Consider the following 43,540-nt stretch of genomic DNA (forward strand, 5'->3'; position numbering starts at 1 on the left):
GGGCCAACCTTCTTTCCGACCAGACCTACGCCCGCGACCCCTCTACCGGGGAGACCTTCCGCCTCTACAAGCAGTCCTTTGACACGGGGGCCTTCTGGCGGGACCCCGTCTTCGGAGGGGTCCTGGGCACCGTGGAGCGCGGGGGGAAGCTGGAGGAGCTCCTGGGGCAGGCGGGATGGCGGAGGCTGGAGGAGTCCTTAAGCGGCCTTCCCGGCACCTGGCGGTGAACCAGGGGACGGGCCTGGCCCTGCGCCCCGCTCCTTCGGACCCCGGCTAAAGCCCGTGATCCGGATGGAGGGTAGGTGGATGGACCAGGCCTTACCGGGTGGCGATCCGCGGTGCGGTGAGCAACAACCCGGAGCCGGGGAATCCCCAAGCGGCTGGGCTCTCGCCTGGAGAACGTCTTGTGCGGCGTAAAGCGGCGGTCCAACGGCAGGAGGCCGGACCACGCCCCGTACACGTTGTCGGCGAAAGAGCGGCGCGTCCCAGAAACAAAAGGCGATCCCAACAGCCCTCCCTGCCCTAAAGAGGGCCCTCCGGTCCCCGATCCGCGATCCTACCTAGGAGGCCCCGGCAGCCTTGCCCCTCGAGGCCAGGCCGAGGAGCCGCTCCACCCCCTCGGGCCTCGCGGGGAGGTAGAGGTGGACGAAGCTCGCCAGCACCCGCCCGTCGGTGTACCCCTCCACCTCCTCTCCGCCCAGGCGGCGCCAGGCGGGGCTTGGCGAGGCGGGAAGCCTTGCGTAGTGGAACTCGTGCCCCTTGAAGGCCTGGCCCTTTCGGGCCACGGGGCTATCCCTCAAGGCCTCCACCTCCCGGTAGCCGAGGACGGGCCTCTCCGCCATGCGGGCCTCCCCCGGGACCAGGCCCACCATGGGGAAGAAGCGCTCCCCCACCCAGAGGCCCTGGGAGAGGTACATGTACCCCCCGCACTCGGCCACGATGGGGCCGGGGAAGCGGCGGATGGCCTCCCGCAGGGCCACGTTCGCGGAAAGTCGCTCGGCGAAGAGCTCTGGGTAGCCGCCCCCGAGGAGGAGAGCGTGGGCTTTGGGGAGGGCCTCGTCCTCGAGGGGGCTGAAGGGGATGAGCTCCGCCCCCAAGGCCTCAAGAAGCTCCAAAGCCTCGGGGTAGTAGAAGGAGAAGGCCTTATCCCAGGCGTAGGCCACCCGGGCCCGGGGCGGGCGCCTCGGGGGGAGGAAGGGCCTGGCCTCGGGGAGGGGCGGGGCGGAGGCAGCGAGGCGGAGGACCTCTTCCAGCTCCACGCGGAAGGCCCGCCTCAGGGCCTCGAGGGGCGGGGCCATCTCCCCGGCCAGGACCAGGCCCAGGTGGCGCTCAGGAAGCTCCAGGGCGGGGTCTTGGGGAAGCCAGCCGAGGAGGGGGAGGCCCACGGCCTTTAGGGCCTCCTTCAGGATCTCCGCGTGTCGCTCCGAGCCCACCCGGTTGGCGAAGACCCCCACCACCCGCACCCCGGGGTGGAAGTCCCGGAAGCCCAGGGCGAGGGGGGCGATGGAGCCCGCCATCCCCTTGGCGTCCACCACCAGGGCCACGGGGGCCTTAAGGAGCCTAGCCACCTGGGCGGTGGAGCCCACCTCTCCCCGGGGGTCCTTCCCGTCAAAGAGGCCCATCACCCCCTCAATCAGGGCGAAGTCCGCCCCCCTCGCCCCGTGGCGGAAGAGGGCGAGGAGGCCCGTTTCGTCCAGGAAGAAGCCGTCCAGGTTGTAGGGCCTCCTGGCGGCGGCCTTCTCCAGGTGGGTGGGGTCAATGTAGTCCGGCCCCACCTTGAAGGGCTGCACCCTTAGGCCCCTCGCCCTAAGGGCGAGGAGAAGGGCCAGGGAGACCGTGGTCTTGCCGGCGCCCGAGTGGGGGGCGGCGAGGAGAAGACGCATCAGTGCTCTATCCCCCTCTGGGCGGGGACGCCCTGGTCAAAGGCGTGCTTTACCTTCCGCATCTCCGTCACCGTGTCGGCCAACTCCAAGAGGGCCTCGGGGGCGCCCCGCCCCGTCACCACCACGTGGACGTGGGGAGGCCTCGCCCGCAAGACTTCCAGGAACTCTTCCAGGGAAACCCAGCCGTAGCGCAGGGGGTAGGTGGCCTCGTCCAGGACCACCAGGTCGTAGGTCCCGGAGAGGAGGGCCTCCTTGGCCCGCCCCCACCCCTCCTGGGCCAAGGCGGCGGAACGGGCGAGGTCCCGGCTCCTCCAGGTGAACCCGTCCCCCAGGCCTTCTATGGGGATGCCTAGGAGGGAGAAGGCCCGGTGCTCCCCGAAGCGGGCGGTTCCATGCTTAATAAACTGGAAAATCCGCACCTTAAGCCCCCGGCCATGGGCCCTGAGGGCAAGGCCGAAGGCGGCCGTGCTCTTGCCCTTCCCGTCCCCGGTGTAGACCAAAAGGAGACCTCGTCGCTCTCCTTGGGGCTTGGCGTAGGGCTTTTGGCGTTTGGGCTCCTCCACGGAAAAAGCTTACCCCGCAAAGGGACAGGCCCTAGCGGAAGAAGACGGAAAGAAGGGCCAGTACCACCCCCACGGCCGTGAGATAGAGCATCACCCTGTTGAAGGCGGAACCGATTTCGGCCTTCATCTCCTGGCGCAAGGCCAAGATCTGGGCTTCCAGTCGGTTCTCCACCTCTTGGATCCGCCCTTCCAGCTTGGTTTCCACCGCGTGGATCCGGGCCTCCAGTTGGGCCTCCGTCTCTTGGATCTGCCGCTCTAGCTTGGCCTCCACCTCCTGGATCCGGGTCCCCAGCCGGGTCTCCGTCTCCTGGATCTGCCGCTCCAGCCTGGCCTCCAGGTTTTGAATCCGACTCTCCAGCTTGGTCTCCACCTCCTGGATCCGCTTCTCCAAGCCCTGGAAGCGCTCCTCCAGCCGGGCTTCCCGCTCCCTGAGCTCCGCCTTCACCTCTTCCCGCAGGGCGTCGATGCGCCGGGAGAGGTCCTGGATTAGGGGAGGGAGGACGGCCACGGTGGTCTCCACCACCCCCTCCAGCTTCTCCAAGCGCTCCAGGAGGCGGTCCTCGGACATAGCCCTATGGTAAACCAGGCCCGGCACGGGAGGAAGGAGCCGGCCCAAGCAGGGCCTGGGCCAGGAGGAGGACCACCTCCCCCAGGGCGATCATGGCCCCGAGGGCGTCCCCGTTCAGCCCCCCGAGGCGGGCCCAGGCCAGGCGGGCCACCCCCCAGGCGGCGAGAAGGGCGAGGAGGGCGGGGAGGGGGTAGAGGAGGAGGAAGGGCAGGGCGGGAAGGAGGGCAAAGGGCCAGGGCCCCCCCCGGACCAAGGCGGCCATCCCCGGGCCCAAGAGGGGGTAGCGGTGGAGGAAGGGGAGGAAGGCGAAGCGGGCCCACCCCGGGAAGAGGAGGAGGAAGAGGGGGTCTTGCACCAGGGCCAGGGCCTGGAAGAGGAGGAGGAGGTAGACCCCCCCCACCCCGAAGGCGAAGGCCCCCAGGTGGGGGTCCTTGAGGATCCTCAGGCGCTCCTCCCTGGGCCTCGCCCCGAGGAGGGCGTCCGCGAGGTCCAAAAGGCCATCCAGGTGCAGGAAGCCCGTGAGGCCGAGGAGGAGGGCGACCCCCAGGGCGGCGGAAAGCCCCGGGGGGAGGGGCAAGAGGGCGAGGAGGGCCAGGGGAAGCCCAAGGAGGTAGCCCGCCAGGGGGAAGAAGGCCACGCTCCGCTTGAAGTCCTCCTCCCCGACCCCTTTAGGGGCCAGGGGCAACACCGTGAGGAGGGCCAGGGCGAGGCGGAGGTCTCGGAGCACCTAAAGCGCACGGAAAAGTGCCCGCCTCAGGTCCCCAGGAAGGCCCACCTCCCCGGCCCCCACGAAGGCCAGGAAGCGCCGCTCCAGTTGGGCAAGGGCTTTTTCCTCCGCTTGGGAAAGGGGAAGCCTTCCCTCCCGGACGAGGCGGGCGAGGAGGGAGCGGGCGCCGGGGGTTAGCCCCTCCAGGAGGTCCCGAAGGGTTTCCGGGTCCAGGAGGTCCTCCAGCCCCATGCCCTCATCCACCTCCAGTTCGACAAGCCAAAAGGTCCTGAGGCTAAGGGGCAGGCGGCGGGCCCAGTCCTCCAGACCGCCCCCCTCAGGAAGGGGTTCCTTCCGCCAGGGCCTTTGCGCCTCGAGGCGGCGGACGCGGAGGGGGTAGACGTTGAGCCAGTCCAGGTTCACGGCCCGGTTCCCGGGGGGGACGAGGAAGGCCTCTTCCACCTCCTCCTCGGGCGGGGCCAGGAGGAGCCAGGTGAAGAGGAACTCCTCCGGCCATAGGTCCCCGGGCGGGGGTTCGGGAGGGGAAAGGGGGGCGAGGGGGTCCCGCCCGAGCTCCAGGCGTAGGCGCAGGGCCTCCCTCACCCCCCAGGGGAGCTCCTCCCGCAGCAGGCGGCGCACCCGCCCCTCGGGCCAATCCCCAAAGGGCCGGTATAGGAGGGCGTAGAGCTCCAGGAGGAGGCTATCGGGGAAGGCCTTGCGGAAGTGGGCCAGCTCTCCGGGGGAGGCCGCGGCCGAGGCCGCCTCCCGTTCCTCCGGGGAGGCCCCGAGGAGCTCCCCGAGGCTCGCCAAGGGCACGAAGGGCGGCCTCCCCTCCTCCAGGAAGCGGAGGCGCATCACCCCCTCCCTCATCTCCTGCCTCACGTCTTCCGGGGAAAGGAGGCCCGAGCGCAGGAAGGGGCGGCCCCAAAGGGTGAGCTCCCCTAGCCCCAGGCGGGGAAGCCAGGACCGGAAGGCCTCCCAAGCGAAGGGTGGAGGGGACACGTCGGCCCGGCCCGGGGAGAGGAAGAGCCCCAGGGGAACCAGGGGCCTCCCCTCCTCTTCCGCCTCCAGAGGCTCCTCCAGGTGGGGAAACCGGGCCCTTAGGGGCGGGTCAAAGGCCCGGTCCAGCTCCAGGGCCACCCTCCCCTCTCCCACACCCAGGGCCAGGAGGGCGAGCCCCTCGGCGAGGTGGGGGTCCTTGGGGCGCCGGGCGAGGAGGGGCCGGACCTCCTCCGCCAGGGACGGCCCCTCCTGGGGGAAACGGGCGAGGAGGCGGGCCAGCTCCACCCTCCAGTCCCCGCCCCACGCCTCCCCGAGCTCCCCGGCGAGGCCTTGCGCCCTAAGGAAGGCCCCCCGGGCCAGGTACAGGCGCACCAGGAGGTAGCCCGGATAGGGGGAAGGGCGTTTGCGGAAAAACCCTTCCAGGGAGGGGATGTCCTCCTGGTAGAGCCACCGCTCCACCTCCCGGGCCACCTCCGGAGGAAGCCCCTGCTCCTCCAGAACGGCCTCCGCCCAGGCGGTGTCCCCCGGGAGAGGGAGGCCCCGCCGCTCCAGAAAGCGGGCCAAGTCCAGGAGGTGGGCGGGAAACTCCGTGCCGTAGATCCGCCAAAGCTCGGCGCAGGCCTCCCCACCCATGGCCTTGGCCCCAAGTTCCATGAGGCGGAGCCCTTCGTAGGCCCCGTCCGAGGTGAAGCGGAGGTAGCCGTAGAGGAACCGGGCCTCCGGGTCCTTGGGGTGCCTGCGGTAGGCCCGCTCCGCGTGCTCCAAGGCCTCGAGGAGATCCCCCTCCTCCAGGAGGTCCCAGGCCCGTTCCAGCTCCCAGCGCCCCATGAAGAGATCATACACAGGGGCCTCACCCCCGGGAAACCCCCGCCTCCTGGAAGGTGGCCATGTGGAGGATGCGGGCCGCGGCCCGGAGAAGGGGCATGGCGAGGACCGCCCCCGTCCCCTCCCCCAGGGCGAGGTCCAGGTCCAAAAGCGGCCTCAGGCCCAGGGCCTCCAGCTGGTGGCGGTGGCCGGGCTCCCGGGAGAGGTGGCCGGCGAAGAGGTGGTCCCTAAGCCCCGGCGCCATCTTCCAGGCCAAAAGGGCCCCCGCGGTCACGGGAAAGCCGTCCAGGACCAAGGGAAGCCCGGCCTCGTACCCCTCGAGGTAGATCCCGGCGATGGCCACAAGCTCAAGCCCCCCCACCTCGGCCGCCACCTCGAGGGGGCCCATGCCCGGATGGAGGCGGGCGAGGGCCCGGGCCACCGCTTGGCGCTTCCGCCTCAGGCCCTCCTCCCCCACCCCCGTCCCCCGGCCCACCACGGCCTCGGGAGGGAGGCCTAAGAGGGCGGCGGTGAGGGCGGCCGCCGCCGTGGTGTTGCCGATGCCCATGTCCCCGGCGGCGAGGAGGGTGGCCCCTTCCGCGATGGCCCGCCTCGCCGCCTCGCGGCCCGCCAGGAGGGCCCTCTCCGCCTCCTCCGGGGTCATGGCGGGGCCTTGGGCGAGGTTCGCCGTCCCCGGGCGCACCTTGCGCTTGAGAAGCCCCGGGTGGTCGGGAAGCTCCCCCACCACCCCCACGTCCAGGACGTAGACGGCGCAGTCCGCCGCCAGGGCGAACTGGTTGATGGCGGCGCCCCCGCGGAGGAAGTTCAGGACCATCTGCCGGGTGACCTCCTGGGGGTAGGCCGAGACCCCCTCGGCCACCACCCCGTGGTCGGCGGCGGCCACCACCACCGCCCCCCGCCCGAGCTCGGGCTTCACCCGGCCCTGAAGGGCGGCGAGGCGCAGGGCCACCTCCTCCAGATAGCCCAAGGCGCGGGGAGGCTTGGTGAGCTGGTCCATGCGGAGCCGGGCTTGGGCGAAGACCTCCGGGTCCATCACGGGGAAAAGCTTACCCTAGGGGCATGGAGCTCTGGCTTGTGCGCCACGGGGAGACCCTCTGGAACCGGGAGGGAAGGCTTCTCGGCTGGACGGACCTCCCCCTCACGGCGGAGGGCGAGGCCCAGGCGCGAAGGCTCAAGGGGGCGCTTCCTTCTCTTCCCGCCTTCAGCTCGGACCTCCTCCGGGCGAGGCGGACGGCGGAGCTTGCGGGGTTTTCCCCCCGCCTCTACCCTGAGCTTCGGGAGATTCACTTCGGAACGCTGGAGGGGGCCCCTTGGGAGACCCTGGACCCCCGCTACAAGGAGGCCCTCCTAAGGTTCCAGGGCTTCCACCCCCCGGGAGGGGAAAGCCTCTCGGCCTTCCAGGAAAGGGTCTTCCGCTTCCTGGAGGGGCTTAAAGCCCCTGCGGTCCTCTTCACCCACGGGGGGGTGGTGCGGGCGGTGCTCAGGGCCTTGGGGGAGGACCGTTTCGTGCCCCCGGCGACCGTCCTCGCGGTGGACTGGCCCCACAGGGTCCTGGACGCCCTCGGCCCAAGGTGAGCCTCCTCCTCGCCCTCCTCCTGGACGCCCTCTTCGGGGAGCCCCCCTCGAGGTTCCACCCCGTGGTCTGGATGGGGCGGTACCTCGCCTGGGCCTGGAGGAGGGTCCGGGGTTTCCCGTCCGGGGCCTTCTACTGGGCTTTGGGGGCCCTCCTCTTCGCCCTGCCCGCCTTTCTCCTGGACCTCCTCCTGAGGCCCTTGGCCTGGGGGTGGGTGGTCCTGGGCCTCCTCCTCAAGCCCCTCTTCAGCCTGAGGATGCTCCTCTTGGAGGTCTTTGGGGTGGAGAAGGCCCTGGAAGAGGGCCTCGAGGCGGGAAGAAGGCGCCTTTCCCGCATCGTGAGCCGGAGAACGGAAGACCTCTCCGCGGAGGAGGTGCGGGAGGCCGCCCTGGAAAGCCTCGCGGAGAACCTCTCGGATAGCCTCCTCGCCCCCCTCCTCTACTACGCCCTCTTCGGCCTCGGGGGGGCCGCCCTCTACCGCTACGCCAACACCGCCGACGCCATGTGGGGCTACCCGGAGCACGGGGCCAGGGGCGCCTTCGCCGCCCGGGCGGACGACCTCCTGAACCTGCTTCCGGCCCGGCTCACCGGGCTTCTCCTCTGCCCACCGGGGCTTTGGGGAAGGCTCCCCCAGGAGGCCCGCAAGACCCCCTCCCCCAACGCGGGCTTCCCCATGGCCGCCCTGGCCTTGAGGCTCGGGGTGCGCCTGAGGAAGCGGGGGGCCTACGCCCTGAACCCCCTGGCCCCCTCCCCCAAGGCTTCCCACACCCGGAAGGCCCTCTGGCTCGTGGGGGGCCTGGGCTACGGGGTGGGCCTCCTCCTCGCGGCGGCCACGGGGCTTTGGTAGGCTTTGGAGGTGGAGCGGAGCCGGGACTTCCTGCTTCAGGCCAAGCGGGACCTGGAGCAGGCTAGGCTTTCCCTGCGGGAAGGGTTTTTTGAGTGGGCGGCCTTCGCGGCGCAACAGGCGGCGGAAAAGGCGGTGAAGGCCGTCTTCCAGAGGCTGGGAGTCGTGGCCTGGGGCCACTCGGTGGCGGGCCTCCTCGAGGAGCTGGCCCAAAAGCTCCCCGTGCCCGAGGCGTTGCTGGACGCCGCCAGTGAGCTGGACAAGGCCCACATCCCAAGCCGGTACCCCGACGCCTTGCCGGAGGGCGCCCCTTTTCAGCGCTACCGGCGGGGCGAGGCCGAGCGCCTTTTGGGACACGCGGAGGCGGTGTATGCCTACTGTGAAGGTGTTCTATCCCAGATGGACGAGGGAGGAGCTCCTCCTCCGCCTTGAGGAGGGGCTTAAGGCCCTGGAGAAGGAGGTTCCCCTCCTCGAGGCCTGGCTCTTCGGCTCCTGGGCCCGGGGAAGAGCCTCGGTGGGAAGCGACGTGGACCTCCTCCTCCTCTACCGGGGGCCCCGCCGGGAGGACCTCCACCGCCTGGCCCGAAAGGCCTTCCCCGGCCTTCCCCTGGAGCTCCACGCCTACACCGAGGAGGAGGCGGCCCGCCTCGAGGCCGTCCTCGCCCGGATGCGGGAGGGGGCCCTCCGCCTCCGTCCTTAGCCTGGGCCCCACTCGGCCTCCCGCGGCTTCCCTACCATGGAAGGCATGCTGGACGACGTCCTCCGCCCCATCCACGGGGGCACCGACGAGGGCCCCGAGCCCCTCTACGACTTCTCCACCAACGCCAACGCCCTAGGCCCCAACCCCGTGGCCCTGGCCTACCTGCGAAGGGCCGACCCGAGCCGTTACCCCGACCCCCTCTACCGGAGGCTACGCCGGGCCCTGGCCGAGGCCCACGGGGTCTCTCCCGAACAGGTGGCCGTGGGCACGGGAACGAGCGAGCTCATCCACCGCCTGGCCCGCTGGACCTACCTGCGGGGGCCCATCCTCCTCCTCCCCCCCACCTTCGGCGAGTACGCCCGGGCCGCCCGGGCCCTGGATCTGCCCCTCTGGGAGGCGGAAAGCCCCGAGGCCTTCCTGGAGCTCCTTCCCAAAAGTTCCCTCGCCTTCCTCTGCGTGCCCAACAACCCCACGGGGGAGGTCTACCCCTTCCTGGAGGAGGCGGCCAGGCGCGCAGGGGGCGCCCTGGTCCTGGACCTCGCCTACCACGACCTCATGGAATCCCCCCCGCCCCTCCCCCAAACGGCCTTCCGCCTCTATAGCCCCAACAAGGCCCACGGCCTCACGGGGGTCAGGGCGGGGTACCTCCTGGCCCCCCTGGACCTCACCCACTTCCAGAACCTGGCCCCTTCCTGGCCCCTCTCCGTCTACGGGGAGGCCTTCCTCCACGCCCACCTGGACCCGGAGGCCCGGGCCTGGCTGGAGGGGAGCAAAAGGGAGCTCTTCCGCCTCCGGGGCCTCCTCGCCGAGGGGCTTAGGAGGCTTGGCCTCGAGGTCCGGGAAAGCCCCGCCAACTTCCTCATGGCGCGGGTGGGCCGGGCCACGGAGGTGGCGAAGGCCCTGAGGGAAAGGGGCATAAGGGTGCGGGACTGCACCAGTTTCGGCCTCCCCGAGTGGCTCAGGCTTTCCGCCCAGAGGGAGGAGGCCATAAGGGCCCTCCTCCTCGCCCTGGAGGAGGTCCTCGCGGGTAAACTCAGGGCATGACCCCGGAGCTTGCCCGCTACCTGGAGGAGGCCCTGGGGCGGCTACGGGCGGCCCTGGACCTGGAGGCCATCTACCTCTTCGGCTCCCACGCCCGGGGGACGGCGGACCGGAGGTCGGACCTGGACCTCCTGGTGGTGGCCCGCACCCCCCTTCCTCCCCTTGAGCGCATCGGCCTCGTCCTGGAGCTCCTCCAGGACGCCCCCCTCCCCGTGGAGGCCATCGTCCTCACCCCCGAGGAGTGTAGGGAGCGCCGGGACCTCCCCTTCCTCAAGGGGGTTCTCCGGGAGGCGAAGCCCATCTATGAGCGTGGAAAAGCGCCGATTTGGAGCCTCACGCTGGCTCGCCCAAGCCCCGAATGACTGGGAGGCGGGCCAGGGCCTGGATCCGTGGGGGCGTAGCCTGGCCTGGTTCCTCCAGGACCTCCCCCGGAGGAGGCCTACACGGAGGCGGAGGCCAGGGAGGCCTTGGAAAACGCCCGGGCCATCCTAAAGGCCGTGGAGGTGCGCCTTGCCAAGGGCTAAGGCCCTCATCGTCTGGGGCACGGGAAGCGGGGTGGGGAAAAGCCTCCTGGCGGCGGGGCTTCTCCGCCACTTCCGGCGGCTTGGCCTGAAGGCGGCTCCCTTCAAGGCCCAGAACATGGCCAACCACGCCCGGGTGGTGCAAGGGGGGGAGATCGCCTCCGCCCAGTGGCTCCAGGCCCTGGCGGCGGGGGTAGAGCCTGAGGTGCGCATGAACCCCGTCCTGGTGAAGCCCTTCGGGGAAAGGGGCGCCCAGGTGGTGGTGTGGGGGAAGGTGGATCCCTTCCTCTCCGGGCTTCCCTGGAAGGAAAGGAGGCCCCACCTCGAGGCCCCCGTCCGCGAGGCCCTGGAAGGCCTCCTCGCCGAGTACGACCTCCTGGTGCTGGAGGGGGCGGGAAGCCCGGTGGAGCGGAACCTCTGGCCCGACCTCCCGAACCTAAAAGCGGCCGAGTGGGCGGACGCCAAGGCCCTCCTGGTGGCCGACGTGGACCAGGGCGGGGCCCTGGGGGCGCTCTACGGCACCTGGGCCCTCCTGGGGGAGCACCGAAAGAGGCTCATAGGCTTCGCCTTCAACAAGTTCCGGGGGGACGTGGAGCTCCTGAAGCCCGCCTACGCGCTCCTCAGGGACTGGACCGGCCTCCCCGTCCTCGGCACCCTCCCCCTCCTTCCCCTCGCCCTCCCCGAGGAGGACGGGTTCCGCTACCGCCAGCCCGCCGGGAATGGCCCCAAGGTGGCCCTCCTCCGCTACCCCCACGCCGCCAACCTGGACGAGTTCTGGCCCCTCTCCGAGCTCGCCCAGGTGGTCTACGCCCATAGCCCCGAGGAGGCGGAAGGGGCCTGGCTTCTCATCCTCCCGGGAAGCCGCCTCCCGGCGCGGGACCTCCCCTGGCTTCGGGCCTTCCTCCCCTTGATCCAGAGGCACCTGGAGGCGGGCAAGCCCGTCCTCGCCGTCTGCGGAGGGGCGGAGATGCTTTCCGAAGCCCTCCTGGACGAGGAAGGGGTGGAGGAAAGGGGCCACTTCCCCGGCCTCGGCCTCCTCCCCTACCGGGTGCGGATGGCGCGGGAGAAGACGGTGGAGCGGAGGCGGGTAAGGCTTCAGGGGCTTTCCGGGTACTGGGGAAGGCTTGAGGGCCTCGAGGTGGAGGGGTACGAGATCCACCACGGCCAGGGCCTCCCCCTCTTCCACCAGGAAGGAAGCCTCCTCGCCACCTGGCTCCACGGCCTCCTGGAAAACCCCGGGGTGCAGAAGGCCCTCTTCGGCCGGGAGGCGCGGGGCCTGGAGGAGGGCCTTGAGGCCCTGGCGGACGCCCTGGAGCGCCACCTGGACCTAAGGGCCCTCCACCGGGCCCTGGGGCTTACGGGGAGGGTCTTCCCCGCAAGCCCCACCGGGGCGAAAGCCCCGGACGTAGACCCGCCCCCACCCCCCGGCCTCGTCCTCCTCCTGGGAGGAGCAAAGAGCGGCAAGAGCCGCTTCGCCCAGAGGCTCGCCGGGCCCTTCGCCACCCTGATCGCCACCGCCGAGGCCCGGGACGAGGAGATGGCGGAGAAGATCCGCCGCCACCAGGAGGAGCGCCCCCCCACCTGGGAGACCCTGGAGGAGCCCCTAGACCTTCCGGGGGCCCTGAAGCGGGCCCGCCACCCCACCGTGGTGGTGGACTGCCTCACCCTCTGGGTCGCCAACCTGATGGAACGGGGCCTGGACCCCCTCTTGGAGGCGAGGCGCTTCCTAAGCGCGGTGGAGGAAAGCGGCAAGAGGGTCATCGCCGTCTCCAACGAGGTGGGGATGGGGATCGTCCCCCAAAACCCCCTCGCCCGCCGCTACCGGGACCTCCTGGGCCAGGTGAACGCCCTTTTGGCCGAGGCGGCTCAGGAGGCCTACCTCCTGGTGGCGGGGCGGGCCCTGCCCCTCGGCGGGGGCAAGGTTCCCGCCCAGGAAGCCAAAAGGCCCGGCTCCCACGGAGGGGAACCGGGCCCCGGCCGATCCCGCGACCCGGGCCCTTAGGCCCAGACGTCCTCGGGGTGGCGCATCCCCTGGGGCCTGGCCTTGAGGATCTCCAGGGCCTCCTCCTCGCTCATCACCGGGTTCTGGTAGCGGAGGCCCGGGGCCTCCCCCATGAGGCGGAAGACGTGGGTGTTGTCCACGAGGCCCAGGTTCACAAAGCGCAGGCCCTGGCCGTAGAGGAGGAGCATCACGGGGCTCGCCGTGTGCTGGCCGGAGCTATAGCCGATGTTGGGCCGGTCGGGCTTCTTGGCGTCCCGCTGCACCATGGCCCAGGCCATGGTGTTGGCGGGCTGGACCCCTTGGCGCACCCCCTCCGGCCAGTAGACCTTCTCCCGGATGGCCCGCACCACCCTTTCCGCCTCGGCGTCCTCGAGGTCCACCCCCTTCATGGCCCGGAAGGCTTCCTTGACCTGGGAGGCCTCCGGGGCCTGGCCGAGGACGCGGAGCATGTGCTCAAAGCTCGCCCGCTGCGGCTCCAGGAGGTCCACCCCTCGGGAGCTCTCCAGGTAGCTCCGCCCGGCCCCGTAAAGCCCTCCTACCCCGGTGGCGTGGTCCGAGACCACGATGAGGAGGGTGTCCGGGTTCCGGTCCACGAAGGCGGTGAGGAGCTCCAGGACCTCGTCCGCCGCCAGCACGTCCCAAAGGGTGGCCCCGGCGTCGTTCAAATGGTTGGCGTGGTCAATCCGCCCCGCTTCCACCTGAAGGACGAAGCCCCCGCGGTGGGCGGCAAGCCGGGGCAAAGCGGCCTGGACCATTTCCTTGAGGCTCGGCACCCCAAGGCCCTGGAAGCGGCGGTCAATCTCGTAGGGCACGTGGCCGTCGGCGAAGACGCCCAGGAGCCGGGTGGCGTTGGAACGGGCGAGCTCCTCGGGGGTGCGCACCACCCCGTACCCCTTGGCGGCGAAGGCGGCGTAGAGGTCCTTCCCGTCCTTGCGCCTGGCGGGGTTGAAAAAGCGGTCCCCGCCCCCAAGGTACACCTCGGCCCCGAACTCCAGGTACTGCTCGGCGATCCTCTCCTCGGCGTTCCGGTCGGGATTGGACACCACGAAGCTCGCCGGGGTGGCGTGGGTGACGGTGGTGGTGGTCACGAGCCCCACGGCCTTCCCCGCCTCCTTGGCCGCGGCGAAGAAGGGCTTGAGGGGGGTCCCGTCGGCGTGGATGGCGAGCCCCCCGTTCACCGTCTTCACCCCGCAGGAGAAGGCGTTCCCCGCGGCGCTGGACTCGGTGACGTAGCTGGTGAGGCTGTAGGTGTTGATGAGCCCGTTGGGGTAGCGGGCGAGGAGGCGCTCCAGGGCCAGGACCCGGCCCTGCCGCCTCCGGGCGTAGGCCTGGGCGATGGCGTAGTCCTCCCAGGAAAACCCGTCGTAGACGAAGACGATGAGGTTGCGGTACCGCCTTCCCAAGGAAGGCTGGTTCTGCAGAGCCCCCTGGGTATGGCCCCGGGGCAGGAGGGCCAGGGCCCCCGCAGCCAGGCCACCTTTCAGGATGTCCCTTCGCTTCATGCTTCTCACCTCCGAGTTCAAAGTAAGGAGCGCAAGTCAGGGGAAGGTCAGGGGATAATGACCCCGTGACCCTGGAAGGCCGGATCCTCTCCCCTCGGGGCTTCGTGCGGGGAAGGCTCCACTTTTCCGAGCGCATCCTGGCCGTGGAGGAGGCCCCCGTGGAGGGCCCCTACATCCTCCCCGGCTTCCTGGACCTCCACGTCCACGGGGGGCTAGGGGCGGACGCCATGGAGGGGAAGGAGGCCGTGCTCAGGATGGCCCGCTTCCACCTCCAACACGGCACCACGGGCCTCCTCCCCACCACCGTCACCGCACCCCCGGAGGCCATAGAGAAGGCCCTTCGGGGCATCGCCGAGGCCATGGGGGAATGCGAGGCCCTCCTCGGGGTCCACCTGGAAGGCCCCTTCCTCAGCCCCAAGCGCCTCGGCGCCCAGCCCCCCTTCCCCCAGAAGCCCGACCCCGCCTGGATGGAAGACCTCCTGGCCCGGGCCCCCGTCCGGGTGGTGACCCTGGCCCCCGAGCTCCCCGGGGCCTTGGAGCTGGTGCGCCTCCTGGTAGGCCGGGGCGTCCGGGTGCAGCTCGGCCACACCGCCGCAGGCTACGAGGAGGCCCTCCACGCCCTGGAGGCGGGGGCCCAGGGCTTTACCCACCTCTTCAACGCCATGACCCCCCTCCACCACCGCGCCCCGGGGGTGGTGGGCCTGGCCCTGGAGCGGGGCCTTTGGGCGGAGCTCATCCCCGACGGCCTCCACGTGCACCCCGCCGCCTTGCGCCTCGCCCTGAAGAGCGTCCCCGGCCTCTACTTCGTCACCGACGCCGTGGCCGCGGCGGGGATGCCGGATGGGGTCTACCCCCTGGGGGCCCAGCGGGTGGAGAAGCGGGGGGAGGGGGTGTGGCTCGGGGAAAGCCTGGCGGGGAGCACCCTCACCATGGACCAGGCCCTCCGCAAGCTGGTGGCCTTCGGGCTTTCCCTGGAGGAGGCGGCGCGGAGGCTTTCCACCTACCCCGCCCGCTACCTGGGCCTAAAGGACCGGGGGGAGATCGCCCCTGGCAAGCGGGCGGACCTTTTGGTGCTGGGCGAGGACCTGCGGGTGGAGGCGGTGTACCTGGGGGGAAGGCGGGTGGCCCGGTAGGCCAGCGGTACCCGGGGTCACACCGCCAGCCCCCCGTCCACCAGGACCTGCTGCCCGGTGAGGTAGCCGTTCCGGGGAGAGAGGAGGAAGACGGCCACCTCCGCCGCCTCCTCCGGCTTGCCGTAGCGCCTGAGGGGGATGCCCGCCGTGGTCCTGCGGGCGATCTCCTCCTCCGTGACCCCCTCCCGTTCGGCGTGGGCCAGGTTCCGTCCGCCAGCACGGTGACCACCACCCCGGCCCCCGCCGCCTCCTTAGGCGTGCGGTTCCAGGCCAGAACCTCGTAGCCCGCCCTCGCCAGGTTCTAGACCATGGGCAAGCCCATGCGCCCAAGGCCGATAAACCCTACGCGCCTCATGGCCTCGTCCTAAGGGGCCAGGCGCAGGATTTGGTGTGCCCTTTTCCTGGCCCGCCGCGCCCAGACCGGGGCCTTTCCCGGGTTCCGCCCCGCTTGGGCACTAAACGAAGAAGAGCTTTTCCCGGTCCACCTCCTTGAGGTGACGGATCCCCAACCGGCCCACCTCCTTCACCAGGCGGTCGGCCAGGTGAAGGGGAGCGGGAAGCCGGGGGAAGGCGAAACCGCTCGCCGGGTAGAGGCGGGTCAGATGGAAAATCTGGTGGGCCAGGGCCTCGAGGGGCGTGTCCCCCGCCTCGTGCACCAGCTTCAGGGGTCGGGGCGTGCCCCGGAAATCCCGGTGGACGGTGAGGAGGAGAAAAGTCCTGTCCTCCAAGGGGACGTAAAGCCCGTCCGCCAGGCGCCCCTGCACGGGGTAGACCCGCCCCCCTCCCGACTTGCGCACCGAAACCAAGTCGTAGGCTATGCCTTCCCGGGCAAGGGCCTCCAAGGCCAGGGCGAACTCGTCCTGGGGCACGCGGCCGTCCCGAAGGAGGAGGACCCGGGAAGGAAGCCTCCCCGCCTTGCGTCTGAAGGCCCAGAGGGTCTCCTCCAAGAGGTCCCAGACCACCTCCTGGGGGATCCGCTCCCCGGCCTGGGCCTCGGGGAGGGTCCAGAGGAGGTGGCCGCCGTCCCCGCCCACGGCGCAGGCCGCGCCCCCGAAGCGAAAGGACTCCCTTCCGCCAGCGTCAAAGCCCACGGCGAGCTCCGCCGGATAGGCGCCGCTCAGGGCCACCACCTGAAGCCCCGCCTTGGCCAGAAGGCCCAGGAGGGCGTTCTCCCAGCGGTGGCGTTCCTCCTCCCGGAGGGGGACGTTGAGGATTTGGCTGGGAAGGCCCTCCCTGAGGAGAAGGGCCTTCAGGCGGTTGCGGTCTTCCCAGGCCATGGGCGGGGTGAGGACCAGCACGGCCTGGACCCCCTTCTCCTTGGCCTTCCGCAGCGCCTCGCGGAAAGCCAGGCCTTGGGAGGGATGGGCGTGGAGGGTGTGCAAACGGAGGGAAGCCCCGCCCGCCCCAAAGGCCTGGAGCAAGGCCCGCCGGAGAAACTCCGGCCATCCTTGGGCCCCGTCCAGGCGCAAGAGGGCCAGGGCGGTTTCCTGGGCCCGGTAAAGCCCCACGCGGAGGGCGTCCGCAGGCTTGCTCACGGCTCTTCTGCCCATGAGCTTGGGGATGCTCAAGCGGTACGCCTGGGCGCGCACCGCCTCAGGTGTGCCCAGCCCCAGGCGCCGGCCGATCCAGCTGGCGATCTCCCGGGTCCGCCGACGCCGCTCTTCCCAAGGCAAGGAGAGGGCCAGGCTTCCCTCCTCTTCATGAAGGTCTTCCAGGGTAAGGACGGGCACCAAAAGGCCCGTCAGATGGGGGATTGGCTTTCGCGGATCCTTTGGGTCCGCCACCCAGGCCACCCGCCCCCCTTCCCGGCCCTGGAGGCGGCCCTTGGAAGCGTGGTAGTCCAGGAGGCTTAAGCCGCCCGGGAGGGGGAGCTCCTTGGGGTCTTCCTCTCCCAGCCGGAGAAGCTCCCAGGTGCGCCGGTCGTAGGCGTTCCGGACCCGTTTGGGCAGAGGGTGGCCTTGGGCAAGCCAGGCCTCGAGGGACATCTCGCAGAGGATCCGGTAAGCGGGGTCCACCTCCAGGAGGAACGCCCCCGAGTCGGAGACCCAAAGGTCCAAGACCGCCCCCCCAAGCACCCGCCACCCGGGCCCCCGGGCGTGCTCCCTCCGGTACACCGCAAGCCCCTCCACCCAGACCCCCTCGAGGCGCCGGAGGCGCTCCTGAAGGAGCCTTCGGGCCAGAGACGAAAGTGCGCTCCGCTCCCCCGGGTCCTTGGGGTCCAGAGGCCTCCTCCCCTTGGGGTAGAGGCGGTAGGCGTAGGTCTGCCCCATCCGCGCCAAGGTGCCCTCCAAGACCAGGACCTCAGGGGGCGACCAGGAGGCGAGGCCGTCTCCCATGCGCACCGTGACGCCCCCCGCCCGGCGGGCCACCTGGGCGAGAAGGGGATACACCTCCTCCCGCCCCGGAGGAGGGTCCAGAACCACCTCGAGGCGCCAAGGTCTAAGCTCCTCGGGGTTCAGAGGCCGTAGGGCGAAGCGGTTGAGGAACACTTCCGTTTTTCCAAGGTGGTTCATATCTTGGCTCAGATTTGCATAGGAGCTGCCAAGGATCAAGGGAGGGGGGTTTCCCAGGGGCCCAGCTCTACCTCCGTCCGGAGGGAGAAGGAAGACGCCCTCCGGACCCCAGGAAGGCCCCCCTGCGGCCCCATGCAAAAGGAAGATCCCCTATACTGCGCTCGCGGAGGTGAACCGTGCGCGTGGCCTACGTGCTCTCAAGCCCTAGGGCGGCAAGCCACAAGCTCGGCCAGATGATCCTCCCCCAGCTGGAGGCGGGGACCCACGGGGTGGAGGTGGTGGGGATCTTCTTCTTTGACGACAACACCCTGGTGCTGCAGAAAGGGAACCCCATCGGGGAGCGGCTCGCCAAGGTGGCCAAGGAGAAGGGCATCCTCCTCATGATGTGCGACCTCTGCGCTCTGGAGCGGGGCCTGGCCGAGGGGGAGCCCCGCTGGTGCACCCCGGAAGGAGAGGGGCGGAAGACCCCTGGGACGTGCCGGGTGTCCCCCCACGTGGTGGAGGGGGTGGAGGTGGGGTGCTTCCCCGACCTCTACCGGGCTTTGGCGGGCCGGGTGGACCAGGTGATCACCCTGTAGCCGTGGCCCGCCGCGCCGGGAAGTGGAAGGGCCTCCCGCACAAACCCGGGCCTCCCCCTGGTGGGGATGAGGACGCTAATCATGGGCCAGGGTGGGCTGGAGCCGGGTTTCGTCGGTGAGGTCCAGGCGGAGGGGCGTGGCGGAGACGAAGCCCTGGGCCACCGCCCAGCGGTCCGTCCCCTCCTCCGCCTCCTTGAGGGGCCTCGAGGCGAACCAGTAGAAGGGGCGGCCCATGGGGTCCTCCCCCGGGATCACCACCCCCTCGTAGGCCCGCACCGACTGCCGGGTCCAGAGGAACCCTTTGGGCTTGAGCGGCAGGTTCACGTTCACCAGGAAGGGCCGCTCCAGGCGGAGGAGGATTTCCAGGGTCCGGAGGAGCCAGGTGAAGGTGGCGTAGACCTTGCCGTCCTTGAGGGAGAGCTCCACGTTGTAGGGAAGGGAGGCGTACACCCTCTGGTTGCTTCCCCGCCAGGGGAACACCTTGAGGAGGGCGTTAAGGTTTGGGTGAGAGGTCTTCACCAGGGCGTGGGCGTAGCTTCCGTTTCCGAGGTTGATCCGGAGCCACAGGGCTCCTTCCTTGACGAGGAGCCTCAGGTTGAGGTTGCCCCCCTTGGTCTTGTCCCCACGGGAGTAGAGCGTGCCTTGCCGCTTCTCCCTCCACTCCCGCTTGAGCTCCTTCAGGGGCTTACCCGAGAGGTGCCCCCGCTTCAGGGTCTCAAAGAGCTTCCTTCGAAGGCGACCTTCCGGGGGTCTTCTCCTCTCTCCCGGGCGGAGTCCAGAACGGCCTGGGCCTTCAAGACGGCGTCGTCGGCGTGGCGGGTGTTGAGGCGGGAGAAGAAACAGAGGGGGCCGTCCTGCCGTTTGAGGTTCTCCCTGGTCTGACCCTCAAGCAAGCGGTTGTAGGCGTAGCGCACGGCGGCGGAGAAGCGGCGCATGAGGTCCAGGGTGGCCTTGTGGTCTTCTCCGGAAGGGAAGAGGAGGAGGGCGTGGGCTCCGGTGAAGGTTTTCGCCCTCTTCTGCGAGGTACGCTTGCGCGTGACTTTAGGCTTGGCCTTCACCTGTGGCCTCCTGTGGGGGAGTATAGCGCTTCGGGGCTTTTCGTATGTCGCGGGGGCTCGCTGGGGTGAGGTGGCGGGAAGTGAGAGCACGTGAGCGCTGGGGTGAAGTGGTGTGCACTATTTCCCAACTGTTTGCACCTCCCCTCGGGGTCGTGCCTTTCCCCCTGGAGCACCGGGTTGAAGACCCGGAAGTAGGGGGCGGCGTCCACCCCCAGGCCCCCCGCCCACTGCCAGCCCTGGAGGTTCACCGCCCGGTCCCCGTCCAGGAGGAGGTGGCGGAAGGCTTCCTCCGCCCTTTTCCAGGGGAGGAGGAGGTACTTCACCGCAAACTGGGCCGCGTTCATCCGGGCCCGGTTGGAGAGGAAGCCCGTGGCGTGGAGCTCCCGCATGGCGGCGTCCACCAGGGGGACGCCGGTCCTCCCCTCGTACCAGGCGCGGAAGAGGGCCTCGTCCTCCTGCCAGGGGAGGGCCTGGAACCTCGGGTCCAGGGGCCTTTCCGTCATCCAGGGGAAGTGGTAGAGGAGGTGGTAGGAGAAGTCCCGCCAGAGGAGCTCCGCCACCCACTTCCTCGCCCCTTCCCCGCCCCGCCACTCCGCCTCCCAGGCGGCGAGCCTGGGGGAGAGGACCCCGAGGGCGAAGTAGGGGGAGAGCCTCGAGCCCCCCTCCCCGTCCAGCCGGTCCCGCTCCTCGGCGTAGCGGGGAAGCTTGGCCTCGAGGAAGGCCCGAAGCCCCGCGAGGGCCGCCTCCTCCCCCGGCTCGGGGAGGGGAAGCCCCGGGTCTTCCCGGGGGATCTCCCCCTCCTCCGGCCCCTTGGGTAAGGCCTCGGGAGGGGGAAGGGGCGGGGCGGCTCCCCGGTAGAGGCGGCTAAAAGGGGTGTAGACCCGGTAGGGCTTGGTGAGGTCGGGGGGGAGGAGGTGGGGGGCGGGGAGGAGGTGGAGGGGGACGGGAAGGGCCTCTTGCACCCTCGCGTCCCGGTGGCGGCCATAGGGGGTGTAACTTCTTAGGGCGTAGACGGCCTTGGCCCGAAGCCTCTTCGCCGCCTCGGGCACCTTCTCCCAAGGAAAGCCCTCCAGGACCCAAAGGGCCCCGCCCCGCGCCCGGTAGGCCTCACGCAGGGCCCGGACGTTCTCCAGGAACCAGGCCCGCCGCCTCGGGGTGGTCTTCAGGTTGTTGGGGTCCAGGACCACGAGGCCCACCACCGGCCCCCGGGCGAGGGCCTCCAGAAGGGCCGGGTGGTCGTGGAGGCGGAGGTCGCCCCGGTGCCAGACGAGAAGGGGGCCCATCAGGGGCTTCCCTCCGGCCTTGGGGGAAAGCGGGCGGCGAGGAAGGCCTTGGGGAGGAGGAGGGCCCGTTCCCAGGCCTTGAGGTGGGCCCGCCTTCCCAGGTTGTCGTAGCCCGAAAGCCTGAGCTTGTCCAGGATGCCCCGGTACTGCAAGGCGGCGAGGGCGATGGCCGCCCGGCCCACCTTGAGGTGGCCTAGGCCCGCAAGCCCCTCCCGGTAAAGGGCCCGGGCCTTCCCCTCCAGGTGGGCCATGAGGGCCCGGTACCCTGGGGTGACGCGCCCCGCCCGCAGGTCCTCCACCTCCACCCCGTGGGCCCGGAGGAGGTCCAAGGGCAGGTAGACCCGGTCCCGCTCTAGGTCCTCCCCCACGTCCCGGAGGATGTTGGTGAGCTGCATGGCCTGCCCCAGCTTCACCGCCCGGGCTTCCGCCTCCTTGCCGCCCCCGGCGATGGGGGTCATCATCCGCCCCACGGTGCCCGCCACCTGGTAGCAGTAGCGGAGGAGCTCCGCCTCCGTCCCGAGCCGCACGGGGCCGAGGTCCGTTTGGAAGCCCTCCCGCATGTGGAGGAAGGCCTCAAAGGGGATGTCCCAGCGCTCCAGGGCCCAGGCGAGGCCCTTCTCCCACTCGGCGAGGGGCCTTCCCCGGTAGGCCCGCTCCACCCCCGCCCACCAGGCCTCGAGGGCCTCCGGGCCCCCGCCCTCCCCGTCCACCGCCTCGTCCCCCAGGCGGCAGGCGGCGTAGACCGCCCAGGCCCCCTTGCGGGCCTCCTTGGGGAAGAGGAGGCTTCCCAGGTAGAAGGTGGCAGAGTGAGCGCGGAGGACGCGGAGGAGGGCTTTCCAGTCGGGCTCCATACTTGCGGGCATTTTCATTCTAGGCGGCCTCGGGGACTTTTGCCCCGACTACACTCCGCAGAGATGTACAAAAGCTTGACAAAACCTATACATCGCCCTACCCTAAGGGCATGACCTCCTCCGGGGTGTACACCATCGCCGAGGTGGAAGCCATGACCGGCCTTTCCGCCGAGGCGCTCCGCCAGTGGGAGCGCCGCTACGGCTTCCCCAAGCCCCGGCGTACCCCGGGAGGGCATCGCCTCTACAGCGCGGAAGACGTGGAGGCCCTGAAGACGATCAAGCGCTGGCTGGAGGAGGGGGCCACGCCTAAAGCGGCCATCCGCCGCTACCTGGCCCAGGGGGTGCGCCCCGAGGACCTGGGGACCGGCCTCCTCGAGGCCCTCCTCCGGGGGGACCTCGCCGGGGCCGAGGCCCTCTTCCGCCGGGGGCTCAGGTTTTGGGGCCCGGAGGGCATCCTGGAGCACCTCCTCCTCCCCGTTCTCCGGGAGGTGGGGGAGGCCTGGCACCGGGGGGAGATCGGGGTGGCGGAGGAGCACCTGGCCTCCACCTTCCTCCGGGCAAGGCTCCAGGAACTTTTGGACCTCGCGGGCTTCCCGCCCGGCCCCCCCGTCCTCGTCACCACCCCTCCCGGGGAGCGGCACGAGATCGGGGCCATGCTCGCCGCCTACCACCTCCGCCGCAAAGGGGTCCCCGCCCTCTACCTCGGCCCCGACACCCCCCTCCCCGACCTCAGGGCCTTGGCCCGGCGGCTCGGGGCGGGGGCGGTGGTCCTCTCCGCCCTCCTTTCCGAGCCTTTAAGGGCCCTCCCCGACGGGGCCCTTAAGGACCTCGCCCCCCGGGTCTTCCTCGGGGGGCAGGGGGCGGGGCCGGAGGAGGCCAGGAGGCTCGGCGCCGAGTACATGGAGGACCTGAAGGGCCTCGCCGAGGCGCTTTGGCTCCCTAGGGGGCCGGAAAAGGAGGCGATATGAAGAGGTTTGCCCGGAAGGAAACCATCTACCTCAGGGGGGAGGAGGCCCGCACCCTCTACCGCCTGGAGGAGGGCTTGGTGCGGGTGGTGGAGCTCCTCCCCGACGGCCGCCTCATCACCCTGCGCCACGTTCTTCCCGGGGACTACTTCGGGGAGGAGGCCTTGGAGGGTAAGGCCTACCGCTACACCGCCGAGGCCATGACGGAGGCGGTGGTCCAGGGGCTGGACCCCAGGGCCATGGACCACGAGGCCCTGCACCGGGTGGCGCGGAACCTCGCCCGGCAGATGCGCCGGGTCCAGGCCTACGAGGCCCACCTGCAGACGGGGGAGCTCCGCGCCCGCATCGCCCGCTACCTCCTCTTCCTGGCGGACACCCCGCTTTCGGCCCGGGACAGGCAGGGCATCTACGTTACCGTCTCCCACGAGGAGATCGCCGACGCCACCGCCTCCATCCGGGAGTCCGTTTCCAAGGTCCTCGCCGACCTCCGCCGGGAGGGGCTCATCGTTACCGCCTACCGCAGGATCTACCTCCTGGACCTCGCCGCCTTGGAGCGGGAGGCGGGTGGCGTCCTGGAGGCGGCCTGAATGCGGGTCTTCGTCGTCGGCGGAACGGGCTTCGTGGGCCAGGAGGTGGTGCGCCTCCTTTTGGCGCGGGGCCACACCCCCCTGGTCCTCGCCCGCAGGTCCAGGCCCCTCCCCGAGGGAGCGGTCCTGGTAGAGGGGGACATCGCCCGGGAGGTGCCGGACCTCAAGGGGGCGGAGGCCGCCATCTACCTCGCGGGGATCATTCGGGAAAGGGGCCAGACCTTCCGGGCGGTGCACGTGGACGGGGTGAGGAACCTCCTGAAGGCCATGGAACGGGCCGGGGTGGGCCGCCTCCTCCACATGTCCGCCCTGGGGGCGAGGCCCGAGGCCCCAAGCCGTTACCACCGGACCAAGGCCGAAGGGGAGGCCCTGGTGCGCCAAAGCGGCTTCTCCCACGCCATCTTCCGCCCAAGCCTCATCTTCGGCCCCGGGGACGAGTTCTTTGGCGGTGTCCTGAGGGGCCTCGTCTGCGCCCCCTTGCCCTTCGTGCCCCTCATCGGGGACGGAAGCTTCCCCTTTAGGCCCGTGTACGTGGGGGACGTGGTGGAGGTCTTCGTGGGGGCCTTGGAGCGGGGCCTCGAGGGAACCTACGACCTGGTGGGGCCTAGGGAGTACACCTTCCGCGAGCTCCTCCAGCTGGTGATGGAGGTCCTGGGGCGGAGGAAGCCCTTTCTTTCCCTTCCCCTTTGGCTCATGGACCGCCTCGTCCCCCTCCTTTCCCCCTTGCCCTTTGCCCCCCTCACAAAGGACCAGTACCTCATGCTCAAGGAAGGGAACACCGCCCCCTTCCCCGAGGCCCTAAGGGAGCTTCTGCCCGCGCCCCAGGCCCTGGAGGAGGTCTTGCCCCAGTACCTCCGCTGTTAAGGTTTAGCTCCTCGGGGTGAAGAAGAGGGGTTTGCCCGTGGAGGTAAGGGGGTGCGGTAAGCCTCCTTCGTGGACTTCTTTGTCCCTAGGGCCAAGCTCACGGAGTACCTCCTCAACCCCAAGCACCCCGAGGGGGGAAGCAAGGCCCGCTCCTTCATGGCCCTGGGCTTCTCCCCGGAGGCTCCCGAGGCTCTGGAAGAAGCCCTCCTGCGCCACGCGGAGGAGGCGGAGGAGGTGGCCCGCAGACCGGGCTTCCTGGGCGAGGGCCCGGTGCTGGTCCTTAGGGGTCCCCTTCGCGGCCCCAGGCGGGAGGTTCTTTTGCAGGGCGTCTGGTACCTTGAGAAGGAGGGTGCGGCGGCCCGTCTGGTGACGGCCTACCCGTGGAGGGGGGGATGATCCGGGAGCACGATTTGGTGGTCCTGAAGCGGGACAAGGAGGAGTGGGGCCTCGAGGCCGGGGACGTGGGGACCGTGGTCCTCATCTACCCCCACGGGGGGTACATGGTGGAGTTCGTGGACCACGAGGGGAACACTTTGGCCCTTCTGGACCTGGCGGAGGAGGAGGTCGCCCCCTTAAGGGGCCCCGCCCTCCTGCGGGCCAAGAGCGCTTGAGGGAAAGCCTGTAGGCCCGGTCCCCCGTGGCGGGGCCCAGCCTCTTCTTCCTCCCAGGTGAAGCCCCTACCTTGGGGCCGAGCCTGCCCGAGCGGTATGGGATGCCCGAATGAGGCTGGGGAAGCTTCTTTCGGGCCCCGGGGGTGCTTAGAGGCCGCCACCAAGGTGAACTGGGGCACGCTTCCAGGCCACGGCCGGGGTTACCCTTCCCGCAAAGGGGGTGGCGGGTGGACCGCAGGCGTTTCCTCTCCGGTGCGGGGCTTTTTTGGGCGGCGGGAGGCCTTTCCTTGGGTCGGGCCCAGGGGCGCGCGCCCAAGGGGGTGAACGGGGGCGGCTTTTACCGCTTCCGGGTAGGGGGGATCCAGGTGGTGGTCCTCTCCGACGGCCAGTCCCCTCCAGGCCCCCTCCTCCCCAACTGGGGGGCGAACCCGGAGCTCCAGGAGGTCTTCCGCAGGACGCTCGTGGAGCACTTCCTGGACCCGGAGGCCACCCGCAACAACTTCAACCCGGTGCTCCTGGACCTGGGGGAGGCCAGGCTCCTCGTGGACACGGGGAGGGGTGCGGGAAGTGGGGGGCGGCTCCTCGCCCACCTGGAGCTTGCCGGCTACCTTCCCGAGGACATCACCCACGTCTTCCTCACCCACGGCCACCCCGACCACATCGGGGGACTGGTGGACGGGGAGGGGCGGCCCGTCTTCGCCAAGGCGGAGCACCTCATGGGCCGGGTGGACCTCGAGTTCTGGCTTCAAAACCCCTCGCCCGCGGTGCAAAGGGCCCTCGTGCCCCTTAAGGAGCGCATCCGGCCCGTGGAGGACGGGGAGGAGATCCTCCCGGGGGTGCGGGCGGTGGCCTCCTTCGGCCACACCCCGGGGCACATGAGCCTCGAGGCCACCTCCGAGGGAAAGAGGCTCTTCATTTTTGGGGATGCGGCGGGCCACTACCTCCTCTCCCTCCGCTTCCCCCAGGCCTACCTGGGCTTTGACATGGACAAGGCGCAGGTGGTGCGGACCCGGGCCCGCCTCTTCCAGAAGGTCTCGGAGAAGCGGAGCCTGATCACCGCCTACCACTTCCCCTGGCCCGCCGTTGGGTACATCCGGCGGGAAGGGGAGGGCTACGCCTTCGTCCCGGCCTTCTTTGAGTTTTAGGGCCTCTTCCCGGGACCTCGAGGCCCTTATGGGGAGGGTGGAGGCCTCTGGAGTCCTCGCCGTCCACCCTCCCCGGTTCGGGGGCCCTAAGTGGCGGGATCAATGCGCGGACGCTCAGAGCTGGGCCCGCGCGATCCGCTCCCGGTACCAGAGGGCGCTCCTTTTAGGGATGCGCCTCTGGCTGGGGAAGTCCACGTAGTAGAGGCCGAAGCGCCGGGTGTAGCCGAAGGCCCACTCAAAGTTATCCATGAGGCTCCAGACGAAGTAGCCCCTGAGGTCCACCCCTTCCTCCCGGGCCCGGAGGGCGGCCTCCACGTGGGCCTCGAGGTAGGCCACCCGCTCAGGGTCCTCCACGACGGCCTCTCCCGTCCAGAGGTCGGGGTAGGCGGCCCCGTTTTCCGTGATGTAAAGGGGCCAGGGCACCTCCCGGCCGAGGCGCTTCAAGAGGTGGTAAAGCCCCTCGGGGTAGACCTCCCACCCCATGGCCGTGACCGGCCCCTCCGGGGGAAGGTAGCGCACGGGCAAAGGCCCCGTCCCCGGGGCCACGCGGACGGGGGCGTAGTAGTTCACCCCTAGGAAGTCCAGGGGCCTTGCGACGAGCTCAAGGTCGCGGGAGAGGATGGGAACGGGCGGGGGATCTTGGAAGGGGCTTTCGGGATACCCCCTGCCCAGGATGGGGTCCAGGAAGTAGCGGTTGTGGTAGCGGTCAGCCACGTCCACCGCCTCGGGGTCCTCGCCGTACACCGGGGCGAAGTTGAGGACGATCCCTACCCGCTTCGCCCCCGCGGCCCTCAAGGCCTCCACGGCGAGGCCGTGCCCCAGGAGGAGGTGGTGGGCGGCGCGAAGGGCTGCCTCCAGGTTTCTGAGGCCGGGGGCGTGTTCCCCCGTCCAGTGCCCGAGGAAGGCCGAGCACCAGGGCTCGTTCAGGGTAGCGAAGAAGGGCACCCGGTCGGCGAGGGTCCGGGCCACCGCCTCGGCGTACTCGGCGAAGGCGAAGGCGGTCTCCCGGCTCCGCCAGCCGCCCCGGTCCTCGAGGGCCTGGGGCAGGTCCCAGTGGTAGAGGGTGAGGAAGGGCGTGATCCCCGCCGCGAGAAGCCGGTCCACCAGGCGGTCGTAAAAGGCGAGGCCCTTGGGGTTGATCCGCCCCCGGCCCTCGGGGAGGATCCGGGGCCAGGCCACGGAGAAGCGATAGACCCCCACCCCGAGGGATTGCATAAGGGCGATGTCCTCCTCGTAGCGGTGGTAGTGGTCGCAGGCGGGCTCCCCTGTGCTTCCGTCCCGGATGGCCCCCGGGCGGCGGGCGAAGGTGTCCCAGATGGAAGGCCCCCGCCCGTCCTCCTGGGTGGCCCCCTCGATCTGGTAGGCGCTGGTGGCTACCCCCCACAGAAACTTTTCGGCGTTCTCGGCCATGCGCGTTCCTCCTCCCAACGCCTAGCCCTTCACCGCCCCGGCGGTGAGGCCTTGGATGAGCTGGCGCTGCGCGAAGAAGAAGAGGACGAGGACGGGCAGCGTGGCCACCGTGGCGGCGGCCATGACCAGGTCGTAGCGGTTCTGGTAGTTGCCCACGAAGTTGCGGATGCCCACGGGAATGGTGGCGGTGGCCTCGGTGGTGAGGACCTGGGCGAAGAGGAGCTCGTCCCAGGCGGTGAGGAAGATGTAGACGGCCGTGGCCGCGAGGCCCGGGAGGGCCAGGGGCAGGATCACCCGGTGGAAGGCCTGGAAGGGCGTGGCCCCGTCCACCATGGCCGCCTCCTCCAGCTCCTTGGGAATGGAGGCGAAGAAGCCCCTGAGGATCCAGATGCTCAGGGGAACGAAGAAGGCGGTGTAGGTGAAGACGAGCCCCCCGTAGCTGCCCACGAGGCGCATCTCGAGGCCCAAAGCGGAGCGGACCCAGTTCTGCACGTAGATGTACATGATGTAGAGGGGGATCAGGAAGAGGATTCCGGGGATCACCTGGGTCACGAGGACGCTTCCCCCAAAAAGCTCCGCTCCGGGGAAGCGGAACCGGGCGAGGGCGTACCCGGCGAAGGTGGCCACGGCCAGGGCGAAGGCCGTGGTCAGGGAGCAGACCAGGAAGGAGTTTTTCAAGTAGTGAAAGAAGGGCAGGACGCGCCAGATGTCCAGGTAATTGCCCCACTGGGGCGCCTTGGGGAAAAGACTTCCCGTGGCCGCCTCCAGCTGGGTCATGAGGGAGGTGTTCACCATCCAGAAGATGGGGAAAAGGTGGAACACGAGCACGAGAAAGAGGAGAAAGCCCGCGCCCCACTTGAGCCATCTTTCCTCACGCATCGTTCACCTCGCGCGCAGATCCTCCCGGAAGACCCGGTACCAGAAGAGGATGAGCCCGAGGGAGAGGAGCATGTAGAGGGTGCTCGCCGCCGCCCCCAGGCCGAAGTTCCACAGGCCGAAGGTGTTCCGGAAGAGGTTGGTCATGAGGAGGTCCCCCCACTCCCCGGGGTAGCCCGCCCCGTGGCCGAACATCATGTAGACGATGTTGAAGCTGTACATCGTTCCCAGGAGCCCGTAGAGCAGGAGGACCGCCGTCACTGGGCGGAGCATGGGCCAGGTCACGAAGCGGAAGCGCTGCCAGGGCGTGGCCCCGTCCACCTTGGCCGCCTCGTAGAGCTCCTGGGGGATGGCCTGGAGGGCTGCCAGGTAGGTGACCATGACGAAGGGCCAGCTCCGCCACACCGTGGGCAGCACGATGGCCACGAAGGTGAGGGGGCCGATGAGCCAGTGGGGCTTTTGCGGAAGGAGGCCGAGAACGTCCACGAGGAGGTGGTTGATGACCCCTTCCTTGAGCCACATGAAGCCCCAAAGGAGCCCCACCACGTAGCTCGGCACCACCCAGGGGAGGAGGATGAGGCTCCGCCAAAGCCCCCGGAGGAAGAGGGGCCGGTTCAGGAGGTGGGCCACCAAAAGCCCCAGGGAGAGGTTCAAGGCGGTGACCACCAGGGTGTAGAGGAGGGTGGTGCGCACGGCGTAGAGGAACCCGGCGCGGAAGGTGGACTCGGGGTTCAGGAGGATCTCCCGGTAGTTCTCCAACCCCACGAAGGGGGCCTGGAGGTAGAGCCTGAGGGTCTGGAGCCTGAGGTCCAGGAACCCCATGTAGATGCCCTGGACCATGGGGCCGTAGTGGACAAGGAGCATCCCCAGGAAAGCGGGGGCGATGAAGAGGTAGGCGAGGCCGTATTTGCGCCAAAAGGTCCTCATGGGGAAGAAAAAGGGGGGCCTCGAGGCCCCCATACGCCTCACCTCAGGGCCTGGTTGATGGCCACGGAGGCCTTGCCCATGAGGTCCTTCAGGGCCTCGCGGGTGAGCCGGCCCTGGGCCACCAGGTCCCAGGCCATGCCGATGTGCTGCACCGCCAGGTTCTCCACCCCGCCCCAGCCCGCCAAGGAGGGGTAGGTGCGGCCGAACTGGGCGGCCTGGATGAAGGTGCGGAGCAGGGGGTTCTGCTGGAAGCTGGGATCGCTCCAGGTGGAGCGCAGGCCGGGGAGCATCCCCGTCATCTGGGCGTAGCGGACCTGGGCCTTGGGGCTTCCCAGGTACTTGAGGAGCTCTTTGGCCAGGGGCTTGTTCTTGGAGAAGCTGAAGAGGGCGAGGGTGGAGCCGCCGAAGAAGGTGTACCGCCCCTTGGGCCCGGCGGGGTACGGCGCCACCCCCAGGTTCCTGGCGGCGGGGCGCTCGGCAAAGCCGCCCTTGGCCTCGGGGACCTGGGCCTCCCGGATCATCCCGGAGCCGCTGGCGAAGACGGCGCACTTTCCGGCCTGGAAGTCGGCTTGTATTTGCTCGGTGTTCTTCTCCAGGCTCTCCGCCGGGACGTAGCCCTTCTGGGCCAGGGAGAGGAAGAAGTAAAGCCCTTCCAGGCTCTCCGGGCTATTGAGGGCGCTCTGCCAGCGCCCGCCTGCCTGGCGAACGATCTCCCCGCCCGCGCCCCAGATCCACGGAGCGGCGTTGTGGAGCACGTCCCAGGTGTTCTTTCCCGGGGTGCAGAGGGGGGCCAGGGGGGCCTTGGTCTCGGGGTCGCGGAAGCTCGAGGCCTTGAGCTTGGCCAGGCCGGCCTCAAAGCCCTGCCAGCTGGCGAACATCTCCACCGGGTTGACCCCCGCGGCCTTGAGGGCGTCGGTGCGGTAGTAGAAGGCCCGGAGGTCGGAGAACCAGGGCACGGCGGTGGCCTGGCGGGCGCCCTCTAAGCGGGTGGTGCGCCAGACGGCGGGAAGGTAGGCCTTCTCCCCGCCCAACGCCTTCAGCACGTCGTCCACCGGCTCCAGGGCGCCCATGGCGCTGATCGCCCCCACCCAGGTGGTGCCGAGCTGGGTAATGTCCGGCCCTACGCCGCTCGTGGCGGCGGTGGTGATCTTGGTCCAGGCCACGCTCCAGTCCAGGACGGTGACCTTCACCTCCACGCCGCGGGCCTTCTCAAAGGGGGCCACCAGGGCCTTGAAGTCTTCGGCGGGCTGGGGGCTGTTGGGCATGATCCAGACCTCGAGGGTCCTCTGGGCAAAGGCCAGAGAGGTCAAGACGAGAAGGCTTGAAAGCGCTTTCTTAATCATGGGAACCTCCTTTCGCGTCCACCACCCCTTTTCGGGGTGGGCCGAGGGCCTAGGGCCTAAGGGCCGCCGTTTCCTTCAGGCTCCCACCTCCCTTACCGAGGCCCTTTCCACCAGCCGGAGCTCCAGGCGGGGCAGGGTGGGCACCTCCCCCGCAAGGACCGCCCGGAGCGCGCGGCCCAGGGCTATGCCGATGTCTTGGATGGGCTGGCGCACGGTGGTGAGCGGGGGGATCTGGTAGGCGCTCGGGGCGACGTCGTCAAACCCCATGAGGGAGACGTCCTCGGGCACGCGAAGCCCTTGCTCGTAGAGGTAAAGCCTGGCGCCGAAGGCCGTCTGGTCGTTGGCGGCGAAGAGGGCGGTGGTGTCGGGGTAGCGGCGGAAGGCCTCCGCCGCCGCGCGGTAGCCGCCCTCCTCCTCCAGGTCGCCGTAGACCACCCGGGCCTCGAGGCCCACCTCCCGCATGGCCTTGCGGTACCCGAGAAGCCGCTCCCGGACGTCCATCCCTCCCCGGTGGCTGGAGATGTGGACGATGCGGGTGTGCCCCCGGTCAATGAGGTAGCGCGTGGCCTCGTAGGCCGCCTTCTGGTTGTCCAGGCAAAGGGACCAGGCCTTCGGCCCCTCTACCCGCTGGCCGAAGGCGAGGATGGGGATGCCCAACTCCCCCAAGGCCTCCCCGTCCAGGGCGGTGCTGAGGAGGACGAGGGCCTCTACCCGGTGGGCCTTCAAAAACTCCAGGGCCTCCAGCTCCCTCACCAGGCTCCAGTGGCCGGGCACGGCGATGGGGCGGTAGGGGGTGGCCTCCAGCTCCAGGGTGAGGGCCTCGAGGATGGGACCGAAGAAGGGACTGGCGAAGTCCGGGAGGAGGATGCCCACGGCGTAGGAACGTCCCGTGGCCAGGCCCTGGGCCAGGGGGCTCGGGGCGTAGCCCAGTTCCTCCACCGCATGGAGCACCGCCCGCACCTTCTCCTGGGAGACCCGGGCGGTGCCGTTGAGAACCCGGGACACCGTGGCCGGGGAAACGCCCGCGCGACGGGCCACTTCGGCGATGGTGGGGCCGCCTAGGATTTAAGGCCTACGAGGAGCTCTCCCTGCCCGCCTTGGCCCGGCCCCACCTCGAGGCCCTGCGGGACGCCACCCTGGAGACCGTCCACCTGGCGGTCCTGGACGGGAAGGAAGTGGTCTACATTGACAAGGTGCCGGGCAAAAGGGAGCTCCTTCTCGCCAGCCAGATCGGGAGCCGCTTCCCCGCCCAGTCCATCGCCTTGGGCAAGGCCCTTCTCGCTTTCCTGCCGGAGGAGAGGTGGCCCATGGCTTTTACCCCGGGGCTCAAACGCACCCCCAACACCCTGAGCGACTTCGCCCGCTTCCGGGAGGAGCTCCTCGCCACAAGGGCCCGGGGCTACGCCCTGGACCTCGAGGAGAACGAGCCCGGCGTGCGGTGCGTGGCCGCCCCCATCCTCAACGGCCGGGGCGAGCCCGTGGCCGCCGTGAGCGTCTCCACCGCCGCCATTTACCTGGACGAGGAGAGGCTTTCCGAGGTGGCGGCCGAGGTGGTCAGGACCGCCCAGAGGATCAGCCGGGAGCTTGGGGGCTAAGGAGGTGGCTTAAGCGCTGGGCCCCGGAATACCCCTCCTACGCCCCCAAGGACCCCGTGGTGGACCTGGAGGAGGCGAGAAGGCGCTACCTGCGCCTGGCGAGGGATCTCGCCCGAGGGTAGGCGGGGGTACACTCCCGGGGCGGGCTTCCCCGGTAGAGTGCGGGCATGTTCAGGCGAAGGACCCGGAAAAGGCCCTCGAGGCCATCGCCCTCTTCCGCTACGCCCTGGCGGCCCTCTTCCTCCTCCTGGGCCTCCCCATGGCCCCGCCCAGGGTACCGCCCCCTGGTGCGCCGTTAAGATGCTCCCATGAAGCGCCTTTCCCTGAGGGAGGCCTGGCCCTACCTGAAAGACCTCCAGCAAGACCCCCTCGCCGTCCTGCTGGAGTGGGGCCGGGCCCACCCCCGGCTCTTCCTTCCCCTGCCCCGCTTCCCCCTGGCCCTGATCTTTGACCCCGAGGGGGTGGAGGGGGCACTCCTCGCCGAGGGGACCACCAAGGCCACCTTCCAGTACCGGGCCCTCTCCCGCCTCACGGGGAGGGGCCTCCTCACCGACTGGGGGAAAAGCTGGAAGGAGGCGCGCAAGGCCCTCAAAGACCCCTTCCTGCCGAAGAGCGTCCGCGGCTACCGGGAGGCCATGGAGGAGGAGGCCCGGGCCTTCTTCGGGGAGTGGCGGGGGGAGGAGCGGGACCTGGACCACGAGATGCTCGCCCTCTCCCTGCGCCTCCTCGGGCGGGCCCTCTTCGGGGAGCCCCTCTCCCCAAGCCTCGCGGAGCACGCCCTTAAGGCCCTGGACCGGATCATGGCCCAGACCAGGAGCCCCCTGGCCCTCCTGGACCTCGCCGCCGAAGCCCGCTTCCGGAAGGACCGGGGGGCCCTCTACCGCGAGGCGGAAGCCCTCATCGTCCACCCGCCCCTCTCCCACCTTCCCCGAGAGCGCGCCCTGAGCGAGGCCGTGACCCTCCTGGTGGCGGGCCACGAGACGGTGGCGAGCGCCCTCACCTGGTCCTTTCTCCTCCTCTCCCACCGCCCGGACTGGCAGAAGCGGGTGGCCGAGAGCGAGGAGGCGGCCCTCGCCGCCTTCCAGGAGGCCCTGAGGCTCTACCCCCCCGCCTGGATCCTCACCCGGAGGCTGGGAAGGCCCCTCCTCCTGGGAGAGGACCGGCTCCCCCCGGGCACCACCCTGGTCCTCTCCCCCTACGTGACCCAGAGGCTCCACTTCCCCGATGGGGAGGCCTTCCGGCCCGAGCGCTTCCTGGAGGAAAGGGGGACCCCTTCCGGGCGCTACTTCCCCTTTGGCCTGGGGCAGAGGCTCTGCCTGGGGCGGGACTTCGCCCTCCTCGAGGGCCCCATCGTCCTCAGGGCCTTCTTCCGCCGCTTCCGCCTAGACCCCCTCCCCTTCCCCCGGGTCCTCGCCCAGGTCACCCTGAGGCCCGAAGGCGGGCTTCCCGCGCGGCCTAGGGAGGGGGTGCGGGCGTGACCTACCTGGCCTTCCACCTCGTCTTCCTCCTCCCGCCCCTGCTCATCCTCCTGGCCACGGGCTTTCCCCGGCCCCCCAGGCTCTGGGCCTACCTCCTCATGCCCCTCATCGCCCTCGTCTACACCACCCCCTGGGACAACTACCTGGTGTGGCAGGGGGTCTGGGGCTACCCGGAGGGGAGGGTCCTCCTGCGCCTCGGCTACGTGCCCCTGGAGGAGTACCTCTTCTTCCTCCTCCAGCCCCTCCTCACCGGGGCCTTCCTCCACCGGGTGGCGGGGGCGCCGCCCCCAGGGGCAGGCGGCCTCGCCCGGGTGGCGGGGGGCGGGATGTGGCTTCTTCTGGCCGCCCTGGGGGTCCTCCTCCTGGCCCTCGGGGGGAAGGGGCTCTACCTGGGGCTCACCCTCGCCTACTTCGCCCCCGTCTTCGTCCTGCAGTGGGCCTTCGGAGGAGACCTCCTCTGGGGCTGGCGGCGGGCCCTCCTCCTCGGGGCGGGCCTCCCCACCCTCTACCTCTGGTTCGCCGACGCCTGGGCCATCCGGGAGGGGATCTGGTGGATCTCCCCCCGGTACACCCTGGGCCTTGGGGCCTTTGGGCTCCCCCTGGAGGAGATGGCCTTCTTCCTCTGCACCAACCTGGCCGTGGTCCAGGGCCTCCTCCTCGCCTGGCACCCCGAGGCCCTGAGGCGCCTAAGATAGCCCCGTGGCCGACCTCTGGGAGACCCTAAAGGAAAGGCCCACGGGCAAGGCCCTGCGCCTCCTGGTGGAGGCCCTGGTCCTCCGGAGCCTCAAGGAAAGCCTCCGGGGAGTCTACCTGCGGGGGGAGGCGCCCGAAGGTCCCCTGGTCCTCGCCCTGAACCACCACGGCTTCTTTGACGGCCACCTGGCGTGGCTTCTGGGGAAGCTCTGCCGTAGGCCCCTAAGCCTCCTCGTGGCCGAGGAGAACCTTCGGGCCTACCCCGTGCTGAAGCTCGCCGGGGCCCTCGAGGCGGGAAGGGTCCGGGAGGCCCTGCGAAGGCTCAGGCGGGGGGAGTGGGTGGCCCTCTTCCCCGAGGGGGAGATGCGCTACCTTGGGCCCCTGGGGCCCCTCAGGGAGGGGGCCAACTGGCTCGCGGGGAAGGCGGGGGTTCCCCTCCTCCCCGTGGCCCTAAGGGTGGTCCTCCGGGGGTACGAGCACCCCGAGGCCTTCCTCTGGGTGGGCAGGCCCCTTCCTCCTGGAGGGGACCTGGGGAGGGCCTTGGGGGGGCTTCTCCAGGCGCTGGACGCCCTCCTCGCCAAAACCCACCCCCGGGAGGTGCCGGAGGGCTTCCGGGAGGTGCTTCGTGGGAGGCGGAGCCTGGAGGAAAGGGTGCTTCCCCTGGTGAGGCTGCTCCGGCCATGAGCGGGGACTTCTTCTTCGGGGTCTTCCTCTTCCTCCTCCTGAGGTGGCTCGCCCTCCTCTTTAACCTCCTCGCCTTCCCCCGCTTAAGGCCCCGCCCCACGCCCCCGAGGCCCACGGCCTCCCTCCTCGTCCCGGCGAGGAACGAGGCGGAAAACCTAAAGAAGACCCTCCCCGCCCTCCTCCGCCAGGGGGCCCTCGAGGTCCTGGTCCTGGACGACCTCTCCGAGGACGGCACCGCCCAAGCGGCCCTCGAGGCGGCGGGAAACCACCCCGCCTTCCGCCTCCTCCGGGGCGCCCCCCCGCCCCCGGGCTGGACGGGGAAGAACTGGGCCTGCTTCCAGCTCGCCCAGGAGGCGCGGGGGGAGGTCCTGGTCTTCACCGACGCCGACGTCCTCTGGGAGGAGGGGGCCCTCGGCGGGCTTCTGGAGGCCCTGGAGGGGAAGGAGATGGTCTCCGCCCTCCCCCGGCAGGAGGTGGGCCTTAGGGAGGGCGCCCTGGTGGCCTTCGTGATGAACGGGCTCCTCTCCTTCCTCCCCCACCCCCTCCTGGAGGGGCTACGGGTGGCGAACGGCCAGGTCCTGGCCTTCCGTAGGGAAGCTTACTTCGCCTCCGGGGGGCACGGGGCGGTGAAGGGAGAGGTCCTGGAGGACGTGGCCCTGGCCCGAAGGGCGCGGGCCTACGGGCTCTTCCTGGGCGGGGGGCTTTTCCGGGCGCGGATGTACCGGGGCTACGGGGAGGCCGTGGAGGGGTTTGGGAAGAACTTCCTGGCGGTCCACATGAAAAACCCCGCCGTCCTCCTGGGCTCGGCCTTCTACCACCTCGCCCTCTACACCCTGCCCTGGTTCTTTGGGCGGTGGGGGCTCGGGCTTATGGGGCTTCTGGAGCGCCTGGCGGTGCAGAAGGCCCTCGGGGGGCCCCTCTGGCCCGGCCTCCTCACGCCCCTCGCCTCCCTTCTCCTCCTCCCCGTCTACCTCCTGGCCCTCCTCCCGGGGAGGCGCTGGAAGGGGCGAAGGGTGTAAGCTTCTCCAGCGCAGCCTCCTTCCAAGGCGTGAGGCCCCTGTGTGGGCCAGGCCCAACTCGCCGGGGGGGTGGCCTGGTAGACTCCTCCCCATGCGGGCCATCGTCATCGGAAGCGGGGTAGGAGGGCTCTCCGCGGCCATCCGCCTCGCCGCCATGGGCCTTCAGGTCCTGGTCCTGGAAAAACTCCCGGGGCCCGGAGGCCGGGCCTTCGTCCACCGGGCGGAGGGCTTCACCTTTGACATGGGGCCCACGGTGATCACCGTCCCCCCCTTCCTGGAGGACCTCTTCGCCACCGCTCCAGGCGACCCCAGGCTCTACCCCGACTTCCCCGAGGAGGAAGGGCTTAAGCACACGGAGCGCTACGTGAGGCTCGTCCCCTTGGACCCCTTCTACCGCCTTCACTTCCCGGACGGCACCTACTTTGACTACAAGGACGACCCCGAGCACCTGGAGGGCGAGGTCGCCCGCCTCGCCCCGGAGGACCTCGAGGGCTACCGCCGCTTTGAGGCCCACGCCAAGGCCCTCTTCCAGAAGGGCTTTCTGGAACTCGGCTTCACCCACTTCGGAAGCCTCCTGGACCTCCTCAAGGTGGCCCCGGACCTCCTCCGCCTGGACGCGGTGCGGCCCCTTTTCGGCGTGGTCTCCCGCTACTTCAAGAACCCCAAGACCCGGCAGATCTTCTCCTTTGAGCCCCTCCTCATCGGAGGGAACCCCCTCCAGGTGCCCGCCCTCTACGCCATGATCCACTTCGTGGAGCGGCGCTGGGGGGTGCACTTCGCCATGGGGGGGACGGGGGCCTTGGTGCGGGGGCTCGTCAGGAAGCTTGAGGAGCTTGGCGGGGAGATCCGCTATGGCGCCCCCGTGCGCCGCATCCTCACCAAGGGGCGGCGCGCCGTGGGGGTGGTCCTCCAGGACGGGGAGAAGCTGGAGGCCGACCTCGTGGTCTCCAACGCCGACTACGTCCACACCTACGGCGAGCTCCTCGCCCCCGAGGACCGCACCTGGAACGGCGACTGGCGCCTCAAGCGCACCAGGCTCTCCATGAGCCTCTTCGTGGCCTACTTCGGCTTCCGGGCCCGGGGGGACGAGGGGGAAAGGCTTAGGCACCACAACGTCCTCTTCTCCCACCGCTACGAGGGGTTTCTCCGGGACATCTTCTGGCGAAAGGTCCTCCCCGAGGACTTCGCCCACTACCTCCACCTCCCCACCCTCACCGACCCCTCCCTGGCCCCTCCCGGGCACCACGCCGCCTACACCCTGATCCCTGTGCCCCACAACGGGAGCGGCCTGGACTGGGGGAGGCTCGGCCCAGAGTACCTGGAAAAGGCCCTCCGCTACCTGGACGAGGCGGGGTACCTCCCCGGGCTCATGGACCGCCTGGTCTACACCCACTTCATCACCCCGGACTACTTCCAGTGGACCCTGAATAGCCACCTGGGCAACGCCTTCGGTCCCGAGCCCGTGCTCTGGCAGACGGCCTCCTTCAGGCCCAAGAACCGCTCCGAGGACGTGAAGGGGCTCTACCTGGTGGGGCAGAGCTACCAGCCGGGGGCAGGGCTTCCCAGCGTGATGATGTCCGCCAAGATGACGGCCCGGCTCATCGCCCACGACCTGGGCCTGGAAAAGGCCCCTAAGGGCCTTCTGGAGGCGCGGGGGTGAACATCCGGGAGAGGAAGCGGAAGCACCTCGAGGCCTGCCTGGAAGGCGAGGTGGCCTACCAGAAGACCACCACGGGGCTGGAAGGCTTCCGCCTCCGCTACCAGGCCCTGGCGGGCCTCGCCCTGAGCGAGGTGGACCTCACCACCCCCTTCCTGGGGAAGACCCTGAAGGCCCCCTTCCTCATCGGGGCCATGACCGGGGGGGGAGGAAAACGGGGAGAGGATCAACCTGGCCCTGGCGGAGGCCGCGGAGGCCTTAGGGGTGGGGATGATGCTGGGCTCGGGCAGGATCCTTCTGGAGCGCCCCGAGGCCCTAAGGAGCTTCCGGGTGCGCCGGGTGGCCCCAAAGGCGCTACTCATCGCCAACCTGGGCCTCGCCCAGCTCAGGCGCTACGGGCGGGACGACCTCCTCCGGCTCGTGGAGATGCTGGAGGCGGACGCCCTCGCCTTCCACGTGAACCCCCTCCAGGAGGCGGTGCAGCGGGGGGACACGGACTTCCGGGGCCTGGTGGAGAGGCTCGCCGAACTCCTCCCCCTCCCCTTCCCCGTGATGGTGAAGGAGGTGGGGCACGGCCTCTCCCGGGAGGCGGCCCTGGCCCTACGGGACCTGCCCTTGGCGGCGGTGGACGTGGCCGGGGCCGGGGGGACGAGCTGGGCCCGGGTGGAGGAGTGGGTGCGCTTCGGGGAGGTGCGCCACCCGGAGCTCTGCGAGATCGGGATCCCCACGGCGAGGGCCATCCTCGAGGTGCGGGAGGTCCTGCCCCACCTCCCCCTCGTGGCCTCCGGCGGGGTCTACACGGGGACGGACGGGGCCAAGGCCCTGGCCCTGGGGGCGGACCTCCTGGCGGCGGCCCGCCCCCTCCTCAGGCCTGCCCTGGAGGGGGCGGAAAGGGTGGCCGCCTGGATCGGGGACTACCTGGAGGAGCTCAGGACCGCCCTCTTCGCTATCGGGGCCAAGAGCCCGAAGGAGGCCCGGGGGCGGGTGGAGCGGGTGTAGACTGGAGGCGTGAGGGGCGTGAGGGCCCCGGAAGAAAGCCTTCGCGAAGTCCTCGCCCGCTTTCCCCAGGTCCAGGCCGCCTTCCTCTTCGGCTCCCGCGCCGAGGGAAGGGCGCGGGCGGACAGCGACTGGGACCTCGCCCTCCTCCTCTCCCCGGAGGAGCCCGACCCCACCCTCGAGGTCCTGGGGGCCCTGGTGGAAGCGGGGCTGGAACGGGTGGACCTGGTCCTCCTCCACAGGGCCCCGCCCCTTCTCGCCTTCCTCGCCGTGATGGGGAAGCCCGTCTTTCTCCGCGAAGGTTTTGACCTCGGAAGCTACGTCTCCCGCGTGGCCCGAGAATGGTGGGACACCGAGCCCCTCCTTCGGGTCCAGCGGGAGGCCATAAAACGGAGGTGGCTTGACCCGTCTTGAGGCCCTGGGCCGGGTCTTCGCCCGGTTCCTCTAGGCCCCGGGGACGTGCATCAGGGCGCGGGGATACGGCTCCAGGAGGGCCTGGGCCTCCACGTAGGGCTCGGCGAAGCGCCGGGCCCAGGAGGCGAGGAGGGCCAGGGGGGCCTCGAGGGGCAAGCGTTCCTCGCGGAAGTCCGCAAGGAGATCCAGGAAGTGGGCCTTCTCCCTTGGGGCGAGGGCCTTCTTAAAGTGGCCGAAGGCGTGGAGGAGGGCGTCCGCCATGGCCCCGAGACGCCAGGGCCTCTCCGTGGCCCGCAAAAACCCCTCCTCGTAGGCCCCATGGACCTTGGGAAAGGGCCTCCCCTTAGCCCCGGCGAGGAGGCGGCCCAGGGCCCTCGCCTCCTTCTGGTTGTAGGCCATGAGGAGGAGCTTGTAGCGGGCGTGGAAGGCCATGAGGCCGGGGAGGTCCTCCACCCGCCGAAGCCGGGCCAGGGCGAAGATGCGGGTGAAGAAGTAGGCCCGGATGCGGGGGTTGGTGAGCCTCCCCTCGTCCTCCTTGGGAAGGAGGGGGAAGGCCTCCTCCACCGCCTGGGCAAAAAGCCCGGGGCCTTTCCCCACCACCCCGCCCCCTTCGGCGTGGGCGTAGAGCTTGGCGTCCTTCAGGGCGCAGGAGGGGGAGCGGTTCTTGAGGAGGAAGCCCTCCACACGCCTAGGCTTTGGCCGTCACGGCAACGCCGCCCTAAGGGCCTTCGCGGTCTCCTCGGGCAGGGCGTCCACCACGAACGTCCCCGCCCCGAGCTCCGTCCCCGCCAGGAACTTGAGCTTGTCCCGGGTGCGCCTCGGGGGGTAGAACTCCACGTGGAAGTGAAAGGTGGCCTCCTCCCCCAAGGGCGCGGCGTGGAAGACCATGACGTAAGGGAAGGGCTCCCCAAAGAGGGCGTCGTACCGGGCCACCACCCGGCCCAAGAGCCTGGCGAAGGCCGCCATCTCCCCCTCGGAGAAGGTCCAGGGACCGGGGTGCCTTTCCACGGGGGCCACCCAGACCTCAAAGGGGTAGCGGGCGAAGGGGGGGACGAAGGCGAGGAAGCCCTTCTCCTCGTCCACCACGTAGGGCCCAAGGTTCGGGAAAAGCTCAAGGAGTACGGGCCTCTCCCGGAAGGCCTGGCTTTCCCGCTCCAGGACGGGCGGCACGAAGGGGTAGGCGTAGATCTGGCCGTGGGGGTGGTGGAGGGTGACCCCCACCGCCTCTCCCCTATTCTCAAAGGGCATGACGAAGCGCACCCCGGGAAGGGCGTAGAGGGCCTCGTACCGGTCCCGCCACGCCCAGGCCAAAAGGAGCCTTTCCTCCTCCGTGAGGGTGGCGAGGCTTCCCGTGTGGGCGGGGGTGTAGACCACCACCTCGCACCGCCCCAAGGCCCTCCCCGCGGGCACGGGAAGCCCCTCGGGAGGGGGAGGGGCTTCCTCCACGAAGGAGGGGAAGCGGTTTTCAAAGACGGCCACCTGAAAGGAGGGGAAGGGGATCTCCGTGGGGAAGCCCCCTTCCCGGCTCGGGCACAAGGGGCAGTGCTCCTTGGGGGGGAGGAAGGTGCGCCCCTGGCGGTGGGCGGCGTAGACCACCCACTCCCCCCGCAAGGGGTGGTAGCGGAGGTGGGGGGCGGGGCGGAAGGGCTCGGCGTGTTCGGGAAGAGGGGGGCCCTCGAGGGGCATTAGGCCGTAGAGAAAGAGCTCCCGGCCGTCCTTCTTCCGGTGGAGGCGCTTATAGAAGGGGGGCATAGTCCACCTCCTCCTCCCCTACCCTAAAGCGGTAGGGGCCGAGGCGCCGCACCGGGACCTCCCGGGCGAGGAAGGCCTCGAGGCGCCCCTTCTCCTCCGGGAGAAGCCACGAGGGCGGGTCGGAAGTGGCCTTGAAGCCGGTGAAGTGGGCCAAGGCCTCCTGAAGCCGCATCTCCTCGGGGGAAAGCAGGTTGAAGCGGGTGCGGAAATAGACCACATCGGGGTCCACATGGACGTTCTCCATGAGCCAGAGGCGGTGAAGGGTGGAGCGGAGGGCGTTCCTTAGGCCCGGTCCCGTGGGGTCCGCAAGCCAAAAGGAGCGCTCCTCGTTGTCCCAGTAGGGGGCCACGTCGGGGCCTACCCGGAGGCCGTCGGCGAGGCCCAGGGAGGCGAGGACGGGGGCCCCGCAGAAGAGGAGGTAGGCCTCCCCCGCCGCCTCCCGCAGGCGGGCCATGGCCTTCCGGTAGCGGGCCTCCCCCTCGGCCCCCGGGAGGGCGGCGGCGTAGAGGAAGTCCAGCTTCAGGTAGTCGTAGCCCCAGGCGAGGGCCTTACGCACGAGGTCCGCGGCCCACTCCACCACCTCCTCGTTCCCCGCGTCCAGGGCATAGAGGGGCCTGCCCCAGTTGAAACCCGCCCGCACGGGCCTCCCCTCCTCGTCCCTCAGCACCCAGTCGGGTCGCTTTTGGAAGAGGGGGCTATCCGCCGTGACCAGGAAGGGGGCGAACCAAAGCCCGGCCCTTAAGCCCCGTTCCCGGATCCTCTCTGCGAGGAAGGCCATCCCCCGGGGGAAGCGTTCGTTGGGCTCCCAGTCCCCGAGGGCCCGCTGCCAGCCGTCGTCTATCTGGAAGACCTCAAAGGAGAAGGCCGCCACCTCGTCCAGAACCCGAAGAAGGAGGTCTTCGCTAATCCTCGTGTAGAAGCTGTACCAGGAGCACCACACCCTGGGGGGCCTCCCGGAAAGGCGCTTGGGGAGAAGCCGGGCGTAGGCGGCGAAGACCTCCTCCTCCGGGCCGTAGGCGAGGAACCAGGCCCCGCCCCTCTCGGCGTAGCGGCCGAGGAGGAGGTCCTCCCGGCCCAGGACCCTGGCCCCAAGGTCCAGGGCGCCCAAAAGGAGCACCTTCCCATCGGGCCCCTTCAGGGCCCCCACGCCGCTTCCCCACCACGCCCCGGCCTCCAGGAGGAAGGGGTCGTCCGCCTGGGGGCGGCGCGCCTCGGGGAGGAGGGGCGTGGGGGCCCGAGCGGGGTCCACCCAGGCGGCGAGGCTCCAGCTCTGCCAGCCGTGGCGGAAGAACCCTTTGGCGGGGAAAGGGGGAAAGACCCGCACCTCCCTGCCCCAAAGGCGCACTCCCCCCGGGGCCTCTTCCAGGCCCTCCGCCCTGAGGAAAACCTCCGCTCCTCCTAGGTTCAGCCTCATCCTCCCTCCTTGCCGCCCAGGGTACCCCACCCGGCCTGGCCTCGAGGCCCCACGCGGGCACCCCTCTCCCCTATCCGGATGCGAAGCCTCTCCCAGGCCAAGCCGTCCATATCCCCAAGCTACCAAGGCCCTCAGGGCAGGCGCCGCGCCAGAACCCAGGGGAGGGCGGCCAGGGCCTCGAGGCGGGACATTCCCCACCCCTCAGGGATGGGCGGCAGGAAGAGGACCCCGCCGAGGCCGAGGCCCCAGGCGAGGGCGAAGGGAAGCGGCCTCACGCCCCGCCCTCGGGCAGGTACAACGCCCGCGCGCCCAGGGCCTCGGGCGGGTAGTCCTCCCCGAGGAGGAAGCGGCGGGCGTAAAGCCCGGCGAGCTCCCGGTAGCGGGGCCCGGCGGTGGCGCTCGCCTCGAGGAGGCCCGCCACCGCCGCGGCGTCCGCCAGGCGCCTCAGGGCCGTCTTGGCCGAGAGCTGGGCGGCCTCGGGCTCGAGGGCGGCGAGGCGGTCCAGGGTCTTGCGGGCGGCCGCCAAGGCCCCCTCGGCCTCCTCGCCCCGCCCCTTCAGACGTGCCTCCAGCCAGGCGAGGAAGGGCCTATGGGCCCCCTTCTTCTGCATGGCCTCCAGGAGGTCCAGGGCCTGGATGTTGCTCGGCCCCTCCCAGATGGGGGTGATCAGGGACTCCCGGTGCCAGCGGGCCACGGCGTACTCCTCCAGGAAGCCCAGCCCCCCGAAGAGCTCCATGGCCAGGCGGGTGATCTCGGCGCTGTGCTCGGCGGTGCGGCTCTTCGCCAGGTGGGAGAGGAAGCGGGCCAGGTGGTAGGCCTCGCCGTAAGGGGGCCTCTCGTGCCAGGCCCGGTCAAAGGCCTCCACCGCCGCCAGGGCCAAGGCCAGCCCCCCCGCCTGGCGCACGGCGAGGTCCAGGAGGTCGTAGCGCACCAGGGGATGGTCCGCGAGGAATCTCCCGAAGCTCTGCCGCCGCCGCACCCGCTCCCGCGTCTCCAAGAGGGCCTTGGCGGCGATCCCCATGGCGGCGATGGCGTTGGCCAGGCGGGAGACGGTGAGGGTCTCCAGGGTGTAGTAGATCCCCTCCTCCGCCCGGCCGATGAGGTAGGCCTCGCTCCCCTCCAGCTCCACCTCCCCCGAGGGCACGGCCCGGGTGCCGCTTTTCCGCTTGAGGCGGCGCACCCGGTAGTTCAGGCGCCCCTCGCGGTCCAGCCTGGGCAGGAGGAAGAGGGCCAGCCCCTTGGGGCCGGGGGGCGCCCCCTCGGGCCGCGCCGTCACCAGGGCCACATCGGCAAGCCCCGCCCCCGAGGCGAAGTACTTGTCCCCCCCGTAAAGGCGCCAGACTTCCCCTTCCCTGCGGGCCACGGTGCGGTTCGCCCCGAGGTCGCTTCCCCCCTGGATCTCCGTCATCCAGGTGGCCCCAAAGGCCTCCCCGTAGAGGACCCGATCCTTCCAAGAGGCGAGCCCGGGGGCGTACTTGTGGATGGGGTAGGCCACCTGGTGGGTGATGGTGAGGATGCAGTAGAGCCCGCCGTCGGCCAAAAGGTAGCCCAGGGCGAAGTGGTGGTGCCAGCTCCCTCCCTCGTAGGGCGGGCGGACGATCGGGCGCAGGCGCTTGAGCACTTCCCGCTGGACGGGCGACAGGCGCACCCGGTCCACCCGGTTCCCGTCCAGGTCGTGCATGACGAGCTCGGGACCCGCGTCCTGGTCAATGTGGTAGGCGGCCTCGTAGACCTCCCGCCCCATGTAGGCGCCCCAGGCGAGGAGCTCCGCCTCCCTCTCCCCCGCCCCGGGCCAGAAGTGGCGGAGGAGGTCCCTAAGCTCCGGGTCCGCCTCGTAGTGGTTCTTGCCGTAGGCGTACGAGATCCACTCCACTACCTCCTCCTGATGCAGGGGCATTATACAGGCCCCTCCCCCATTTGGGGGATGCGCCCCCTGCGAAAGTCCCCAACCATGTAAGGAGGGA

General features: G+C 70.2%; 42 protein-coding genes and 5 pseudogenes. 24 read left to right on the plus strand and 23 right to left on the minus strand.

Going from position 1 to position 43,540, the window contains the following annotated elements; genetic code table 11:
* Nucleotides 1-227, plus strand: a pseudogene (locus TNMX_RS05870) (hypothetical protein); the annotation flags it as partial.
* A gap of 333 nt (nt 228-560) precedes the next feature.
* On the opposite strand, the gene TNMX_RS05875 reads toward TNMX_RS05870, so the two are convergent.
* From TNMX_RS05875 to cobT, 6 genes are read right to left on the minus strand one after another with little or no spacing between them, the layout of a single operon-like run.
* On the minus strand, nt 561-1,883 hold the full coding sequence (locus TNMX_RS05875; protein ID WP_038030340.1) for a cobyrinate a,c-diamide synthase: 1,323 nt from the start codon (nt 1,881-1,883) through the stop codon (nt 561-563).
* Nucleotides 1,883-2,446, minus strand: coding sequence for a cob(I)yrinic acid a,c-diamide adenosyltransferase (gene cobO / locus TNMX_RS05880; protein ID WP_008631380.1), 564 nt, complete (start codon nt 2,444-2,446; stop codon nt 1,883-1,885). Before cobO ends, TNMX_RS05875 begins: the two co-directional genes overlap by 1 nt.
* Nucleotides 2,447-2,477: 31 nt before the next feature.
* A complete protein-coding gene (locus TNMX_RS05885) occupies nt 2,478-3,014 on the minus strand; it encodes a hypothetical protein (protein ID WP_014630524.1) in 537 nt (178 codons plus the stop codon).
* Between the two features lie 4 nt (nt 3,015-3,018).
* A complete protein-coding gene (locus TNMX_RS05890; protein WP_008631386.1) occupies nt 3,019-3,741 on the minus strand; it encodes an adenosylcobinamide-GDP ribazoletransferase in 723 nt (240 codons plus the stop codon).
* Nucleotides 3,742-5,550, minus strand: coding sequence for a hypothetical protein (locus TNMX_RS05895; protein ID WP_038030402.1), 1,809 nt, complete (start codon nt 5,548-5,550; stop codon nt 3,742-3,744). It abuts the gene before it with no gap.
* A 22-nt stretch (nt 5,551-5,572) separates the two neighbouring features.
* Nucleotides 5,573-6,580 carry a nicotinate-nucleotide--dimethylbenzimidazole phosphoribosyltransferase gene (cobT, locus tag TNMX_RS05900; RefSeq protein ID WP_008631396.1) on the minus strand — a complete coding sequence of 336 codons (1,008 nt, stop codon included), beginning with the start codon at nt 6,578-6,580 and terminating at the stop codon, nt 5,573-5,575.
* A gap of 26 nt (nt 6,581-6,606) precedes the next feature.
* On the opposite strand from cobT, the gene TNMX_RS05905 reads away from it, so the two are divergent.
* From TNMX_RS05905 to TNMX_RS05935, 7 genes are all read left to right on the plus strand, one after another.
* The gene (locus TNMX_RS05905; RefSeq protein ID WP_038030346.1) at nt 6,607-7,122 is read left to right on the plus strand and encodes a histidine phosphatase family protein; all 516 of its coding nucleotides are present in this window, start codon (nt 6,607-6,609) and stop codon (nt 7,120-7,122) included.
* Complete coding sequence (cbiB, locus tag TNMX_RS05910; protein WP_038030348.1) at nt 7,119-7,967, plus strand: adenosylcobinamide-phosphate synthase CbiB; 849 nt, start codon at nt 7,119-7,121, stop codon at nt 7,965-7,967. Before TNMX_RS05905 ends, cbiB begins: the two co-directional genes overlap by 4 nt.
* A 9-nt stretch (nt 7,968-7,976) precedes the next feature.
* Nucleotides 7,977-8,396, plus strand: a complete 420-nt coding sequence (locus TNMX_RS05915; RefSeq protein ID WP_038030404.1) for a HEPN domain-containing protein — start codon at nt 7,977-7,979, stop codon at nt 8,394-8,396.
* On the plus strand, nt 8,335-8,664 hold the full coding sequence (locus tag TNMX_RS05920; protein WP_014511282.1) for a nucleotidyltransferase domain-containing protein: 330 nt from the start codon (nt 8,335-8,337) through the stop codon (nt 8,662-8,664). The genes TNMX_RS05915 and TNMX_RS05920 overlap by 62 nt, the downstream gene beginning before the upstream one ends.
* A gap of 45 nt (nt 8,665-8,709) precedes the next feature.
* Complete coding sequence (locus TNMX_RS05925; protein ID WP_038030351.1) at nt 8,710-9,708, plus strand: histidinol-phosphate transaminase; 999 nt, start codon at nt 8,710-8,712, stop codon at nt 9,706-9,708.
* Complete coding sequence (locus tag TNMX_RS05930; RefSeq protein WP_038030354.1) at nt 9,705-10,067, plus strand: nucleotidyltransferase domain-containing protein; 363 nt, start codon at nt 9,705-9,707, stop codon at nt 10,065-10,067. Before TNMX_RS05925 ends, TNMX_RS05930 begins: the two co-directional genes overlap by 4 nt.
* 148 nt (nt 10,068-10,215) lie before the next feature.
* A complete protein-coding gene (locus TNMX_RS05935) occupies nt 10,216-12,228 on the plus strand; it encodes a cobyric acid synthase (protein WP_038030359.1) in 2,013 nt (670 codons plus the stop codon).
* Here TNMX_RS05935 and TNMX_RS05940 read toward each other — a convergent pair.
* Entirely contained in the window at nt 12,225-13,730 is a 1,506-nt protein-coding gene (locus TNMX_RS05940; RefSeq protein WP_038030362.1) for an alkaline phosphatase, read from the minus strand. The two genes, TNMX_RS05935 and TNMX_RS05940, sit on opposite strands and share 4 nt — an antisense overlap.
* Before the next feature lie 65 nt (nt 13,731-13,795).
* On the opposite strand from TNMX_RS05940, the gene nagA reads away from it, so the two are divergent.
* The gene (gene nagA, locus TNMX_RS05945) at nt 13,796-14,863 is read left to right on the plus strand and encodes an N-acetylglucosamine-6-phosphate deacetylase (protein WP_052037951.1); all 1,068 of its coding nucleotides are present in this window, start codon (nt 13,796-13,798) and stop codon (nt 14,861-14,863) included.
* 17 nt (nt 14,864-14,880) lie between these two features.
* On the opposite strand, the gene TNMX_RS12575 is transcribed toward nagA, so the two are convergent.
* Both TNMX_RS12575 and TNMX_RS05950 read right to left on the minus strand, forming a co-directional pair.
* On the minus strand, nt 14,881-15,066 hold the full coding sequence (locus tag TNMX_RS12575) for an SDR family oxidoreductase (RefSeq protein WP_081424951.1): 186 nt from the start codon (nt 15,064-15,066) through the stop codon (nt 14,881-14,883).
* Nucleotides 15,067-15,318: 252 nt separating this feature from the next.
* Nucleotides 15,319-17,376 (minus strand): argonaute PAZ domain-containing protein, encoded by a 2,058-nt coding sequence (locus TNMX_RS05950; RefSeq protein ID WP_038030409.1) that lies wholly within the window; start codon nt 17,374-17,376, stop codon nt 15,319-15,321.
* 176 nt (nt 17,377-17,552) lie between these two features.
* On the opposite strand from TNMX_RS05950, the gene TNMX_RS05955 reads away from it, so the two are divergent.
* The gene (locus TNMX_RS05955; RefSeq protein ID WP_008631445.1) at nt 17,553-17,954 is read left to right on the plus strand and encodes a SaoD/DsrE family protein; all 402 of its coding nucleotides are present in this window, start codon (nt 17,553-17,555) and stop codon (nt 17,952-17,954) included.
* A 75-nt stretch (nt 17,955-18,029) separates the two neighbouring features.
* Here the strand turns inward: TNMX_RS05955 and TNMX_RS13590 are convergent.
* From TNMX_RS13590 to TNMX_RS05975, 4 genes and pseudogenes are all read right to left on the minus strand, one after another.
* A pseudogene (locus tag TNMX_RS13590) lies at nt 18,030-18,335 on the minus strand (5'/3'-nucleotidase SurE); the annotation flags it as partial.
* Nucleotides 18,333-19,012 (minus strand): annotated as a pseudogene (locus TNMX_RS13090) (IS200/IS605 family accessory protein TnpB-related protein); the annotation flags it as partial. The pseudogenes TNMX_RS13090 and TNMX_RS13590, both read right to left, overlap by 3 nt.
* A 137-nt stretch (nt 19,013-19,149) precedes the next feature.
* Nucleotides 19,150-20,295: pseudogene (phr, locus tag TNMX_RS05970) on the minus strand (deoxyribodipyrimidine photo-lyase); the annotation flags it as partial.
* Nucleotides 20,295-21,146, minus strand: a complete 852-nt coding sequence (locus TNMX_RS05975; RefSeq protein WP_038030367.1) for a phytoene/squalene synthase family protein — start codon at nt 21,144-21,146, stop codon at nt 20,295-20,297. The gene TNMX_RS05975 and the pseudogene phr, both read right to left, overlap by 1 nt.
* Nucleotides 21,147-21,256: 110 nt before the next feature.
* Here TNMX_RS05975 and carH point away from each other — a divergent pair, with 110 nt between their 5' ends.
* The 6 genes from carH to TNMX_RS06005 all read left to right on the plus strand — a co-directional run bounded on the left by carH (nt 21,257) and on the right by TNMX_RS06005 (nt 25,318).
* On the plus strand, nt 21,257-22,114 hold the full coding sequence (carH, locus tag TNMX_RS05980) for an HTH-type transcriptional repressor CarH (RefSeq protein ID WP_038030370.1): 858 nt from the start codon (nt 21,257-21,259) through the stop codon (nt 22,112-22,114).
* A complete protein-coding gene (gene ldrP, locus TNMX_RS05985; RefSeq protein ID WP_038030372.1) occupies nt 22,111-22,698 on the plus strand; it encodes a transcriptional regulator LdrP in 588 nt (195 codons plus the stop codon). The genes carH and ldrP overlap by 4 nt, the downstream gene beginning before the upstream one ends.
* Nucleotides 22,699-23,562 carry a complex I NDUFA9 subunit family protein gene (locus tag TNMX_RS05990; protein WP_038030375.1) on the plus strand — a complete coding sequence of 288 codons (864 nt, stop codon included), beginning with the start codon at nt 22,699-22,701 and terminating at the stop codon, nt 23,560-23,562.
* 69 nt (nt 23,563-23,631) lie between these two features.
* Nucleotides 23,632-23,958 (plus strand): DUF6883 domain-containing protein, encoded by a 327-nt coding sequence (locus TNMX_RS05995; RefSeq protein WP_038030377.1) that lies wholly within the window; start codon nt 23,632-23,634, stop codon nt 23,956-23,958.
* Complete coding sequence (locus TNMX_RS06000; RefSeq protein WP_038030414.1) at nt 23,955-24,173, plus strand: DUF4926 domain-containing protein; 219 nt, start codon at nt 23,955-23,957, stop codon at nt 24,171-24,173. The genes TNMX_RS05995 and TNMX_RS06000 overlap by 4 nt, the downstream gene beginning before the upstream one ends.
* Nucleotides 24,174-24,400: 227 nt before the next feature.
* A complete protein-coding gene (locus TNMX_RS06005; RefSeq protein WP_253269370.1) occupies nt 24,401-25,318 on the plus strand; it encodes an MBL fold metallo-hydrolase in 918 nt (305 codons plus the stop codon).
* A 114-nt stretch (nt 25,319-25,432) separates the two neighbouring features.
* Here TNMX_RS06005 and TNMX_RS06010 read toward each other — a convergent pair whose 3' ends face one another.
* The 5 genes from TNMX_RS06010 to TNMX_RS06030 form a co-directional block, all read right to left on the minus strand.
* Nucleotides 25,433-26,728: a GH1 family beta-glucosidase gene (locus TNMX_RS06010; RefSeq protein ID WP_038030379.1), complete on the minus strand. Its 1,296-nt coding sequence runs from the start codon at nt 26,726-26,728 to the stop codon at nt 25,433-25,435.
* A gap of 21 nt (nt 26,729-26,749) precedes the next feature.
* On the minus strand, nt 26,750-27,607 hold the full coding sequence (locus tag TNMX_RS06015; protein ID WP_156919427.1) for a carbohydrate ABC transporter permease: 858 nt from the start codon (nt 27,605-27,607) through the stop codon (nt 26,750-26,752).
* 3 nt (nt 27,608-27,610) lie between these two features.
* Nucleotides 27,611-28,531, minus strand: coding sequence for a carbohydrate ABC transporter permease (locus tag TNMX_RS06020; protein WP_038030422.1), 921 nt, complete (start codon nt 28,529-28,531; stop codon nt 27,611-27,613).
* A 38-nt stretch (nt 28,532-28,569) separates the two neighbouring features.
* Nucleotides 28,570-29,874: a sugar ABC transporter substrate-binding protein gene (locus tag TNMX_RS06025; protein ID WP_038030380.1), complete on the minus strand. Its 1,305-nt coding sequence runs from the start codon at nt 29,872-29,874 to the stop codon at nt 28,570-28,572.
* 75 nt (nt 29,875-29,949) lie between these two features.
* Nucleotides 29,950-30,912, minus strand: a complete 963-nt coding sequence (locus TNMX_RS06030) for a LacI family DNA-binding transcriptional regulator (protein ID WP_253269371.1) — start codon at nt 30,910-30,912, stop codon at nt 29,950-29,952.
* A 59-nt stretch (nt 30,913-30,971) separates the two neighbouring features.
* On the opposite strand from TNMX_RS06030, the gene TNMX_RS06035 reads away from it, so the two are divergent.
* The 8 genes and pseudogenes from TNMX_RS06035 to TNMX_RS06070 all read left to right on the plus strand — a co-directional run bounded on the left by TNMX_RS06035 (nt 30,972) and on the right by TNMX_RS06070 (nt 38,410).
* Nucleotides 30,972-31,469, plus strand: a complete 498-nt coding sequence (locus TNMX_RS06035; RefSeq protein WP_253269372.1) for an IclR family transcriptional regulator — start codon at nt 30,972-30,974, stop codon at nt 31,467-31,469.
* 308 nt (nt 31,470-31,777) lie between these two features.
* Complete coding sequence (locus tag TNMX_RS06040; protein WP_038030385.1) at nt 31,778-32,947, plus strand: cytochrome P450; 1,170 nt, start codon at nt 31,778-31,780, stop codon at nt 32,945-32,947.
* Nucleotides 32,944-33,642 (plus strand): lycopene cyclase domain-containing protein, encoded by a 699-nt coding sequence (locus TNMX_RS06045; RefSeq protein ID WP_038030388.1) that lies wholly within the window; start codon nt 32,944-32,946, stop codon nt 33,640-33,642. Before TNMX_RS06040 ends, TNMX_RS06045 begins: the two co-directional genes overlap by 4 nt.
* A gap of 4 nt (nt 33,643-33,646) precedes the next feature.
* The gene (locus tag TNMX_RS06050; RefSeq protein WP_038030390.1) at nt 33,647-34,324 is read left to right on the plus strand and encodes a lysophospholipid acyltransferase family protein; all 678 of its coding nucleotides are present in this window, start codon (nt 33,647-33,649) and stop codon (nt 34,322-34,324) included.
* Nucleotides 34,321-35,343 carry a glycosyltransferase family 2 protein gene (locus TNMX_RS06055; protein ID WP_038030392.1) on the plus strand — a complete coding sequence of 341 codons (1,023 nt, stop codon included), beginning with the start codon at nt 34,321-34,323 and terminating at the stop codon, nt 35,341-35,343. Before TNMX_RS06050 ends, TNMX_RS06055 begins: the two co-directional genes overlap by 4 nt.
* A gap of 91 nt (nt 35,344-35,434) precedes the next feature.
* Entirely contained in the window at nt 35,435-37,003 is a 1,569-nt protein-coding gene (gene crtI / locus TNMX_RS06060; RefSeq protein ID WP_038030394.1) for a phytoene desaturase family protein, read from the plus strand.
* A pseudogene (fni, locus tag TNMX_RS06065) lies at nt 37,000-37,999 on the plus strand (type 2 isopentenyl-diphosphate Delta-isomerase). Before crtI ends, fni begins: the two are co-directional and overlap by 4 nt.
* A 9-nt stretch (nt 38,000-38,008) precedes the next feature.
* Nucleotides 38,009-38,410 (plus strand): nucleotidyltransferase domain-containing protein, encoded by a 402-nt coding sequence (locus TNMX_RS06070; protein ID WP_235283807.1) that lies wholly within the window; start codon nt 38,009-38,011, stop codon nt 38,408-38,410.
* Nucleotides 38,411-38,440: 30 nt separating this feature from the next.
* Here the strand turns inward: TNMX_RS06070 and TNMX_RS06075 are convergent, their stop codons facing one another.
* The 5 genes from TNMX_RS06075 to TNMX_RS06090 form a co-directional block, all read right to left on the minus strand.
* Entirely contained in the window at nt 38,441-39,094 is a 654-nt protein-coding gene (locus TNMX_RS06075; protein WP_084221135.1) for a YbgA family protein, read from the minus strand.
* A gap of 18 nt (nt 39,095-39,112) precedes the next feature.
* On the minus strand, nt 39,113-40,162 hold the full coding sequence (gene galT / locus TNMX_RS06080) for a galactose-1-phosphate uridylyltransferase (RefSeq protein ID WP_038030398.1): 1,050 nt from the start codon (nt 40,160-40,162) through the stop codon (nt 39,113-39,115).
* Nucleotides 40,146-41,576 carry a glycoside hydrolase family 36 protein gene (locus tag TNMX_RS06085; protein ID WP_038030400.1) on the minus strand — a complete coding sequence of 477 codons (1,431 nt, stop codon included), beginning with the start codon at nt 41,574-41,576 and terminating at the stop codon, nt 40,146-40,148. The genes galT and TNMX_RS06085 overlap by 17 nt, the downstream gene beginning before the upstream one ends.
* Before the next feature lie 131 nt (nt 41,577-41,707).
* Nucleotides 41,708-41,851: a hypothetical protein gene (locus TNMX_RS13010; RefSeq protein WP_011174487.1), complete on the minus strand. Its 144-nt coding sequence runs from the start codon at nt 41,849-41,851 to the stop codon at nt 41,708-41,710.
* Complete coding sequence (locus tag TNMX_RS06090; RefSeq protein ID WP_084221136.1) at nt 41,848-43,473, minus strand: acyl-CoA dehydrogenase family protein; 1,626 nt, start codon at nt 43,471-43,473, stop codon at nt 41,848-41,850. Before TNMX_RS06090 ends, TNMX_RS13010 begins: the two co-directional genes overlap by 4 nt.
* Nucleotides 43,474-43,540: the final 67 nt, after the last annotated feature.

Source organism: Thermus sp. NMX2.A1, from assembly GCF_000511705.1.
Classification (GTDB): domain Bacteria; phylum Deinococcota; class Deinococci; order Deinococcales; family Thermaceae; genus Thermus; species Thermus scotoductus.

Coding starts and splice junctions, on each gene's coding strand:
- TNMX_RS05940 (WP_038030362.1), bottom strand. CDS start 13,730: ATGAAGCGAAGGGACATCCTGAAAGGTGGCCTGGCTGCGGGGGCCCTG.
- TNMX_RS05895 (WP_038030402.1), bottom strand. CDS start 5,550: ATGGGGCGCTGGGAGCTGGAACGGGCCTGGGACCTCCTGGAGGAGGGG.
- TNMX_RS06040 (WP_038030385.1), top strand. CDS start 31,778: ATGAAGCGCCTTTCCCTGAGGGAGGCCTGGCCCTACCTGAAAGACCTC.
- TNMX_RS05875 (WP_038030340.1), bottom strand. CDS start 1,883: ATGCGTCTTCTCCTCGCCGCCCCCCACTCGGGCGCCGGCAAGACCACG.
- galT (WP_038030398.1), bottom strand. CDS start 40,162: ATGCCCCCCTTCTATAAGCGCCTCCACCGGAAGAAGGACGGCCGGGAG.
- TNMX_RS05975 (WP_038030367.1), bottom strand. CDS start 21,146: ATGGAGCCCGACTGGAAAGCCCTCCTCCGCGTCCTCCGCGCTCACTCT.
- TNMX_RS06090 (WP_084221136.1), bottom strand. CDS start 43,473: ATGCCCCTGCATCAGGAGGAGGTAGTGGAGTGGATCTCGTACGCCTAC.
- crtI (WP_038030394.1), top strand. CDS start 35,435: ATGCGGGCCATCGTCATCGGAAGCGGGGTAGGAGGGCTCTCCGCGGCC.
- TNMX_RS06020 (WP_038030422.1), bottom strand. CDS start 28,531: ATGAGGACCTTTTGGCGCAAATACGGCCTCGCCTACCTCTTCATCGCC.
- TNMX_RS05930 (WP_038030354.1), top strand. CDS start 9,705: ATGACCCCGGAGCTTGCCCGCTACCTGGAGGAGGCCCTGGGGCGGCTA.
- TNMX_RS06025 (WP_038030380.1), bottom strand. CDS start 29,874: ATGATTAAGAAAGCGCTTTCAAGCCTTCTCGTCTTGACCTCTCTGGCC.
- cobT (WP_008631396.1), bottom strand. CDS start 6,580: ATGGACCCGGAGGTCTTCGCCCAAGCCCGGCTCCGCATGGACCAGCTC.
- TNMX_RS05905 (WP_038030346.1), top strand. CDS start 6,607: ATGGAGCTCTGGCTTGTGCGCCACGGGGAGACCCTCTGGAACCGGGAG.
- TNMX_RS05920 (WP_014511282.1), top strand. CDS start 8,335: ATGCCTACTGTGAAGGTGTTCTATCCCAGATGGACGAGGGAGGAGCTC.
- TNMX_RS05990 (WP_038030375.1), top strand. CDS start 22,699: ATGCGGGTCTTCGTCGTCGGCGGAACGGGCTTCGTGGGCCAGGAGGTG.
- TNMX_RS06015 (WP_156919427.1), bottom strand. CDS start 27,607: ATGCGTGAGGAAAGATGGCTCAAGTGGGGCGCGGGCTTTCTCCTCTTT.
- TNMX_RS06010 (WP_038030379.1), bottom strand. CDS start 26,728: ATGGCCGAGAACGCCGAAAAGTTTCTGTGGGGGGTAGCCACCAGCGCC.
- TNMX_RS06085 (WP_038030400.1), bottom strand. CDS start 41,576: ATGAGGCTGAACCTAGGAGGAGCGGAGGTTTTCCTCAGGGCGGAGGGC.
- TNMX_RS06000 (WP_038030414.1), top strand. CDS start 23,955: ATGATCCGGGAGCACGATTTGGTGGTCCTGAAGCGGGACAAGGAGGAG.
- TNMX_RS06055 (WP_038030392.1), top strand. CDS start 34,321: ATGAGCGGGGACTTCTTCTTCGGGGTCTTCCTCTTCCTCCTCCTGAGG.
- TNMX_RS05885 (WP_014630524.1), bottom strand. CDS start 3,014: ATGTCCGAGGACCGCCTCCTGGAGCGCTTGGAGAAGCTGGAGGGGGTG.
- TNMX_RS05950 (WP_038030409.1), bottom strand. CDS start 17,376: ATGAACCACCTTGGAAAAACGGAAGTGTTCCTCAACCGCTTCGCCCTA.
- carH (WP_038030370.1), top strand. CDS start 21,257: ATGACCTCCTCCGGGGTGTACACCATCGCCGAGGTGGAAGCCATGACC.
- TNMX_RS05925 (WP_038030351.1), top strand. CDS start 8,710: ATGCTGGACGACGTCCTCCGCCCCATCCACGGGGGCACCGACGAGGGC.
- ldrP (WP_038030372.1), top strand. CDS start 22,111: ATGAAGAGGTTTGCCCGGAAGGAAACCATCTACCTCAGGGGGGAGGAG.